Source organism: Dactylosporangium sp. NPDC006015 (genome assembly GCF_040614215.1).
Lineage (GTDB): Bacteria > Actinomycetota > Actinomycetes > Mycobacteriales > Micromonosporaceae > Dactylosporangium > Dactylosporangium maewongense.
This window is the reverse complement of record NZ_JBEXUD010000006.1, coordinates 1-57,671: the sequence shown is the minus strand read 5'-3', so window position 1 is coordinate 57,671 and position 57,671 is coordinate 1. Positions and strand designations below refer to the sequence as shown.

Here is a 57,671-nt window from a genome sequence, read left to right as displayed (position 1 = left end):
GATCGTCTTTGACTGGAGAGGTTCCGATGTCCGACCTTGCTCAAATCGGCGTGACCGGTCTCGCGGTGATGGGACGTAACCTGGCCCGCAACCTGGCCCGCAACGGTTACACCGTCGCCGTGCACAACCGCTCCTACGAGCGGACCCGCCGCCTCGTGGACGAGTTCGGGCACGAAGGCACGTTCGTGCCGAGCGAGTCGATGGCCGACTTCGTCGCGTCCCTCGCGCGCCCGCGGGCCGTCATCATCATGGTGAAGGCCGGCGGCCCCACCGACGCCGTCATCGACGAGCTGATCCCGCTCCTGGAGCCCGGCGACATGATCGTCGACGCGGGCAACGCCCACTTCGCCGACACCCGCCGCCGCGAGCAGGCGCTGCGCTCCGCCGGTCTGCATTTCGTCGGTACCGGCGTCTCCGGCGGCGAGGAGGGCGCGCTGCTCGGCCCCTCGATCATGCCCGGCGGCTCACCCGAGTCGTACCAGACCCTCGGCCCCATGTTCGAGAAGATCGCCGCGGTCGTCGACGGCACCCCGTGCTGCGTGCACGTCGGCCCCGACGGCGCCGGCCACTTCGTGAAGATGGTCCACAACGGCATCGAGTACGCCGACATGCAGCTCATCGCGGAGGCCTACGACCTGCTCCGCGCCGGCATCGGCGCCACCCCGGCCGAGATCGCCGACATCTTCCGCACCTGGAACACCGGCGACCTCGAGTCCTTCCTCATCGAGATCACCGCGGACGTCCTCGGCCACGTCGACGCCGAGACCGGCCAGGCCTTCGTGGACATCGTCCTGGACCAGGCCGAGCAGAAGGGCACCGGCCGCTGGACCGTGCAGAGCGCCCTCGACCTGGGCGTGCCGATCACCGGCATCGCCGAGGCCACCTTCGCCCGCTCCCTGTCCGGCCACGCCGACCAGCGCGCCGCGGCCCGTGCGGCCTTCCCCTCGACCTCGGGCGGGCTCCAGGTCGAGGACCGGGACCAGTTCATCGAGGACGTGCGCCTGGCCCTCTACGCCTCGAAGATCGTCGCGTACGCGCAGGGCTTCGACCACATCGAGGCCGGCTCCGCCGAGTTCGGCTGGGACATCGACCGCGGCGCCGTCTCCACCATCTGGCGCGGCGGCTGCATCATCCGCGCCCGCTTCCTCAACCGCATCCGCGAGGCCTACGACGAGAACCCGTCGCTGAAGAGCCTCATGGTCGCCCCGTACTTCGCCGACGCCGTGAACTCCGGCGTCCCCTCCTGGCGCCGCGTCGTGGTCGCCGCCGCCCAGGCCGGCATCCCCACCCCCGCGTTCTCATCCTCGCTGGCCTACTTCGACGGCCTGCGCGCCGAGCGCCTGCCCGCCGCCCTGATCCAGGGCCTCCGCGACAACTTCGGCGCCCACACCTACCGCCGCACCGACCGCGACGGCTCCTTCCACACCCAGTGGGCCGGCGACAAGAAGGAACACACCGCCTGACCCACCCTCGACCTGGCGGCCGCCACGCTGCGCCTCCGGCTCGGCGTGGCGGCCCTCGGCGGCAGCCCTACCGCTCGAAATGATCGAGGTAGCGCTGCCGCACGGTGTCGAGCCGCTCGCGGGTCCGCTCGACCTGCCAGAAGGCCCAGCCATTGCTGGCCACGCCGACCGCGTGCTCCATGGCCTTGGTGGGTGAGGTAGCCCTGGCCTCGGAGGCGGTCTCGATGGTGCCGTCCGGGTGGACGCGCGCATAGTGCAGCCGGTCACGCCGGCGCCCGATGAGCCGATCGTCGGTGACGATGAAGCCCGCCTGCACCAGATCCTTGAACCGGACCCCGTAGCGGGTGCGCGTCCCGGCTACCCCCGGTCCTGGCGTCACCGGCGACGCCAGTCCGACTGCGTCCAGGCTCCAGATCCGTTTTGCGATCTCGAGGTAGAAGCGGCCGCGCGCGTCGATGAACGGTTCCAGTTTGGTACTCGCGTCGTAGGTGGCGACCATCTGAAGCAGACCGTGACCACGTAGGAACTCCCGAAGCCGGACGTTGCTCCGCTCGAAGAAGTCCGGATTGAGCATCCCAGCCAGCAGGGTGTCTTTCCGATAGCGCACCAGCTTGTCTTCGAGGAGCATCCCCCCGTAGGTTCCGTTGTCCCGTCCGTCCAGGAGCAGCAGGGCCCCGATCCGGTTGCGCAGGTAGCCGTAGTAGCGCTCATCCGGCACCTTGTGCGCGTACCTCGACGCCGTGCTGGTGAAGAGATGTTCGATCTCGAAGTCGCGGTCATTGGATCGACGCTTGAGGAGCCGATCCGTGGGGTCTTCCTCGCCGTTGGTAGCGCCCATCTCCACCCACGCGGTGAGCCTTGTCAGCACATAGTGCACGAACCTTCGCTTGGCGTCATAGGTCAGATCCGGGATGCGCTCCAACCGGGTCGTCCAGTCGGCGGCGTGTTCCCCGAGCGCGCGGCTCAGTTCCTCGGCTGACTCGGTCAGCCGTACTGCCGGCAAGACCGTCGAGACCAGCCCATCGATGTGCTTCTGCTCCACTGGTTCGTCGTCCAGCGTCTGCGTCACGTAGAAGAGGTCGAGAAAGTTGGCCACCATCCGCGCCTTCTGCTCCCGGACCGCCTCCGAGTCACCTGGTCGCAGGGCCGCGATGGTCAGATCGAACTGCTCGGCCATGCCGTTGAAAGCGTTGTACCGCACAGCTTTGAGACCCGGTTTCAGCTCGGAACGCGCACACAGCAGCGCGACGTAGCTGCTATGAAGCGGATACAGCACCTCGGTGAGCAGGCGAGCCCGGTCGCCGTTCTTCTGGTTGGGCCAGATCTCCTCCTCGTGCGAACGCACCCACTCGTGGGTCGCATCGGCCAGACTCGGCCCGGGCTTTTGCGCCACGTCAGGAAACTTGGCCCGGAAGACCGTCCTCAGGTAGGCGAATGCGGCGCCCTGCTCCGTACTCTCCAGAGCCGACACCATCGTGGTCCACTTGCCTTCCAGCTCACGCGGATCGGATCCGGCGTCACTGAGCAGGAATCGCTTGAGGTGGTCCATAGGCGAGAGGCGCACACCACAGTCATTGATCGACTGGAACATCTCCTCGGCGCGATCGCGGTCCCCGGCGTCCATCACGACCAGGGACACCCGGAAGAGCAACCAGTCAATGAACATGACCAGGACGTCGCCGTGGAGTTCTGCCGGGTAGTGGATGTCGATGTACTGGTACGCCTGCCAGATGCGCCGGACGTTGAGCGGAGCGTCGGCCACGTTGAAGCCGCGCCCGTTCAGGAGAGCGTCGAAGCAGCTGCCGTACTCCTCGACGTCCACCCGAAACGTCCGCCGGACAAACCGTTCGGACATGATCAACGTGGAAAGCCTGCCGGCCCTGGTGCCCGCCTTTGGGATCGCCGCCGCTTGCCGCTGTAGGTAGATCAGCAGGAGCAGGAGCGTGATAATGCGCTGCTGACCATCAACCAGGGAGGTTTGTTCTTCCGCGGTGCAGATGATGTACGGTCCGAGGAAGTACGGGTCGTACGAACTCACGTCCTGCAGCGAGTGGTGTTCTTTGTACTGATCCAAGAACTTCCTGGAAAGGTCAGCCATCAGTCGCGCGACTTGGGGCTCCTCCCAGACATATGCACGCTGGTAGTAGTCGAGGGCGAAAGGCCCCGTGCTGAACAGCGCGTCGACGGACTGCTCGCGGGCGGTGACCAGCTTCTTGGTGTTGTTGCGACCCCTTGCCACGACAGCCCTCGCTAGACGGCCACGATCGCTTTGGCCGCCACGATCGGCTCACCGCCACCGCGCCAGACGTAGCCGGAGCGAGCGATCCGAACGGCAGTCCCGGGTTCGGGAGCCTGCGCCTCAGCATCGTGCGATCCCGGATCGAAGGGCACGGTCTCGCCCGGCTGGCCCAGCGGCCACAGTCGCTTGCGCCTCGCCTCCTCCGTGAAGAGCTTGACGACCCCGGTGATCGTGTCACCGCGAGCCTGGAGAACCTCGACGGCCACGGCGAGATCAGCGACCAGCCTGGCCTTCTCAAACTCCTGGTCGACCCACCCGGCGTCAGCGGTCCCGGCGCTGGCGAGCGCGTCGGTCACGTTCTGCACCAACGCCCGCGCCAGCCATGCCGGCAGCTTTGCAAGGAGGTTGCCGGCCAGCACGTCCAGTGAATTCCGGGCGGGCTGCCGTTCGGCCGACCACTCGTACCGGGTGCTCACCATGGTGATCTGCGGGTGGAGCTTGATCACACGCTGAACTCGCGTCCAGTGGCGGTCGACATCGGCCTTCTTCACACCGGCGTCGATCAACTGTTGCTTGATTTCCTGCGCACGGATCGGTTTCGGTGAAGCACGGATGATCTCAACAAAGACCAATCCTTGATCTTTTCCGAACTGCTTGACCAGGGAATTCATCTCCACAACCCACCGCCCGCGGCTCGATTCACGTATTCCCAGATGCTAATCACGCAAGATGGCGACAACACTGTCCGCTATGCGACAAGGTATTTCTATTCCGATCATTTTCATGCTTAGCGTATAGAGGTTGGACAATTCGATGCCGGGTTTGACAGGGCGGATGTTGACCGATCCGGCCAGAGCCATGGCCAGGGAAGCGATCGCGGCAGGCGCCGACGCCGGCAACAGGATCCCCCGCAGCGTCGGGGTGCCGGTGGTGGCCGGATGTAGAGGCGAACCCAGTCGGCGTTCTCCCCGACCGGCCCGGCGTGCAACGGGGAGAAAGTCCGGGCGGGTGGTCCGACGGGTCCACCATGCCACCGCTCATGCCCGCCGGGGAACCTCTGCGTGGGAGTGGATCACGCGACTCACGACACATGTGTTCTGCCACGTTCGACGTAGAAGTCGGGTGCGGAGCGGGCGGATGATGGCGGCTCCATCAATGTCGATGCGGCGGGACGGCCCCATCCTCCAAGACCGAACCGTCCCGCTGCTCCCCGTGAGGAGCCCCTCCATCATGTCCTATGAGACGCTGAGCCGGTCCGTCGTTTTCGTGGTGACGCTCGTGGTCCTGCTCGTCGGGCACTCGCTCGGTGATCACGTGGCGCAGACCGACCGGCAGGCGGCGCACAAGGCGACCCGCGGCGCCGCCGGCTGGCGGGCCCTCGCTGGGCATCTGCTGACGTACCACGTGACGATCACCGCGGCGCTGCTGCTGACCTGTGCGGCGCTGCGCCTGCCGCTGTCGCCGGCCGGGGTCGGCGCCGGGGTGGCGTTCTCCGCCCTGACCCACGGCCTGCTCGACCGGCGCTGGCCGGTGCGGGCGGTGCTGCGGGCGACAGGCTCGCCGCGGTTCGCCGACACGACCAGCCCGGTCTGCGGCATGTACGTCGCCGACCAGGCCCTGCACCAGGTCTCGCTGCTGATCTCGGCGCTGCTCGTGGCCGGCTTGTAAATCGGGGTGCAACACTTCGGCGGGTCCAGGCGTGATACCGGCATGCCACGCCCTCCGGAGGACTTCGCGGAGCTGTACGGGACCCGGTTCGCCGGGATCGCTGTGCAGCTCTACGCGTACCTGGGCGACCATGCCGAGGCGCAGGACCTGACCCAGGAGGCGTTCTGCCGTGCCCTGGAGCGCTGGCCGGCGGTGTCCGGTTACACCGACCCGGCCGCGTGGGTGCGGCACGTCGCGTGGAACCTGGCGACGAGCCGGCTCCGGAGGTTGCAGCACGCGGTGCGCTTCCTGCAACGCCAGCGCGTCCCCGACCCGGTGCCGGGCCCGTCGCCGGACCGGATCGTCCTGCTGGAGGCGTTGGCGACGTTGCCGCCGGTACAGCGGCGCGCCCTGGTCCTGCGGCATCTGGGCCAGCTGACCACGGCGGAGATCGCCGAGCAGGAGGGCGTCGCCGAAGGCACGGTGCGGTCCTGGCTGAGCCGCGGCCACGCGGTCCTCGCAGCACGACTGGACGACCGGGAGGCGTGGCATGCGTGACACGGTGCAGGACGAGTTCGCCCGGTTCGCGGAGGAGGCCGCCGGGACCTTCCGGCCGCTGCCGCTCGACGCCCTGCCGCGGCGGCACCGGCACCGCCGGCTGCGGGTGTGGCTGGCCGCGATCGTCGTGGGAGCGCTCACGACCGGCGGCGGGGTAGCGCTGCGCACCGCCTGGAGCGACCGGCCCCCGCCGCCGCCGACCGGGTTCCGCCTGGTCGAGCGGCCGGTGGTGCTGGCCGGCGGTACCGGCCCGCACCAGGTCGTCTTCCGGGACCGGCGGCACGGCTGGGTGCTCTTCCGCAACTGCGACAGTGCCGGGAAGTGTGCCCCGAGGCTGGGCAGCACCGACGACGGCGGCCTCACCTGGCGCCCCCGGACGCTGCCGGACCTCGGCAACGGAAGCAGCCAATGGCCGTTGGCGCGCCTGGCCTGGCCCGGCAAGCGGACCCTCCAGCTCGACGCCTACAAGCTCTCCTGGGTGTCCACCGACGGCGGCGACACCTGGGCCATGGAGCACCGGTTCGGGCGGCCGGGATGGGTGAATTCGCCGGACCCGATCAGGGTCTGCGACGACCCGAGGGGCGCCGACGCCACCTGTGTCCCCGGCCGGTTGCAGATGGAAGGTGTCGGGGACATCGGCGTCGCCCCCGTCCGAACCGGCTGGTCGCTGGACACGGTTGTGCGCACCGCCAGCGGCGCCCTCTGGGCCACGCTGAGACACAATGTGCAGTTCCCGAGCCCGACGCTGCTGCTCCACTCGGCCGACGGCACGACGTGGAAGGACGTGCGGGAGTCGGCGGAGGCGCGGCTGCTGTCCTCGCCGGACCGCACCGAGGTCTGGTTCGCGGTCATCCGGACCGGCGCCCTGGCACTGCTGGGGAACGGCGTGGCGGTCGAGCAGCCGTCCGTGCCGCCGCTGGACGACACCAGCGTGGTCGCGATCGGCGGGGGTCGTCTGCTGCTGCTGTCCGGCCGGGACGGTCTGCGGCTCTGGACCGCCGCGAACGCCCCCGAGGTGATCCCCGTGCCGGTGAGGTCGGTGGGCGACCCGCCGCTGCAGGTGCTCGACGACGGCGCGGTGGCCGTCGTGGATGGCGACGGCCGGACGACGGTGGGCACGATCGACGGCACCTGGATCCGCTACCCGTGACTGGCTGAGACCGGGCGCACAATTGAACGCGTTCAAGAACGGGTCTACCGTGAGTTGAACACGTTCAAGAAGGGGCCGGTCATGGATCTCAAGCTCGGCACGTACCTCATCTATCTGGCGGTGAGCATCGTCCTCACCGTCTGGGTGGCGCGGACGCTGCTCAAGAACGGCCAGGTGTTCCTCGACGACGCGCTCACGGACGAGCGGCTCGCCAAGTCGGTCAACCACCTGCTGGTGGTCGGCTTCTACCTGCTCAACCTCGGCTACGTGGCGGTGGCGCTGAAGATCGGGCAGCGGCTGCCGGACGGCAGCTCGGCGATGGAGGCCCTGGCGTGGAAGCTGGGCCTGGTGCTGCTCGTGCTCGGCGGGCTGCACTTCTTCAACCTGTTCGTGCTGAGCCGGTTCCGCCGGCGGCGGATGCTGGACCAGCTGCCGCCGCCCGTCCCGCCGACCAGGATGATGCCGGCTCCGTATCCGCCGCTGCCGCCGTACGGGATGTCGCCGCGCCCGGCCGCCCCGCACGGCTACCCGAAGCCCATCTCGCAACCGGTACCGCAGCAGATGCCGCGGCCGGAGACCCAGCCCGACGAGCCGCTGCCACCGCAATGATCACGAAGCTCACCGTGCTCTACGACGCGGGTTGCGGACTGTGCCGGACGGCACGGGCGTGGCTCGCGTCGCGGGCGCAACTGGTGCCGCTGGAGTTCGTTCCGGCGGGTTCGGATGAGGCGCGCCGCCGGTATCCGGCGCTCGATCCGGCAGAGACCCTGGCCGACATCACGGTGGTCGCCGACGACGGCGGCATCTACACCGGCGACGCGGCATGGATCATCTGCCTGTGGGCGCTGGAAGGTTACCGGGGGCTGGCGGCGCGCCTTGCCCGGCCAGACCTGCGCCCGACGGCGCGGCGGATGGTGGCCGCGGCGGCCGCCGTACGCCGGGGGACGACGCCACAAGGATATGGTGCGGACTGTGGTGGAACCTGCGACGTCTGACACCGAGCCGACCGCGAAAGGCGAACAGACCCGGCGGCTGATCGTGGACACCGCCGTCCGGCTCTTCGGCGAGCAGGGCTACGACAAGACCACGATGCGCGCGATCGCAACGGCCGCCGGCGTCTCGGTCGGCAACGCGTACTACTACTTCCCGTCCAAGGATCACCTGGTCCAGGCGTTCTACACCACGGTCCAGGACGCCCACGCCGAGGCGTGCGAGCAGCTCCTGGCCGCGCCGGGGACGTTCGTCGACCGGCTGCGCGCCGCGATGCTCGCCGGCGTGGAGACGATGGCGCCCTATCACGGCTTCGCCGGCACGTTCTTCAAGACGGCCGCCGAGCCCGGCTCGCCGCTGAGCCCGTTCAGCGCCGAATCCGCGCCGGCGCGGGAGCGGTCGGTGCGGATGTTCCGGTCCGTCGTGGACGGCGCCACCACGAAGATCGACCCCGAGCTGCGGGCCGAGCTGCCGGAGCTGCTGTGGCTCGCGCAGATGGGTGTCACGCTGTACTGGGTGCACGACACCTCCCCCGGGCAGGAGAAGACCCGGCTGCTGGTCGAGCGGTCCGCGCCGCTGATCGACCGGCTGGTCGCGATGTCCCGCTTCCGGATGTTCAAGCCCGTCACGCGGGAGATCCTCGGCCTGTACCGGTTGCTGCGCTGAGGTGTCGGCGTTCACTCGGGCGGGTACATCTACGGTTCACGACCAGCAGGTGTTCGCCCAGTTCGAACGCGTGTACGTAACGGATCGGTAACCACTTGTTCAACGTGAACGTTCGCCGACGGCCGGATCCTCGGGTAGCGTCGGCTCGCATGGCGACCTTGCGTATCGACCGCACGGCCGCCGACTCCGATGCGGTGATCTGCGCCATTGAGCAGGCCGAGGGCTACATTGCATCGATCTGCTTCAAGACGGGACCACCGGAGACGGTCGGCGTCGAGCTCGAGTACACCGTCCATGCCAGCGCTGACCCGACGACATATGTCGATCCCGATCGGATGTGTCAGGCGCTCGGCGACCACGCACCACCCGCCCTGCACGCCGGCACGGCACACCTGCCGTTGCGGCACGGGTCGGCCGTCACCCTCGAACCGGGTGGCCAGGTGGAGCTCTCCACCGTCCCGCAACGCTCCCTGACGGACCTCCACGAGGCCGTCAGCGCCGATCTCGCGGAGCTCACCGGGCGACTCGCCCGCGCCGGGCTGGAGCTCGGCGGCACCGGCATCGACCCGCACCGCCGGCCGCGGCGGATGCTCTCCACTCCCCGGTACGACGCGATGGCGTCGGCGTTCGCGCGCCGCAACGACGCCGGGCGCACCATGATGTGCAGCACTGCCGGCCTGCAGGTCTGCCTCGACGCGGGCCCGCCGTCACGCTGGGCCGCGGTGCACGACCTCGGGCCGCCGCTCATCGCCCTGTTCGCCAACTCGCGGCGCCACGCCGGGCACGACACCGGCTGGGCGTCGGCGCGGATGCGCACGTGGCTGGCGATCGACCCGTCCAGGACCCGTCCGGTCCCCTTTCTTGAGGATCCCGCCGGCGAGTGGGCCCGCTACGCCTTGGACGCGCAACTGCTCTGCGTCCGGCGCGCCGACGGGCCGTGGACCGCGCCGGCGGGGGTCACGTTCGCCGACTGGATCCGCGGCGCGCTGGGCGAGCCGCCGACCTGGGCGGACCTCGACTACCACCTGAGCACGCTGTTCCCGCCGGTACGCCCGCGCGGCTACCTCGAGGTGCGCTACCTCGACACGCTGCGGGGCCCCGACTGGTTCGCGCCGGCCGCGATCCTCACCGCGCTGCTCGCCGACGAGCCGACCGTCGACCGGGTGCGTGAGCTGTGCGCGCCCGTCGCCGGCGAGTGGGCCCTGGCCGCCCGCCTCGGCATGGCCGACCCGGCCCTGGCCCGGGCCGCGACCGCGGTCCGCGACCTGGCCCTGTCACGGCTCGACCTGCCCGACGACCTGCTGCTGGACGTCATCGAAGGGAGCACCCGCCATGAACGGTTCGAAGCGTAGCGTCTGGTCCGGCCGTCGCCGGAGCGCGGCTCGCTGCAGCGCGGCTCGCCGGAGCGCCGCGGAGGTGACGGCATGAGTCTGAGAGAGCGCGTGGCCGCCGAGCTGGAACGCACCCGCCGGCGGTCCGAGATCCTCACCGACGCCGTCGACGACGCCGACCTCGTCCGGCAGCACTCGCCGCTGATGTCTCCGTTGGTGTGGGACCTGGCGCACATCGGCAACCAGGAGGAGCTGTGGCTCGTCCGTGACGTCGGCGGCCGCGAACCCGTCCGGCAGGACATCGACCACCTCTACGACGCGTTCAAGCACGCCCGGCGGGACCGGCCGCAGCTGCCGCTGCTCGGCCCGGCGGAGGCCCGCGCGTACGTCTCGACCGTCCGCGACAAGGTGCTCGACGTCGTCGACCGCCTGCCCTCAGACCCGGCGCGGCAGCTGCTGCGGGACGGGTTCGCGTTCGGGATGATCGTGCAGCACGAGCAGCAGCACGACGAGACGATGCTCGCCACCCACCAGTTGCGGGCGGGTTCGCCGGTACTGGCGGCAGACCCGCCACCGTCCGCGGTCGTCGCCGTGGGCGGGGAGGTGCACGTGCCGGCCGGACCGTTCGACATGGGCACGTCGACCGAGCCGTGGGCCCTGGACAACGAACGCCCCGCGCACCGCGTCGACGTGCCCGCCTTCTGGATCGACGCCGCCCCCGTCACGAACGCGCAGTACGCGGCGTTCATCGACGCCGGCGGCTACGACCAGCCGCGCTTCTGGTCCGCCGCCGGCTGGGAACACCGTGTTGCGGCCGGGCTGGAAGCGCCGCTGCACTGGACGCGGGACGGCGGCGACTGGCACGCCACCACCTTCGGCCGCACGGCGCCGATCGTGCCGGACGCGCCGGTGGTGCACGTCTGCTTCCACGAGGCCGCGGCGTACGCCGCCTGGGCCGGCCGGCGGCTGCCGACCGAGGCCGAGTGGGAGAAGGCGGCCAGGTTCGACCCCGCGACGGGCCGATCCCGGCGGTACCCCTGGGGCGACGACGACCCGACGCCGCGCCACGCCAACCTGGGCCAGCGGCACCTGCGGCCGGCATCCGTCGGCGCCTACCCGGACGGTGCGTCGCCGCTCGGCGTCCACCAGCTCATCGGCGACGTGTGGGAGTGGGTCGACAGCGGCTTCCTGCCCTATCCGGGGTTCAGCGCCTTCCCGTACCGCGAGTACTCCGAGGTGTTCTTCGGCGGCGACTACAAGATGCTGCGCGGCGGGTCGTTCGGCACCGACCGGGCGGCGTGCCGGGGCACGTTCCGCAACTGGGACCACCCGATCCGCCGCCAGATCTTCAGCGGCTTCCGCACGGCCTCCTCCTCGGGGCCCGCCTAGTGTGCCGTCACCTGGCGTACCTCGGTCCGCCGATCCCGCTGTCGCGACTGCTCTTCGACGCGCCGCACGGCCTGTCACACCAGTCGTGGGCGCCGCGCGACATGCGGGGCGGCGGCACCATCAACGCCGACGGCTTCGGGCTGGGCTGGTTCCCCGGCCCCGTGGTGTACCGGTCGGCCCGTCCACTGTGGACCGACCCGTCACTGCCCGCGCTGGCCTCGGCGACCTCGTCGGGCGCGGTGCTGGCCGCGGTGCGCTCCGCCACGGTCGGCATGCCCGTCACCGAGTCCGCGGCCGCGCCGTTCACCTCCGGGTCCTGGCTGTTCAGCCACAACGGGCGCGTCACCGGGTGGCCCGACAGCGTCGCCGCGCTCGCGTCCGAGCTGCCGGTGCGCGACCTGATCACCCTGGACGCCCCCACCGACAGCGCGCTGCTGTGGGCCCTCGTCCGGGCGCGCCTGCGGGCCGGCTCGTCCCCCGGCGACGCGGTGTCCTCGGTCGTCACCTCGGTGGCGGCCGCGGCGCCCGGTTCGCGGCTCAACCTGCTGCTCACCGACGGCCGGTCCATCGCCGCTTCCGTGTACGGCCACGCGCTGTCCGTCCGCGCTGCCCCCGACGGCGGGGTGCTCGTCGCGTCCGAACCGCTGGACGACGACCCCGGCTGGCGCGCCGTCCCCGACTTCTCCCTGCTCGTCGCGGACCTGTCCGCGGTACACATAACGGAAGGTGCCTTCTCGTGACACTGCACGATCCCGACCTCGACGTGTACCTGCTCGACGCCGACCTCACCGCCGCCCTGCGCGCCGACGCCCGGGCGGGCCTCACCGCCACCCCGAAGACCCTCCCGCCGAAGTACTTCTACGACGCCCGCGGCAGCGAACTGTTCGAGGAGATCACCCGCCTGCCCGAGTACTACCCGACCCGCGCCGAACGCTCGATCCTCGCCGACCGGGCCTCGTCGATCGCCCGCATCACCGGCGCGAAGACCCTCGTCGAGCTGGGCTCCGGCTCCTCGGAGAAGACCCGTCTGCTGCTCGACGCGCTGCGCGACGCCGGGACGCTGGGCTCCTTCGCCCCACTGGACGTGTCGGCCTCCGCCCTCCGCGACGCCGTCAGGACCCTCCGGACCGCGTACCCTGACCTGCACATCCACGGCATCGTCGCCGACTTCGTCAACCACCTGGAAACCCTGCCCGACACCGGCGACCGTCTGGTCGCCTTCCTGGGCGGCACGATCGGCAACTTCACCCCCGCCGAACGCGCCCCCTTCCTCGCCGCGCTCCGCGCCCGCCTCAACCCCGGCGAGTGGTTCCTCCTCGGCGCCGACCTCGTCAAGTCCCCGTCGGTCCTCGTCCCCGCCTACGACGACGCGGCCGGCGTCACCGCCGAGTTCAACCGCAACGTCCTGCACGTCCTCAACCGCACCCTCGACGCCGACTTCGATGTCGCCGCCTTCGAGCACGTGGCCCTCTGGGACCCCACCAACGAATGGATCGAGATGCGCCTGCGCTCCACCACCGCGCAGCAGGTGCACGTCGCCGCCCTGGACCTGACGGTCACCTTCACCGCCGGCGAGGAGCTCCGCACCGAGGTCTCCGCCAAGTTCCACCAGTCCGGCCTGACCGCCGAACTCACCGCGGCCGGCTTCTCCGCCCGCCACTGGTGGACCGACCCCGCGCAACGGTTCGCCCTGACCCTGGCCACTGCGGCGTAACCACTCCCACCCCTCGGCGGCCGCGGAGACACACTCCTGTCCCGCGGCCGCGGGGGTAGCGCTCCCGTTCCGCGGCCGCCGCCGGGACGCCCCTGTCCCTGGAATGCTCTCCCACCCCGACCCGACCCGCCGCAGGTCCTGTTCTGCGGCCACCGCCGGAACGCTCCTGTCCCTGGGATGCTCTCCGGCCCCGCAGCGCAGCAAGTCCTGTTCTCTGGCCGCCGCCGGGACGCTCCTGTCCCTGGGATGCTCTCCGGCCCCGCAGCGCAGCAAGTCCTGTTCTCTGGCCGCCGCCGGGACGCTCCTCGCCACCGGCCACCGCTAGGACGCTCTTCTCCACGGCCGCACCTCGGATGCTCACCCCATCCCGCAGTCGCCGCGGCGCTGCACTCCTGTCCCGCGGTGGCCGCCGTGTCTCCCCCGTGTCCCTGCGGGCATCCCGCACCGCAGCCACGGCCCCGCTCGATCCACCCTCCTACCCGCTCCGGTCTTCTCGGTGGATTCCGCTCTCCGCGGCCCGCTGGCTCGCCGATCAGCTGAGGTCCGCCCGAGGCCATCACCCTGCGATCCCAACTCCATCGGTCATCCCGCCTGCGGCGCCTGCCCGTCCTCGGGCGCCGCTGCTCAGGTCCGGCTGCTCAGGTCCGGCTGCTCAGGTCCGGCTGCTCAGGTCCGGCTGCTCAGCGCCGCTTCAGCGCCGTTTCAGCGGACCGCCGCATGCTGCTGGCATGACCGCATCGCCCCCGGCACGGACCGTCTTCGTCGGCACGCCGGCGTTTCTCGGCCGGATCGACGGCGTGACCCGCTGCGCCTTCTGGACCACCGAACCCGTCGAGCACGACTTCGACCCCGCCCGTCTGATCAGCGTGGACCTGGCCCGTGCTCCATCCGCCGCCGTCGCCGAGGAGATCTCCTGGGCGGACGTCGACGTCGACGACTGTTTCAGCGCCCCGGACGGCGACACCGGCGGGTCCACCCTCGGCCCCGCGTGGCCCGAGCTCCGCCTCACCGGCGCCGTCTACCTGGCCACCGCCTTCATCGACCGCCTCCCTCCTTCACTGCGCCCCACCCCGGCCTCCACCGGCTTCACGGGCGCCGAATACGAGTGCCAATCCGTCGTGTACTGGCCCGGCACCCCCGACCCGCGGGCCGGAAACCGCTACGCCGGCCACTGCGCCGAGATCCTCGAGCAGCGAGGCACCCTCGCCCGCGTCGCCGTCTTCCCGCCGGGCCGCTCCACCGACCCGGCCACGTCCCCGGTCACGATGTGGCTCGACCTCGCTTCCCCGGAACACTGCGACGCCGGCCCAGCCAGCCTCACCACCATCGGCGGCCCGGTGACCCGAGGCCCCTTGTTCCTGATCGCCGGCCGTGTCCCTTCCCCTTCGACTACCAACGGGAGCACCGAATGACGAACCATCACCTGCTGCGCACCACCGTCCCCACGAGCGCGATCGCCCCGAAGCTCCCACCGTGGGCGGGCCCCAGCCGCCTCGCACCGTCGGCCTTGTCCGCCGGCCCGCGTCTGACCGCGACCGCCAGCCACTCGCCGGCCCTGACCTCCGGCGCCGCGCGCACGGCCTCACCTTCCGGCGCCGTGCGCACGGCCTCACCTTCCGGCGCCGCGCGCACGGCCTCACCCTCCGGCGGCACGGCGGCGGCAACACTCCGGCGCACGTCGGTGGCGATCTCGGCGCGGGCCGGATCGCTGCAGTCCATCAAGTGGCCGGATGCGCTCGGCGATTGACCGGCTGACCGGTGTCCCTCCCTTCGCTGAACGTCGCCTCGCCGGACTGCTCCGAGTCGTTCTTCGCCGGCCGCGTCGCCAGGTGCGTGCAGCTGCATCACGCCGCCTCCCTCACCGAGCTGCGTGACGTGCTGACGACGGCGGCGTGGCCGGCAGGACCGGTGCACCTGGACCTGATCGGCCACTCGACCCGTGGGCAGCACCTGCTGCGGCTCGGTCGCACCCCGATCGACATGCTCGAACGCGACGTGGCCCGGTTCTTCACCCACTTGGCCGCCGACCGGATCCTGGACCGCCACGACGTGGTGGCGGTCCGGCTCCTCGGCTGCCAGACCGCGGTGACCGACCCGGGCCGCCGCACGCTGCGGATGCTGTCACGGGTGCTGGGCCTTCCCACGTACGGCACGCTCGTCCCCCTCCTCAAGAGCCACTCCGACGCGTCAGGGCTGTCGCCCCGGTTCGCGCACGTGCTCGCCTCCGGCTGACCCTCCACCCACCGAAAGGACCACCACATGCACCGGCTTCCGACTGTTCCGCCGCCATGCCACCCACGACGGCCCGGCCCACACCGCAGGACCTGGTGCCGCCGCGAGCGCCTCCGCCGCACCTGGCACCCACGAACCTGGCACCGCAGGCAGTGACCCAGCAGCCGCCGCCCGCAAACGCCGAACACAGTGACCCAGCAGACACCACCGGCGCACCGCCCACAGACGGTCGGCAGGCACCACCGGACGGGTGTCTGCCGGCACCGGTCCGCGGACCGCGGTCGATGCGACTTCAGTCCGCGGGCGGCCTGCGATCAAGCAGCATCACCGCGTCAGCAGGTCACGGCCTCACGGGGTCGAGGGCTGTAAGCCGAGCGCCTCGCCCGCCACCGGCGCGGAATACACGATCCTGATCTCGGTGGTGCGATACCCGGCGCGGACGAAGGCGGCTGCCATCGGTGCGTTGGTCGCGTCGGTCGTCGCGGTGATGACCTGGGCGCCGTCGGCGGCATGGATGCGCGTGATCTCGCCGAGGATGTCGTCGACATACCCGTGGCCTCGCATCTCGGGCACGACGCCGAGATACCCGACATTGCGGTGGTACGGCGTCGCCGACGGCACCGCCAGCCCCACCAGCGCCCCGTCCCCCGTCGTGACGATCCGCCACCACGAACGGTCCCCCGGGCACCCGAGATAGAAGTCCATCTCGGCGCGTGCGGCGGCGTCGATGCCGTCCGCGGCGACGCTGCGTCGCGTCTGCACGTCGAGGCTGCCCGACGCGACCAGGCGGAACGCGTGCAGGAACTCCTCGTCGCTCGCCTCCTGGAACACCAGACGGTCACGCTCCCGGCCGGCCACTCCCGAGGCGACCGGCCCGGGCGTCCACTCGAAACGCAGCCGCTCCACCTCGTCGGTCAGTCCGGCGGCAATCGCCGCGTCCCGCCGCCAGCCGACGGCCGCCGCCGTCGCGGGGTCGTCCCGCCAGCCCGCTGCGACCGACACGGTGAACTGCGGCGCCACCGGCGCGCCCAGTGCCGACATCCCCGCGCGGAGCAGCGCCGCCGCAAGCGCCGCACGGTCTGGCACCGACGGGTCGACGCTGAGACAGTCGAGCGCGACCGGATGGGTGTCCCCGGCCCGTCCCCACCACAGTGCCCTGGCGATGATCTGGCCGTCGCGCTCGGCGATCCAGGTCCACTCCGGCCGGTACATCCGAGCGGCAAGGTCGGACCGGAAACGCTCGGCGCTGATCCAGCCGACCGGCTCGTCGACGACGACTGCGGCGACCCGGTCGATGTCGTCGGGCGTGGCGGCTCGGATCATGGCGTCACCCTCTCATAGGTCATGAACGCGACACCCGTGTCGAACGTGCGCGTGCCCGCCAGCCGGAACGGCATGGGCTTGAACGGCGCGGCGAACAGCGGTACACCGGAACCGATCGCGACCGGATTGACCTTGAGGATCAGCTCGTCGATCTCGCCGACCAGCTGCGATGCCAGCGCGCCGCCGCCGCACAGCCAGATGTCGAGCCCCTCGCGCCGCTTCAGGTCCCGGACGAGCTCGGCGGGATCGGTGTCTGCGCCCAGGAACGTGACCGTCGGGTCGACGTCGGTGAGCGTCCTGGAGAAGACGAACTGCTCCAGATGTCGATAGGGGCTGGTGATGCCGATCGCGAGGCCGGGCTCATAGGTGCCGCGGCCCATCACGACCGTGTCGAATCGCTTGTTGGGCACGCCTTCCAAGCCGAGCGGCACCCGGGCGTGCGTGGGCAGGGTCTCGGGCCAGGAGGCGATGATCGCCGCCGCCGAGTCGTCCTCGAACCCGAGGAAGTCGAACTGTCCGTCGGGGCCGGCGATGAAGCCGTCGAGCGTGGCGGCGACCAGGTAGGTCAGCTTTCGCATGTCACTCACTCACTTCGTTTGAATCACTGTGGATGAAGTGGTTTGAATGTAGTACTGTGCTTGCAGTGGTGTCAACCAGCCCCGCACGGAAGGACTCAGCGATGCGTCAGAACCCCGCCAGACGGACCGCCCTGCTCGACGCCGCGATCGAGGTCCTGGCCGACGAGGGATCGCGAGGGCTGACACTGCGCGCGGTGGACCAGCAGGCAGAGGTGCCGACCGGCACGACGTCCAACTACTTCAGTAACCGCGCCGACCTGCTGGAGCAGCTCATGGTCCGGGTGCGCGAGCGGCTCACGCCCGACCCGGCGGAGCTTGCCGAGACGATGCGCGCGACACCGTCCCGCGATCTCGTGAAGACCCTCATGCACCAGTTACTGGACAGGACCCGCCGGGAGCGCAGCAGCCACCTCGCCCTGCTGGAGTTACGACTGGAGGCGACCCGCCGGCCCGAGCTCGACACCATGCTGACCCGGTTCTTCACGGCGGACCTGGAGGCGAATGTCGCGTTCCACGTCGACGCGGGCCTGCCCGGCGACAGCGGCTCGGTGCTGCTGCTGTATCTGGGCATGCTCGGCCTGATCGTCGACGACCTCACCGTGCCCGAGGTGCTGCGGCCGCACGGGGTGGAGGCGCTCGTCGACAGCCTGGTCGACCGCGTGTTCCCGCCGCCCGCCGGGGCGGAGGTGGTCGGCCAGGGTTGAGGCGTCAGGAGGGTCGGCCAGGTCAGGCGGACGTCCCGCCCGCGCGGTGACGGGCACGGACCGAGGAGGGCTGCAACGGCGACGGATCGGTCACGGGGGCGAGCGCCATCCGCATCGAGGGCTCGACCGTCGGCGAGGACGTCATCGTGTCGAGATTCTGCGACGGTACGACACCCCGCAGCCGCCGGGACGGCTGCCGTGATGGCGACGAGTCGGTCCAGTCGTGCACAGCGGGCTGCTCGCCCGTCCAGGCATGCGCACGGGCCCACACCTGCGCGCTTGAGGGGTGCTGCGAAGCGAAGGGCTCCGGCGAGGGCGCAAGGCTCGAACGAGAGGAGTGCGATGGCGACGGCTGGAGGTGATTCGCGGAGGCCTGGAACCGGGCGGTGATGTGGTCGTCCAGGGCGGGGCGCGGTGCGGGAACGCTGTGCGGGCGCGGCGCGGGGACACTGTGCGGCTGCGGCGCGGGGACGTTGTGCGTGCGCGGCACGAGGACACTGTGCGGCTGCGGCGCGGGGACGTTGTGCAGTGGCTGCGGCGCGAACCGGGGCGGCGTCGGGAACGCGGGCGGCGGGGCGATCGCGTGCCCGTGGAACCGCGGCTGGGCGGCGGGCGTCGAGAGACGGCGTGGACCGCGGCGTTGACCAGCCGGCGCTGCTGGCGTGGCCGTGGACCCTGCGCCGGCCCGCACCGCAGCGTGCACGGACGGAGCGCCGTGCGCCGAACCGCGGCCGGCGGCGGGCGCGGGCGCGGGCGCGGGCATCGGCGTCTCAGGAGCCTCGGTGCCTGCGCGGTGGGCGACGGTCGAGGCCTGGTGGGCAGGGGCCGGGTCGTTCGGCGTCACGACAGCCGAGGACAGGTCCGAACCCGCGACCGGGGCCGAGTGAGCACCAACCGGGAACAGGTGGGCGCCGGGCGAGGAGGAACGGGCAGAGGAACGGGCAGCGGACGAGGGCAGGAACGGGTCGGCCGGGGCAAGGTGAGTGGAAGGCCAAGGTGCGTGAACGGGGACAGGAACCACGGGCGGGAACGGGGAGTTGGGCTCGGTGTACGTCCTGGCGGCTGCCGGGTGTGGCCGGGACAGGCGGGTCGGGGCGCGGCGGCGGCTGTACGCGCGGCACGTGCCGATGATCGCGGTCGCCGTCAGCGACAGCGGGGCGAGCAGGACGGCCAGGCCGATGAGCATCGGGCCGCCGGTGAAGAGGACCTTGGCCGACCAACCGGCGAGCGCGAGGCCGAAGGTGACGCACACGAGGCGGAGCCGGGAGGCGTTGCCGGGGAGGAAGCCGGCTGCGGCGGTGATGAGACCGGCGATCACGTAGCAGATGAGGAACAGGGTCCCCGCCGTGCTGCCGAGGTGCGAGACGTTCTGGTGCACAAATCCCTCCGAGCCGTACAAACCGTTCCGTCGACAACGGTAGGTGATCGGTTGCGGGCCGGTTGTCAGCAGTTCGGGCGGGTTTGGGGGCAGTGGGGGCGACGGGTTGCCGCGGCGGTGGCGGCAGGTTGCACGCGGGTGGCAGTCGTGATCCTCACGACGGTCCGGGGGCGGTCCGGTGTGCCGATTGCGTGCTTGGGTGAGCGATCGGGTACACCTTTGTGCATGACCGCCGCGCCCGCCTTCGTCGCCGACCGATATCGCCTTTTTGAACCACTTGGGGCGGGCGGGATGGGCAGGGTGTGGCGGGCCCGCGATGAGACGCTCGGGCGGGACGTCGCCGTGAAGCAGATCATCCTGCCGCCGGAGCTGCTCGACAACGCGCGGGACGTCGCGATGGAGCGGACGTTGCGGGAGGCGCGGGCGGCCGCCCGGCTCACCCATCCGAATGTCGTCCGCGTGTACGACGTGCTCGCGTTCGACGGGCAGCCGTGGCTCGTCATGGAGTACGTGCCGTCACGGTCGCTCGACCAGACGCTGCGTGCCGACGGGCCGCTCCCCCCGCGGCGGGTCGCCGAGATCGGCCTCGCCGTGCTCGCCGCGCTGCAGGCGGCGCACCGCGTCGGCGTCCACCACCGGGACATCAAGCCGGGCAACGTCCTGCTCGGCGACGACGGCCGGGTCGTGCTCACCGACTTCGGCATCGCACGGATCGAGGGCGACGGTCACGTCACGCGCACCGGGCTGGTGCTCGGTTCGCCCGAGTACATCGCCCCCGAGCGCGCCCGGGACGGCACAGCGGGCGCCGCGGGAGACCTGTGGTCGTTGGGCGCGACGCTGTACGCGGCGGTGGAGGGGCGTTCGCCGTACGGGCGCGGGTCCGCCATGGAGACGCTGATGGCGCTCGCGTCGGACGAGCTCGACCCGCCGCAGCGGGCCGGGGCACTCGCGCCGGCGCTGCGTGGGCTTCTGCGCAAGGACCCGCGGGCACGGGCCGGGTTCGCCGAGACCGAGGAGCGCCTCCAGGCCGTCCTCGCCGCGCCCACCGAACGCCGCCGCCGGTCCTGGCTTGGCGGCTGGGGGCGCTCGGCGCCCGCTCCAGCCGCGACACCCGCCGCGCCGGCGCGTCCGGCCCCTCCGGTCCCCGCACAACGCCCCGCGCCGGAGCCGCCGACGGTCGTGCAGCCCCGCACCCGGCTCGACCCGCCGACGGTGGTGCAGCCGCCGATCCCGGTGCCGGCACCCGCTCCAGCGGCGGAGTTCGCGTCGGTACCGCCAGCGCCCGCCGACCTCGACCCCCTGCCGAACGATCCGGCGACCTCCGAGCCCGCCCCGCGACAGGAAACCGCGGCGGACGGTTCCGGGGCGGCCGGAAGCGACCTCTGGACGGAGCCCGCCGACGAACCGGCGACGGACGCTGAGCCCGAGACCGCAGCGGACCCGGAACCCGAGCCCCAGGCGGTGCACGCCGAACAGGAAGCGATGGCGGACGGTTCGCGGGCGGTCGGGGGTGACCTCTGGACGGAGCCTGCCGACGAGCCGGCGACGGAGCCTGAGACCGCAGCGGACCTGGAACCCGAGCCGCACGCCGAGGCCGGGCCGGAGACTGAGCTCGCGCCTGCCGACGAGTCCGAGGTCGAGCCGGAGGCTGTGCTCGCTCCGGTGGGTGACTCTGGCGCCGAGCCTGAGGCCGACCACGCGACCGAGGCGGAGCCTGAGCCGGTGCGGGCGTCGGAGGCGACGCTCGAGTCCGCGACCGAGCCGGACAGTGAGCCGCTGCCGGAGCCGGTGAGCGCCGCCGGAATGGTCACCGGGGGTGAAGAAGAGACCGACCTTGAGCCCGCGCCGGAAGCTGAAGTCCAGCCGGAGCCTGCGATCGTGCCGGCGCTGGAGGCTGAGCAAGACCCCGCGACGGAGCAGCCGGAACCTGAGGACACTGCCGGACTGCGCGCCGGGTCGTCGTCGGAGTCCGGGAGTGCGGCTGCATTGCGCGCCGAGTCGGAGGCTGCGTTCGCGGCCGTGGCGGAGCCGGAGACCGAGCACGCCGACGAGGAGCCCGAGACCAAGCAGGCCGAAGCGGAACCCGAGACGAAGCGCGTCGAGGCGGAGCCCGAGACCGAGCACATCGAGGCGGAGTCTGAAGCGAGGCACGTCGAGGCGGAACCCGTAGAGGCGAAGTCCGAGGCGGAGCACGTCGTTGCGGAGCCCGAGGCGGCGCACGTCGAGACGAAGCCGGAGGTCGTTGCGGCACCGGCGGCCGAGCGGGTCCGCGCGGAGCAGGAGACCGCGCGGCTGCGTGCCGAGCCGGAGGTCCAGGGGCAGCCTGCCAAGGCGGACGGGCGCGGGGCCGGGTCGGCGGGTGGCGGGAAGAGCGCGCCGGGCGTCACGTACAAGGCCACACGTAAGCCCGAACCGGATGTGCCGTCAGTTGGGGGCGGTGCCGGTACCGACGCGAAACCGCGGGCCAAGGTCCTTGCGGCGGTCGCGGGGGCGCTCGTGATCGTCGTGCTGGCGGCGTGGCTGGTGCTGCGGTCGGGTGGGGATGACAGCAACCGGACCGCGGCGCCGGCGAGTTCGGAGGGTGCGGGGGCGACGGCGACGGGCGGGGGGACGAGCGCGCCGGCCGGGTCGCCGAGTGTGGCGCCGTCGAGTGAGGCCGCGGGGGGTACGCCGTCGGCGACCGCGCCCGCCTCGCCTCCCGGCGGCGGGAACGGGGCGGGGCAGTTGCCGCCGTTGCCCGCCGGGTGGATCGACTATCACGATCCGTCGGGGTTCTCGGTGTACGTGCCGGCCGGCTGGCGGCAGAGCAAGGACGGCTCGATCGTGTACTTCCGCGGGAACGGGCGGGTGCTTGGCATCGACCAGACCGACAAGCCGAAGTCGGACCCGGTGCGGGACTGGCAGGCGCAGCGGGACTCGCGGCGTGCGTCCGGCGACTTCCCCGGGTACGTTGAGATTCACATCCAGCCGGTGCCGTACTTCGTGACGGCGGCGGACTGGGAGTTCACGTTCACGCGGGGCGCGCGCCAGCATGTCAACAACCGTGGTGTGGTGACGTCGCCGACGCAGGCGTACGGGTTCTACTGGCAGACCACCGACGCCGACTGGGCCGCGGCCCGTCCGGATCTCGACCTGGTGTTCGCCAGCTTCCGCCCGCGCGTGTAGGGACCAGCACAGGTAGAGGGGGAACGTGGGCGAGTTGTGGCCGGCGGACACGCCGGGGTTGCTGCGGCTGCCGTCGGGGTTGACCGTTCGGGGGCGGCCGCTGTCCAAGCCGATCCCCGACGGGCCCGTGCCGACGCTCGGCGTGTACGCGCTCGGGCGCGAGCCGGCACCGACGAGCTGGCCGGCCCGCTGGGTGCGCTGGCCCGACTTCGGTCTGCCGAAGGACCGGGACGAGCTGCGAGCCGCCCTCGACGCGGCGCTGCTGGAGGCGCGAACGGGCCGGGTCGAGTTCGGCTGCGGGGGCGGTCGCGGCAGGACCGGGACCGCCCTCGCGTGCCTGGCGGTGCTGGACGGCGTGCCGGCGGGCGAGGCTGTCGCGTACGTCCGCCGGCACTACTCCCGCCACGCCGTCGAGACGCCGTGGCAGCGGGGGTTCGTCAAACGGTTCAGTTGACCGCCGCGGACAGCTTCTCGATGGCCGCGGGGCTGAACGCTTCGCCGGCGAACACGGACAGGCGCGCCAGCGGCAGGCTCCCCATCAGCGTCAGCATCTCCGGGTCGGCGGCGGTGTGCGCCATCACGCCCGCCTCGCCGCTGCCGGCCAGGGCCGCGAACACCTCGCCGAGCGCCTGGGCGCCACGCGGGTCGCTGAGCCACTCCGCGATCGTCGACTCGCCGGTCAGCGGCACCCGGGCGTCGTCGCCGGTGACGGTGGCCGTTGCGGAGACGCGCAGGTCGCGCGACGAGGCGCCGATCTCCACCTGGTACGTGCCGCCCTCGACCACCCAGCGGGACAGCCGGGTGTCCCAGTAGGCGAGGTCGTCGCGGGCGATCGGCAGCTCCACCTCGACGGTCTCGCCGGCGGCGATCGCCACGCTCGCGAAAGCCTTGAGCTCCCTCGGGGCGCGGCGGACCCGCGAGCCGGCGAGGGAGACGTACGCCTGCACGACCTCGCGGCCGTCGCGGGCGCCGGTGTTCGTGACGCTGAGCCGCACGCTCAGCCCGCCGTCGGTGGCGGTGAGGGTCGCCGGGCCGTACTCGAACGTGGTGTAGGACAGGCCGTGGCCGAACGGGTACGCGACCTGCTGGCCCCGGGCGTCGAAGCCGCGGTACCCGATGTGGACGCCCTCGCCGTAGCGGACGTGCCCGGCCTCACCGGGGAAGTCCAGGTAGGACGGGTGGTCGGCGAGGTGCAGCGGGATCGTCTCGGTGAGCCGGCCCGACGGGTTGACCCGGCCGAACAGCACGTCGGCGATCGCGCCGCCGCCGGCCTGGCCGAGCAGCCAGCCCTCGACGATCGCGGGCACCGCCGCGTCCCACGGGCCGGTGCGCAGGACGGCGCCGTTGGAGAGCACGACGACGGTGCGCGGGTTGGCGGCGGCGACCCGTTCGATGAGCTCGACGTGTGCGGCCGGCAGGTCGATCGACTCGCGGTCGGCGCCTTCGGTCTCGCGGTCGGTGCCGGCGAAGACGACCGCGACGGCCGCGTCCCGGGCCAGGGCGACCGCGGCGTCGACGTCGTCGTAGCCGGACGCGAACGTGACGGGGCCCTCGGCCAGGGCGGTGATCTCGTCGAGGGCGTTGTCGAGCCGGGTCGGGTTGATCTGCGAGCTGCCGCCGCCCTGGAAGCGGGGCGTCCGCGCGAACTCGCCCAGCACCGCGATCGTGCCGTCGTGCCGTCCGAGCGGCAGCACGGCACCGTCGTTCGTGAGGTCGTTCTTGAGCAGGACGATGCCCCGCCCGGCCACCTCACGGGCGAGCGCATGGTGCTCGTCCTTGTCGTAGGTCGCGTCGGTACGGGCGGCGAGCGCTGCCCGTACCAGCGAGGAAACCCGCGACACGGCGGTGTCCAGCGTCGACTCCGGCAGGTGTCCGCTGCGGACCGCCTCGACGAGTCGGCGGTCGCCGTCGGGGTCGGGGCCGGGCATGGTGAGGTCGAGCCCGGCGCGGACCGCCTCGACCCGGTCGGCGACGGCGCCCCAGTCGGACACGACGAGCCCTTCGTAGCCCCACTCGCCGCGCAGCACCTCGGTGAGCAGCCAGTGGTGCTGGGAGGCGAGGACACCGTTGATGCGGTTGTACGCGCACATGACGGTCCACGGCTTGGCCTGCGTGACGACGCGCTGGAACGCGCGCAGGTAGATCTCGCGCAGCGTGCGCTCGTCGACGTCGGCGGAGACCCGCATCCGGTCGGTCTCCTGGCTGTTGACCGCGAAGTGCTTCAGCGAGGCGCCGACGCCGCGGCTCTGCAGGCCCTTGACCCACTCGGTGGCGAGGACGCCGGTGAGCAGCGGGTCCTCGGCGAAGTACTCGAAGTTGCGGCCGCCGAGCGGGCTGCGCTTCAGGTTGATGCCCGGGCCGAGCAGGACCTGGACGTCCATCGCGCGCGCCTCGTCGCCGAGGGCCTCGCCGACCCTTCTGGCCAGCTGCGGGTCCCAGGTCGAGCCGAGCGCGACGGCGGGCGGGAAGCACGTGGCCGGCTCGCTGTCGAGGATGCCGCCTCCCGGCGCGGCCTTGCGGACCCCGTGCGGACCGTCGGTCAGCATGATGTCGGGCACGCCGGTGACGGCGGTGCTGCGCCAGAAGCTGCTGCCGCTGGTGACGGCGGCCTTCTCCTCGAGGTCCATGGCGTCTCGTCTCCCAGGTCTCGCGCTACTGAGTACTTGTAAAGTAATAGGTACCCGGTAAGGTAGCGCTACGGGCCTCGATGCGACAAGAGGGAACGACTGGGATGGCACGGCACGACAGGACCCGCCTGCCCGCGGCCGAACGACGCCGGCAGATCATCACCGCCGCCACGCGGCTCGTGGCGGAGCGCGGCTTCTGGGGTCTGTCGATGCAGGACGTCGCGACCGCCTGCGGCCTGACCGTGCCGGGCCTGCTGCACCACGTCGGCTCGAAGGACGGCCTGCTCATCGCGATCCTCGAACACCGCGACGCCGAGGACGCCCGGGCCCTGGACTCCCTGCTCGCCGGCCCTTCGGGTTCCGCCGGCGCTGCGGATCCCACCAGGGATTCGGGTTCCGCCGACACGGCGGATCTCGCCGGCGCCGCGGATTCCACGTGCGCTGCCGGTCTCATCGGTGCGCCGGGGGCGACGTTGCGGGAGGTGTGCGCGGCCGTGGTGCGGCGCAACGCTTCGCAGCCGGAGATCGTGCGGCTGTTCGCGGTGCTGCAGGCGGAGTCACTCACCCCCGATCACCCCGCGCACGACTACTTCGTCGCGCGGCAGCAGCGCATCCTGAACGAGATCACGGCCCTGGCGAAGACCGCCGGCACCACCGTCCCTCCGGAGACGACGGCGCGGCGGATCATCGCGCTCATGGACGGGGTGCAGCTGCAGTGGCTGCGCTCCCCCGGCTCCGACCTGGTCCAGCTCTGGGCCGCGACGGCCGACGGTCTACTGCCCGACTGACAGGTCCCGGGTCGTGCCGGTCAGGGCCGGCCGGGTCGCGCCGTAGGCTCGGGGTGGTCCGGCGATTCGGGGGTGAGGGCTTGGACGAGGGCCGCGATCGCGTAGCGGGGCAGGTCGAGCAGCCGGGCCTCGAGCCACGCCTGCGGGACGAGCTCGGCGACCTTCGCCCTGGCTTCGTTCTTCGTCAGGCCGTGCTCCCGGACGAGCCCTTCCCGAAGCACATTGCCCAGCTTTCCGTGCGCGTGCCCGAGCAACCATCCCACCGCCGTGCGCGACCCGTCACGCACCGCTGCCGCCTCGACGATCGCGAGCCGCGGAGACGGCGTGCTACGGCGGTATCGCAGCGTGTACTTGGCGGCGATGACTGCGCGTAGCGAGGCCTGACTCTTCGCATCGATGAGGTCGGGTGATTTGTTGGGGACCTGTAAGCTCAGGGAAGAAGCATTGAGCGCCAGCAGCACCCGCAGGAGCCATGGGCCTGGATCGCCTGTGAGGTCGACCTGGTCCGGCACCGAATGCACCGGCCCCGCCAGCAGCTCCGCAGGCCCGCGCCCGACCGCCTCGCCCTCCAGCGAGTGCTCACCGTGGGTGTACATGTTGACGGCCGCCCCGCTCAGCCGCTTCTCCAGCACCTGCCAGGTCCGCGCGGTCGGCCTGCACACGTAGAGGTCGCTCGCGGACCCGACGGCCTGCGCGCCGTGGTACCGGTTGAACGCCGGCAGGATCGCTTCGACGGCGAGGTCGAGGTCGAGCACCGCCCGCTGCACCTTCACCCCGAGCGCCGGCGTGAGCGGGCTGAAGCCGTAGGCCATGACCAGCCGCCCGTTGGCCCGGTCCCGCAGCGCCTGCGCGCCCCGCCCGAGGAACAGCTGCACACCCTCCGGCGTGTACGGCGGGTCGGTGAAGACGAGATCCGCGGACTCGGCGACGACCGGAGGCAGCCCGAACCGCAGGTCCGCGTGCCAGCACTCGACGGCGTGCCCCCGCTCGGCCGCCCGTCCCGCGATGAACTCCAGCAGCCGCTCGTCGACGTCGACCACCGTGACCCGCACGTCGGACCTGACCGCGAGGACCGCGAGCGAGGTCAGGTCATGATCGCCGATGCAGACGAGGTGGGCGCCGGCCAGGTCGTACGTCTCGTCCAGCCAGCGCGCCCGTTTTGCCGCGGTTTCGGCCGTTGCGGACACGTGGTCGAGGGCGCGGTCGGTGGGGACCTCGGCGATGAGGCGGGCCATGTCGGCGATCAGGTCTTCGTCCGAGATGCCCGACAGGCCGGACGAGATGACCGGTAGACCAGAATCGGCCGGTTTGAGTGATTCAGCCGGATCGACCGGCTTATCCGGAGATAGTGGTGAATATGGCTGCTTGGGGTGAGGCTGGGCGGTGAAGTGGGTGCGGTAGGTGGCGGGTAAGCGGAGGGCGCCGTTGCGGGAGGTGTGGAGGTCGGGGCCGGCGGCGCGGAGGAGTTGTTCGGCGGTGCGGCGGGGCAGGGCATGTTCGCGGATCAGGTCGTCGAGGGTGGCCGGGGTCGTCGCCAGGTGAACGAGGGCCTCGCGAAGGCGGCGGGCGGTGATGCCCGCGGACTTGACCAAGTCGGTCACCGCATCCAAGGGCGTCGGGCCCGCCGGGGCGTCGTCGGACTGAGCCACCCGCGCAGCGGCCGGGCCCGCCGGAGTGGCAGCCGAATCCGGCGCAGCAGCGCCCGGATCCAGTGAAGCCGCGGCCGCGGGGGACGGGAGTGCGCCGGGGGTGGGCCGCGGCGTCGGGGAGTCCGAAGAGGAGGGGGCGGCTGGCGGCGTCATCGTCGTTCACCTTACGGGGCGGGGCTCAGCGGGCAAGACCGGTAAAGGTCATCGATGAGTTAAAAGTTAATGACCTGCAGTTATTCAACGACGGAGGCGTGAATTCAGTTAAACCGTTTCGGTGGTGTTTCAGGGCGGCGGTGGGGTTGAAGTACAGGGTGGCGGCAAGGGTGGGCAGAGGGCATCAAGTCTTGTCCCGGCGATTCCGGCTGTGTGATCGTCCTGAAATCGCCAAGAGTCGATGAAGCTCGCGGTTGGCCGATCGGCGCGCGCACGCCGGCCGTTGCTCCTGTGATTCGACGCTTGCGTGTCTCGATTGGTTCCGGCGCACACCCGACGTTGCACCCCCGGCACAGTGCGCCGCCCCGGAAAGAAGGCACCCTTGAAGCTGTCCCCACGGTTCGCTACAGCGGCCGGAGTGCTCGCGGTCGGGCTGGTAACAGCCGGCACCGCCGCAGCCGTGCAAGCCTCGCCCGCGTTGCCGTCGGCGCCCACAGGCGTCGAGGCAGCCAACGCCGTCGCGGCCAAGTCGGCCGAGACGTTCGTGTCCAGCCGTCCGAGCGTGCTGCAGCCCAGCAGCGACGACGCTTACGTGCAGAAGTCGGTGACCGCGTCCGGCAGCGCGAAGTACATCGCGTACGAGCGGACGTACAAGGGTCTGCCGGTCGTCGGTGGTGACTTCGTGGTCGTCACGGACGCGGCGGGCGCGACCAGGTTCACGTCGGTCGCTCAGACGCAGTCGATCGGCACCCTGTCGACGACGGCGAAGATCAGCTCGGCGGACGCCGAGGCGGCCGCGCGCAAGCTGCTCACGTCGGTGAACGCCGTCGAGAGCACCAAGCTCGTCGTCTACACGCTGGACGGCGCGGCGAAGCTGGCGTACGAGACGACGCTCAACGGCACCGGTGCGGAGGGCGCGAGCCGTCTCACCGTGAACGTCGACGCCACCACGGGCGCCGTGCTCAGCAAGCGTGAGCGGGTCATGCACGGCACGGGCACGGGCTGGATCGTCGGCAACGTCACCATCAACACGTCGCTGTCCGGCAGCACGTACAGCATGAAGGACCCGAGCTACCCGACCATCGCCTGCCAGAACGCCACCGGCAACGCGACCTTCACGGGCACCGACGACGTCTGGGGCAACGGCGACGGCACCAACCGGGAGACCGGTTGCGTCGACGCCCTGTACGCGGCGCAGAAGGAACTCGGGATGTTGTCGTCGTGGCTGGGCCGCAACGGCTTCAACGGCAGCGGCGGCGGCTGGCCGATCCGCGTCGGCCTGAACGACCAGAACGCGTACTACGACGGCACGCAGATCCAGATCGGCAAGAACACCGCCGGCAAGTGGATCAGCTCGCTGGACGTCGTCGGCCACGAGGTCGGCCACGGCATCGACGACACGACCCCGGGCGGCATCTCGAGCAACGGCACCCAGGAGTTCGTCGGTGACGTGTTCGGCGCGGCCACCGAGGCGTTCGCCGCCAACCCGAACGACCCGGCCGACTACCAGGTCGGCGAGGAGGTCAACCTGGTCGGCAGCGGCCCGATCCGCTACATGTACAACCCGTCGCTCGCCGGTGACGACAACTGCTACTCCAGCAGCACGCCGTCGCAGGAGGTCCACGCGGCCGCCGGCCCCGGCAACCACTGGTTCTACCTGCTCGCCGAGGGCACCAACCCGACCAACGGGCAGCCGACCAGCACCACGTGCAACGGCTCGACCGGCCTCGTCGGCATCGGCATCCAGAAGGCCACGAAGATCTTCTACAACGCGATGCTGATGAAGACCTCGTCGTCGTCGTACCTGAAGTACCGCACCTGGACGCTGACCGCGGCCAAGAACCTGTACCCGGGCAGCTGCACCGAGTTCAACGCGGTCAAGAACGCGTGGACGGCCGTCAACGTCCCGGCGCAGTCCGGTGACCCGACCTGCACCGGCGGCACCACCCCGCCGCCCACCACGTCGAACCCGCCGACCTCCAACCCGCCGACCGGCAACTGCTCCGGCCAGAAGCTGCTCAACCCGGGCTTCGAGTCGGGCACCGCGTCGTGGAGCGGCACCACCGGCTCCATCGGCCAGTGGGCCAGCCAGGGCCAGGCCGCGCACGGCGGCACCTACAGCTCCTGGCTCGACGGGTACGGCTCGACCCACACCGAGGCGATCCAGCAGTCGGTGACCATCCCAGCCGGGTGCAAGGCCACGCTGACGGCCTACATCCACATCGACTCGGCTGAGACGACCACGACCGTCGCGTACGACAAGCTGACCATCACGGCCGGCTCGACCACCCTGGGCACCCTGTCGAACCTGAACAAGGCGTCCGGATACGTCCTGCGCACGTACAGCCTGAACGCGCTCGCCGGCCAGACCGTGGTGATCAAGTTCAGCGGTTCTGAGGACTCGTCCCTGCAGACGTCGTTCGTCCTCGACGACCTCGCGGTGACCCTCAGCAACTAAGTACCGCAGCACGACGCAAGCAGCAACATCCAGGGAGGAAGCCCGGGTCGCGCGCCGGCCCGGGCTTTTCCTGTGGGCGGATCTCCACCCGGGCTCCACCCGTGGATGGCGGCGCTCCACCCGGCCCGGAACCTAGCGTCATCGACATGAATCTCACCACGATCCTGCTGGTCGCCGCCGCCATCGTGTACGTCCTGATCCGCCGCTTCACGGGCGAACCCTTCGAAGTGCGCCACCTCGTGGTGCCGCCGGTGCTGCTGATCGCCGTGGGCGGCTACCAGGTCGCACACACGTCCGGACAGCACCCGGTCCTCGACGGCGCCGTCCTGGGGGCGGGCGCGCTGCTCGCCGTCGCGGGCGGGATCCTGCGGGGCCTGACGGTCAGGGTCTTCGTCAGGCAGGGGCGGCTCTGGTACCGCTACACGGCGTGGACGGTCGTCGTCTGGCTCGTGGTCGTCGGGGTCCGCTTCGCCGAGAGCGCGGCCGGGACGGCGCTCGGCGCGGACACGGCCGTCGTCGTCGCCGCGCTGCCGCTCATGTTCGGCCTGAGCCTCCTCGGTGAGGCGGCCGTCATCGGCCGCCGCGGCCTCGCCACCGGCGTCCCGTTCGGCGACTGGTACCGCAGCAGCCGCCGCGACCTGATCCACCGGTGAGCGCCACAGCGGTGGAGACTGGCACGGTGTTCACGGTCACCGACACCGCGGTCGCCCGCTGGCGTCAGGCGCGCAGCATGGCGTTCCTCGTCTTCATGAGCGCCGCCCTGGTGCACACCAACCCCCGGCCGGACCTCACCGGCCGGGGGATCGCCGTCCTCGGGTTCGGCGCGGTCGCCGCCGCCGGGTGGATCGCGATGACGTTCCTGACCGGCACCCGGCAGGCGGCTGGCGTCGGGGTGTGCGCGGCGGCCGGGCTGGCGGTGGCGGCGCTGGACACGCGGGGGTTCGCGCCGCTGTACCTCATCGCCGCCGGCACCGTCGCCGTGGCGGTGCTGCCGCTCAGGGAGGTGGCGGCGGGCACCGCCGTCGCGGCCGGCGCACTGACGCTCATCCTGTGGGCGCAGGGCGAGGGCTGGCGGGAGATGCTCGTCTGGGCCGGGTCGCTGCTGCTGGTGCTGCTGCTCGGCGTGGTCCGGCGGCAGCGGGAGGAGCAGGCCCGCCAGGCGGAGCGGGTCGCGGCCCTCGACGAGCGCGCCAGGGTGGCCCGGGAGATCCACGACGTGCTCGCGCACTCGCTGTCGGCGCTGTCGGTGCAGCTGGAGACGGCGGCGGCGCTGCTGGAGAAGGACCGGACGGCGGACGCGGCCGTGCTCGTCGAGCGGGCCGGCCGGCTCGCCCGCGACGGACTCACCGAGACGCGCCGGGCCGTCGGGGCGCTGCGCGGGGACCCGGTGCCGCTCGGCGAGCTCGTCGGTGCGCTCGCCGACGGGTACCGCGCCGACCTGAACGCACCCGCGGACGTGACCGTGACGGGCACCCCGCGGCCCCTCGCCGCCGAGCCGGGCCTGGCGCTGTTCCGCACCGCGCAGGAGGCCCTGACCAACGTGCGCAAGCACGCGCCGGGCAGCGCCGTCACCGTCCACGTCGACTACCAGCCGGACGGGGTGCGGCTCACGGTCCGCAACGACGGCGACGCGACCGCGGGACGGAAACCACCGGAGGGCGGGCACGGGCTCGCCGGGATTCGGGAGCGGATCGGGCTCGCCGGCGGCACCGTCACCGCCGCGCCGGACGGCGGCGGGTGGCTCGTCGATGCGAGGATCCCCGGATGATCAGGGTGGTGGTGGCCGACGACCAGACGGTGGTCCGGGAAGGCCTCGAGGTGCTCCTCGGCCTGCTCGATGACGTCGAGGTCGTCGGCACGAGCGGCGACGGCGACGGGGCCGTCGAGCTGGTCGCGGCGCACGATCCCGACGTGGTGCTGATGGACCTGCGGATGCCGGGCTGCGACGGGGTCACCGCGACCGCCAGGATCCGGGCCGCGCACCCGCGGACGCGGGTGGTGGTGCTGACGACGTACGCCGACGACGCCGACATCCTCGGCGCGATGCGGGCCGGCGCGCTGGGCTACCTGACCAAGGACGCCGGCCGGGCGCAGATCGCGCAGGCGGTGCGGGCCGCGGCGGCCGGGCAGTCGTTCCTGGACCCGGTCGTCCATGCGAAGCTCGTCGCCGCCGCGACAGGACCCGCGGCCGGACCCGCGGCGACGAGGGAGGCGCCGGCGCCGGTCGTACAGACGCCGCAACCGCTGCCGGACGGGCTGACGGCACGCGAGGCGGAGGTCCTCGGCCTGATCGCGGCCGGGTTGTCGAACCGGGAGATCGCGAAGCGGCTGTTCGTGACCGAGGTGACCGTCAAGTCGCACGTGAACCGGCTGTTCGCCAAGACCGGGGTGCGGGACCGGGCGCAGGCGGTGCGGTACGCGTTCCAACACGGTCTGACCGGCTGAAGTGGCGCTCAGGCGATAGACTGGCGTCGACCTCCGGGGAGGTGCGCCGCTCGCATGACCGACAACGGGGACGACGACCGTCGTGCGGCACGTCCGCTGGTGTCCGTGCTCGTGGTCATCTCCGGCGGGCTCGGGATATCGCTGCAGCAGCTGTCGACCGGCACGCCCGAGTCGACCGGGCGCTGGGTGATGCTGATCGCCGGGGCGTTCATCGGCGGCGCCGCGAGCATCCTCGCCACCGGGCTGTTCGAGCGGCTGCTGACGTGGTTCGGGTTCGGGTGGACGTTCCTGCGGACCCGCACCAGGCTGCGGACCGTGGTCGCCGGCGGCGTCGCCTGCGTGCTCGCGGTGGCCGCCGGGCTCGTCATCCCCGTCCTGTACGAGGCGCTGCACCGCCGCCTCTACGGGTGCCCGCAGCCCGCCGCGGTGCGGGTCATGACGTCCGTCGAGCAGCTGGGGGCGGCGCTGCGCCTCGCCGACGCCTACGAGACCGCCACCGCCGAGCACCACCACGGCTGCCCGACCGCGGACCTGTACGTCTACGGCGCGGGCCCCACCGAGGCGCGGGCGGCGGTCGCCAGCGGGTGGCTCAACGACGCCCTGCAGCGCATCGGGCCGCGCGCCGACGTGTGGCTGCCCGACTCGACCCTCGACGTGACCGCCGCCGTCGCCGCGTCGGCCCGCTTCGGGGTCACGGTGCCGGTCGCGGAGCAGCGCGGCATCGGCTCCTCCCCCGTCGTCCTCGCCACGCCGCCGGACCTGTCGCCGGCGCTCGAGGGCGACCTGAGCTGGCGGCAGCTGTGGACGGAGACGGGCCGGCTGGGCCTGGACGTCGCGCGGCCCGACCCCGCGGTCTCCACTGCCGGTGTGCTCGGCACCGCCGCGCTGTACACGAGCCTCGGCGCGACCCCGGCGACGGCCCGTGGCGTCGAACGGCGCCTCGAGGCGGCCCTCGACCGCGGCGGCTACCCGCTCGGCACCGGCGCCGACCTGCTGTGCCACGGTGGCACGGGCCGCGCTCCGGTGGCCGTCGTCGCCACCGAGCAGGCCGTGGTCCGCTACAACCAGGGCCTCGCGTGCCCCGCCGGCGGCCGGCCGGAGCGGCCGCTGGTCGTGCGGTACCCGAACGACACGATCAGCGAGGACCACCCGTTCGTCCGGCTCGCGTGGGACGGGGTCGCGGCGACGACCGCGGCCGCCGCGGCGGGGTTCGGCGCGTGGCTCGGCGGCGAGGAGGGGCACCGGGCGCTGATCCGGGCCGGGCTGCGGCCACCCGGCCTGTCCCCCGTCGGCGACCCGCTGACCGAGCAGTTCGGCGCGCACGCGGGGGCGGTCTTCGACCGGCGGCCACCGTCCGCCTCGACGATCGGCGATGTTCTGCGCCTGTACGACGCCGCGCACCGGCCCGGGCGGGTGCTGCTCGCCCTCGACGCGTCCGGGTCGATGCTGACCGCCGTCGACCGCGCCGGCACGACCCGCTTCCAGCTGGCGTCCCGCGGGGTGACGGGCGCGCTGGACCTGATGAGCGGCCGGGACGAGTTCGGGCTGCGGGTGTTCCCCGCCGACGCCCGCGGCGGCGGGTTCCGGGACCTCCTGCCGATCGGGCCCGCCGCGGGCCGGGCGCAGTCCGCCGCGGCCGCGATGGCGTCCGTACGACCGGCCGGCGGCACGCCGCTGCTGCGGACCGTCGCCGACGGGGTCCGCGACGTCGCCACCGACCCCGGTGAACGGATCGCCTCGCTCGTGGTGCTCACCGACGGCAACGACACCACCGCCCTCACACCGTCCGAAGTGGACACCCAGGTGCGGGGGAAGGGCGTGCGGGTGTTCGTGGTCGCGATCGGCGAGGCGAGCTGCGGCACCCTGGCCCTGCGCGACGTGATCGCCCACACGGGTGGTGGCTGCTACGACGCGCGTCCCGACACCCTCGACGACGTGCTCGTCGCGCTGTTCGGGCTGCTCTGGGGAGGCGACGGCGGCGCATGACGACCTTCAAGTGCGGGCCCGGAAATTGTCGTACCCCGCTGGCATGCTGTCCCCGTGAGCCGGACCACGGTCCGTCGGCCGGCATCAAACCACACCCCGAGCCCCCATCGACGGGCGATGACCTCTGGGAGGCGACACCCGACCATGACAACCCCGCCCAGCACCGACCCGCCGCCTCCGCCGCCGGGGGATGACCCACCATCTCCCCCGCCCGGGGACGACCCGCCACCCCCTCCGCCGCCGCCGGGGGACGATCCGCCGCCTCCGCCGCCGGGCGGTGGGCGGCGGAGGTTCCGGGACCTGTTCGGGTGGGTGGGGGTCCTCGCGGGGTTCGTGGCGGGGGTGGTCGTCACGGCGCTCGCCGGTGTGTACGTGGTGCCGAGGCTGGACCGGGACGGCGGCCTCGAACGCGGCGACCTCGTGATCCTCAGCGGGCGCGACGACGGTCAGGGCAACCAGCGGCAGGCGCTGGTCGACCAGTGGAACGCGCTGCACCCCGACAACCCGGCCAGGATCGAGGAGATCGCCGCCGACGCCGACGCGCAGCACAGCGAGATGGTCGCCCGCGCGCAGAGCGGCGGCGCCGGTCAGGGTGGCGGTGTCGACATCTTCAACCTCGACGTCACGTGGACCGCCGAGTTCGCGTCGAGCGGCTACATCCGGGCGCTGCCGGGCGACCAGGACGTCGCCGGGTTCCTGACCGCGCCGCTGGCCACCTGCCGGTACAAGGGGAAGCTCTGGGGGTTGCCCTTCAACACCGACGCCGGGCTGCTCTACTACCGGTCGGACCTCGTCACGACCGCCCCCGCGAACTGGTCGCAGCTGGTCAACACCGTCCAGGACGTCCTGGCGCGGCCCGCCACTGCGCCCACCACTGGGCCAGCCACCGTTCCAGCCGCCGGGTGGGCCGGGCAGCTGCGCGACTACGAGGGGCTCACCGTCAACGCGCTCGAGGCGATCTGGGCCGCCGGCGGCGAGGTCGTCGACGGCCACGGCGAGGTCGTCATCGACTCCCCCGAGGCGCAGACGGGCCTGACCCGGCTGGCGACGGGTCTGCGCCCCGGGGCGCCGCAGGTGGTCCTGCCGGACTCGGTGCGGTTCGACGAGTCGGCCACGACGCAGGCGTTCGCCGCGGGGCGGCTCGTCTTCATGCGCAACTGGCCCGTCGCGCACCGGGCGCTCGGTCCGGTGGACCCGGCCGGCGCCGACGCCGCGGACGCCGTCCGGTTCGGGGTGGCGAACCTGCCGGGCCCGAGCGCCCTCGGCGGGCAGAACCTCGCCGTGGCCGGCCAGAGCAAGCGGCCGGCGGCGGCGCGGGCGCTCATCGAGTTCCTCACCGGCGAGCGCAGCCAGCAGCTGCTGTTCGAGCGGGGCGGGTTCGCCGCGACCCGGGAGATCGTGTACCGGGACGCGGCGGTCGTGAAGCTGTACCGCTACGCGCCGACGCTGCTGGACGCGATCCGGTCCGCGCACAGCCGGCCGGTGACGGCGCACTACGCGCAGTTCTCCGAGACGTTCCGGCAGGTGGTGCGGGAAGCCCTCGCCGACGGCGGCCGGCTGCCCGCGGACGCGAAACCCCGCCTGCAACGGGCTTTACAGGGCTACAAGTAGGCGAAGAGCATCGGGTTCGCCGACGCCGCCGCGTGCACGGGGGCGGCCAGCCGCAGCTTGTGCTTGAGCCCGACGAGCCGGTCGTGGGTGTCCGGGTCGGCGGCCGGCGACGCCGTCAGGTGCCCGATGCCGTGCCGCCGCAGCCAACCGAGCACGACGGCGCCCTCGCTGACCGGCCACGGGCGCCGGCCGTGGAACACGTCGTGGACGGCCACGGCGGCACCCGGACGGAGCCGTTCGAAGAGCGTCGTGGTGTACCAGCGGGCGAACCGCGCCGTGTGGGCGGCGTCGACGAGGACGAAGCCCGGGTCGTCGGGCAGCGGCCCGTCGCGCACGTCGCCGCGGGTGAACCGCCACCGGTCCGCGGCCAGCTCCCGCGGCACCGCCGCCGCGGCGTCGCCGGTGAGGTCGAACGTGTGCAGCTCCCCCACGCCGTTGTCCCCCAGCGCGCGCAGCAGCCACGTCGTGGACCAGCCCCGGGCGGAGCCGATCTCCAGCACGGCCCGCGGGCGCAGCGCCCGGATCGTCAGGTAGCTGATCTCAGCCTCGAGGTCGTCCAGCCGCGGCCGCATCGGCCGCTGGGCGAGCAGCTCGCGCTGGGCGTCGCGGGCGGCGCGGAGGTCGTCGGCGTACGTCCGGTACCAGCTGACGAGCGTGTCGAGCGGCAGCATCCAGGTCTCCGCCCGCGATCGCTGTGATGGCCGGGCATCAGGCGAGCCGGGCGGCACCCAGGTCTCCATCCGCGATTGTGGTGAGAGCCGGGCGTCGTTGTTGCCGGGCGGCACCCGAGTCTCCGTCCGCGGTCGCTGTGAGGGCTGGGCATCAGACGAGCCGGGAGGCACCCAGGTCTCCGCCCGCGATCGCTGCGAGGGCCGGGCATCAGGCGAGCCGGGAGGCACCCAGGTCTCCGCCCGCGATCGCTGTGAGTGGCGGGCGTCAGGAGTGGCGGGCGGCGGCATCGAGGTCTCCGTTCGCGAGGGCGGCGAGGGCGTCCAGGGAGGCGGTGCCGGGGACGAAGTAGCCGTCATGACCGGTGACGCCTTCGACGGGCAGCGGGGTCGCCCCGAACGCGGGGTCCGTCGGGTGCGTGCCGTGCCCTGCGCCGAGGATGCGGAGCCCGGGCAGGCGGCGGGTCCAGTCGCCCGGCGCGGTCCCGGCCCAGACGCGGGCGGTGGTGCGCAGGTCGGCGGCCCGGTCGACGCCCATGCCGGGGCTGCCGAGCGCCACGATGTCGGTGACCCTGCCGCCGGTCCCCGCGTCGAGGCGCGCCGCCGCCAGGCCGATGACGGTGGAGCCGTAGCTGTGCCCGACGAGCACGATCCGCGGCGCGTCCACGTCCCGGAGGAACCGCAGCAGCGCGTCCGCCCCGCTCGCCGCGGCATCCTCCCGGACCGCGTCGAGCCGGATCCCGCCCGGCGGGTGGTACCCGAGCCAGGCGATCACCGCGACCCCGCCCCGCCGCCCCACGGACGCCGCCGCCCCGGAAGTGGCGGTCGAGCGCCCGGGCGACCCCGACCCGGCGGCGATCGAAGCAGCGGACGAGCCCACGGGCGAAGCGACGGACGAAGGCCCGGGCGACACCGACCCTGCGGCGGTCGAAGCGGCAGGCGAAGCAGCGGACGGAGGTTGGTGCAGGTCGGCGGCGCGGGTGGCGAGCTGCCTGGCCTGCCAGGCGGGGGCGCGGCGCTGGACGCCGCCGAGGCCGCGGTCGAAGTTGGCGGCGGTGGTGGCCACGCCCGGGAGCAGGACGACGACCGTCGCGGCGGTCGAGGGGTCGCCGACGACCTCGACGGCGAGGCCGTTCGCGAAGCGGGCGCTGTGGACGCCGACGGGCGGCAGGTCGGTGGCCTGCGTGGGGCCGAACACCGACCAGAGCACCGCGATCAGCGGCAGCGCGAACAACCTGCGAAGCATGCAGCCGAAGGTAGGTGCGGGGCTACGGGCGGATCGTCACTCTGCGGGACCATCTGCCGGGCGTCCGGGGGTAGTACCCCGGTACTACGGGGACGACCCTACGCCCCGGCGCTGACGAGGCCGGTCTCGTAGGCGAAGACGACGGCCTGGGCGCGGTCGCGGAGGTCGAGCTTCGTGAGGACGCGGCTGACGTGGGTCTTCACGGTCTGCTCGGCGACGACGAGGTCCTCGGCGATCTCCGCGTTGGAGCGGCCGCGGGCGACGAGTCGCAGCACCTCCGTCTCGCGGGGGGTGAGGGCGGCGAGCCGGCCGGGCTCCTGGCCGGTGCGCTTCGGGCGGGCCGCGAACTGCTCGATGAGCCGCCGGGTCACGGACGGGGCGAGCAGGCCGTCGCCGGCGGCGACGACCCGGACGGCGTTGACGAGCTCCGCCGCGGGAGCGTCCTTCAGCAGGAAGCCGGACGCGCCGGCGCGCAGCGCCTCGAAGACGTAGTCGTCGAGGTCGAACGTGGTGAGGATGACCACCTTCGGGCGGTGCGTGCCGGGGGCGGTGGCGAGGATGCGGCGGGTGGCCTCGATGCCGTCGAGGACGGGCATGCGGATGTCCATGAGGACGACGTCGGGCGCGTGCTCGCGGGCCATCGTGACGGCCTGGGCGCCGTCGGGGGCGTCGCCGACGACGACGAGGTCGGTCTGGGCTGCGAGCAGGGCGGCGAACCCCTGCCGGACCATCGCCTGGTCGTCGACGATCATGACCCGGATCACGGCGTGACCTCCAGGGGAAGGGTGGCGTGGACGGTGTAGCCGCCGGCGGCGTCGGGGCCGGCCTCGAAGGTGCCGCCGATCGCGGTGGCCCGCTCCCGCATGCCGAGCAGCCCGTGCCGCTCCCCGCCGGAGTCCCCCGCGTCACCAGCGTCACCGGAGCCCGCGCCGGAAGGCGCGCCGGAACGAGCGCCGGAGGACGGGTCGCCGGCGGTGTTCCGCACGGACAGGTCCAGTGCCGACGGGCCGAGGGTGAGGGCGATGTGGACGGGCGCGCCGGCGGCGTGGCGGCGGGCGTTGCTGAGGGCCTCCTGGGCGATGCGGAAGGCGGCCAGCCCGACCGCGGGCGGCACCGTCGCGCCCGGCAGCGGGTCGAACGTGACGTCGACGCCGGCCTCGCGGGCGTCGTGGACGAGGCGGGTGAGGTCGTCGAGGACGGGCTGCGGCTCCACGAGCGGCGTCTCGGTGCTGCGCAGCACGCCGAGCAGGCGGCGCATCTCGACCAGCGCCTCGCGGGACGTGCCGGCGATCGCGGCGAGCTCCTCGGCGACCGCCGGTGGGACGCCGTCGATGCGGTACACGGCGGTCTCGGCGCGCACGGCGATGAGCGACATGTGGTGGGCGACGACGTCGTGCATCTCGCGGGCGATCCGGTTGCGCTCCTCGGCGACGGCGCGGCGGGCCTGGGCGAGCTCGGTGCGCTCCTCCTCCTGGGCGAGCGCGGCCTGCACCTCCCGGCGGCGGCGGACCTGGTCGCCGATGACGAGGATCGCGGTGACGGCGAGCAGCAGCCCGGCGATGTTCTGGGACCTGACGGTCCCGACCACGAGCAGCGTCGCGGACAGCCCGACCCAGACCAGGACGCCGCGGCGGTGCCGGACCGCGACGACGGCGAGCAGCACCGGATACGACAACATCTGCACCGGCGACCACGGCCACGGGGTGCCCTGGTCGATGTCGACGGCCAGGTACGTGTACACGGCGACGAGCCACGCGACCCGCCACGCGAGCAGCGGCCGGGTCGCGACGAGCCCGATCGGGGCGACGATGAGGGCGGCGTCGAGGGCGAGGAACAGGGAGCCGACGTGCGGGCCGTTGCCGCGCAGGTACTCGTAGCTGGCGAGCCCGCACAGGATCGCGACGACGACCCCGATCGTCGGCAGGGACCTGCCGAGCCGGGTCCGGGGACGCACCGGCGGGTCGGAGCCGATCAGGAACGCGCGGAGGTCCCGCAGCACGACCTTCCACACGCTCCGCACCCCGAAACCGTAACAGCGCGGCGCGGCCTCACCGTGGCGGTGGGCTGACGGCGGCGCCGCCGAGGAGCTGGATCAGTTCGCGGCGGGAGCGGATGCCGAGTTTCCGGTACACGTTGCCGAGGTGGTAGTCGACGGTGCGGACCGACAGCACGATCCGGTCGGCGATCTCCCGGCTGGTCCGCCCTTCGGCCGCGGCGTACGCGATCCGCCACTCGTGCGGTGTGAGCTGCTCGGTCCCGGCGGCCGCGGCCGGCCCGGAAGCGGTGGCGCGGGTGCTGGAGGGGGCCAGCTCGGCGCGGGCCAGCTCGGCGAACGCGTCCGCGCCCGCCGCGGCGAACAGCTCCAGCGCCCGGGTCAGCTGCTCCCGGGCCGGCCCGCGGCGGCGCGCCCGGCGCAGCCACTGCCCGTAGGCGAGGTGCGTGCGCCCCAGCTCCACCGGCAACAGCCCGCCGACCGCGAACCCCGGCGAGGCGCCCGGCGCGGCATCCGGCGCGAACCCCGGCGCGGCGCCAGGTGGCGGGACGGTGGTGTCGAAGGCGGTCAGGGCGGACTCGTACGCGGCGCTGTCGTCGGCGAGGAGGGCCGAGACCCTGGCCGCGACCGCCGTCAGGCCCGGCAGGCGCCGCAGCCCGGCCGCGGCGGCGAGCCGGTCGGCGACGAGGTGCGCGGCGCGGGCCTGGCCGGTCTTCACCAGGGCCTCCGCGAGGTCCGCGGCGACCGGCAGGAACGCGGGCTCCACGACCCCACCGGCGCGCAGCAGGTCGTCGGCGCGGCCGAGCTCGGCGACCGCGGCGTCGTGGCGGCCGGCGGTGAGGGCGGCGACGCCGAGCGCCGCCCTGGCGTGGGCCTCCACGGCCAGGTGGCCGGGGGCGAGGGCGAGCGCGGCGGCCGCGTGCCCGGCGCAGTCGTCGTGCCGGCCGACGACGGCCTCGACCTGGGCGAGGGCGGTGAGCGCCTCGGCGGTGTTGACCGGCAGGCCCATCGTCTCGGCGAGCTCCACGCCTTCGAGCGCGTCGGCGTACGCGGCCGCGACCCGCCCGGCCCGGAGCCTGAGCCTGGCCCGCAACGGCAGCGTGTACGCGAGCAGCGACACGTCGTCGAGCCGCCGCGCCCCTTCCACGTCGTGGTCGAACAGCCGGGCCGCCGTGCCGTGGTCCTCCAGCCACCCGATCACCTCCCCCAGCTCCGCCGCCGAGCCGTCGGCGTGGCGGAGGCAGGCGGCGACGCAGCGGCGGGCGAGCAGCGCCTCCTCCGGCCGCGCGGCGAGGACCCCGGAGTGGGCCAGCCGGATCGAGATCTTCGGCAGGTCCGGGTGCGGCACCACGTCGCCGGCGATGGCGGCGGCCCGGGTGGAGACCCGCAGCATCCCGTCGACGTCGAGGCGGCGATTCGGCCCGTTCATGGCGAGGCTCAGCGTCCGCGCCGCCCGCAGCGCCAGGTCTGGAGGGAGGTCGGCGCCGAGGCGGTCGACCTCGGCGGCGATCGCGGCGAAGGCGTCCTCGGCGTCGCCGCGGAGCATGGCCAGGTAGGCGCGGGCGGACAGGACCTCCAGGCGGCCGTGGGCGCCGGTGGCGAGGGGCAGCGCGTCGTCGAGGAGGGCGACGGCGTGCTCGACGGCGCCGATGCTCACCCAGGCGCGGGCGGCGTTCGCGAGCCGCTCCCCGCGCGGCTCCGCGTCGACCGTGAAGGCGGCGGCCCGCTCCAGCGCGGTGGCCTCGGCGACCAGGCCGCCGCGGCGGCGGGCCCGGCCCGCGGTCTCGGCGAGGGCGTCGGCGACGGCGTCGTCGGGGCCGGCCAGGGACAGCGAGAGGTGCCAGGCGCGGCGGTCGGCGTCGTCGGCGGTGACGCACGCGCCGGCGAGCGCGGCGTGGACGTCGCGGCGCTGGCCGGGCAGCGCCCGGTGGTAGACGGCGGAGCGGACCAGCGGGTGGCGGAAGCGGACCGTGTCGCCGGTCTCGGCCAGCAGGCCGGCGCGGATCGCGGCGTCCAGGGCCGACGGCCGCAGGCCGAGCCCGGCGAGGGCCCGCGCGAGCAGCGCCGGGGTGCCGGTGCCGGCGGCCGCGCAGACGAGCAGCGCGACCTGCTCGCCGGCGGCGAGGGCGGCGACCCGGTCGGTGAACGCGCGCTCGATCCGGTCCGTCGTCGGCAGCGGCTCCGTCAGCGGGCTGCGGCCGGCCCGCTGGTCGTCGGACAGGGCGTCGGCGAGCTCGCGCAGCGCGAGGGGGTTGCCTTCGGTGGCGGTGAGGATCCGTTCGGCGACTGCGGCGGAGCCGATCCCGCAGCGGCGCAGCAACGCGGCACCGGCCTCGCCGTCCAGGCCGCCGAGCTCGACGGTGGCGGTGCCCGGGGCGGTGAACCCGGTGCCGGGCCGGGTCGCGTACACGATGAGGACCCGCTCGGCGAGGAGCCTGCGGGTCGCGAACAGCAGCGCCTGCGCCGACGAGTGGTCGAGCCAGTGGGCGTCGTCGACGAGGCACAGCAGGGGGCGTTCGTCGGCGGCGGCGGCCAGCAGCGACAGCGTCGCGGCACCGACCGCGAAGCGCTCGACCATCACGGTCGTGGGCCCGGCGTCGTCGGCGAGCCCGAACGCCGCTCGCAGCGCGGCGGCCTGCGGGGGTGGCAGCTGGTCCAGCAGCGCGAGCAGCGGGCGGGTGAGCGCCGCGAGCGCCGCGAACGGCAGGTCTGCCTCGAATTCGACGCCGGCCGCCCGTACGACATGGAAACCGTGCGCGGAGACGGCGAGATCGTCCAGGAGGGTGGTCTTGCCGATGCCGGGCGCGCCGCGCACGACGACGCCGCGGCTGTGCCCGTCGCGGGCCTCCGACGCGAGCTGCAGCAGCCGCGCGCGCTCGGCGTCACGGCCGAGGATCTCGTCGCCGGCGGGCGCGACGTCGAGGTCGGCGGCCTCCGCGGCGGCGGTGTCCAGCTGCTCGCGGGCGTCGTCGGCGTCGCCGGGCAGGTCGCGGCGCAGCAGCGCCTCCGCGAGCCGGCGGCGCGAGTGCAGCGCGGCGGGACGGTGCCCGAGCGCCTGGTTGTCGCGCAGCGCGACCCGGAGGTGCGCGACGGCGGCGTCCGCGTCGCCGGTGGTGAGCGCGGCGACGCCCAGGGCGTGCTCGGTGGCGCCGAAGCAGGCGATCGCGAGGCTCGCGGTCATCGGCAGCCGGGCGTGCGGGGCGAGCAGCACGGCCGCCTCGGCGGCGAGACCGGCGTCGCCGAGCAGGTTCGCGGCCTCGACGACGCCGTACAGGGTGACGAGCCAGCTGCTGCCGCGGGGCAGCGCCGCGAGCCCGTCGCCGCGGAGCCGGGCGAGGACGGCGGCGGCGCGGGCCCGGTCACCGGCGGCGGCCGCGGCGACGGCGAGCCCGGCCAGGGGCGACCGGTCGATGGCGCTGAGCGTCGCGGCGTGGGCGAGGTCGCCGAACATCGGCAGCAGCTCCGCGATCCTGCCCTGGAACCAGCGGATCGCCATGAGCTGCCCGCCGTGCCAGCCCTCGGTGTCCTCGTCGCCGGCCTCCCGCCCCCGGTCGGCGCAGGCCGCGGCGAGCCACTCGGCGTGGTCGAGCCGGCCGGCGCGGATGGTGAGCATGACCCGGACGGCGGCGGCGACGTACCCGACCGCGAGGTGGTCACGCTCGCCGAGCGCGTCGGTGAGCGCGGTCAGCCGCCGCTCGGCCAGCAGGTCACCGGCGAGGAACAGGTCGACCGTGTGCCACAGCATGCCCATGAGCAGGTCACCGCGGCGGCCCGTGCCGGCGGCGACGCCGAGCAGCTCCCGCGCGAGGCGCTGCCGGGTCGCGGCCTGCCCCGGGGCGAGCAGGCAGTGGTGGGCCAGGCTGAGCGCCTCGGCGAGCGCGACCGGGTCGCCGAGCGCCCGCGCCGCGTCCGCGACGGCGAGGACCGCGCCCGGGTCGCCGTCGCGGTAGCCGGCCTCCGCGGCGACCCGCGCCTCCAGCCGCAGCCGCAGCGGCTCCGGCGCACCGGCCCGGGCCAGCGCGAGGGCCTGGGTGAGACGATGGTCGAGGAGGGCGGCAGCGGCGGCGTCGCGGTGCTCGTGGACCCACAGGCCGGCGAGGCCGAGGGCGGCCTCCGGGTCGCCCGGGGACTCCTGCCATGCCTGCTCGAAGAGGGCCCGGGCGGTGCGCAGGTCACCGTCGACGTGCAGGGCCGCGACGGCCCGCGCCAGCACCGAGTCCACGGCGGATGCTATCGCGGCCGGGCGGCTTTCCGACACATGGTTACCGGCGGGTGCCGGTAGTTCTACGGATCCACCGGACCGGTCCGGGTCGCGATGCTGGGGGCATGCCCGACGTGACTCCGCTCCCCGATGCCAGACGCCTGCGGGTCAGGCCCCTCGCCCGCGGGGAGGTCGACGTGTTGCAGGACGTCTTCGACGGCCTGTCGGTGCGGTCCAGGTATCTGCGGTACCACACGGCGATGACCAGCCTGACCCCGGCGAACCGGGCCGCACTGTCCGCTGTGGACGGCCGGCGCAGGATCACGCTCGTCGCCGAGCGGATCGGGCCCGCCGGGTGGGTCGCCGAGGGGCTCGGTCATCTCGTCGCGACCGGGCCGGACCGGGCCGGGGTCGCCGTCGAGGTCGTCGACGCGGCGCAGGGCCGCGGCGTCGGCCGGACGCTGCTGCGGCACCTGGTGACCGTCGCGGAGGCCCTCGACTACCGCGTCGTCGAGGCGGACGTGCTCACGGCCAACACCCCGATGCTGCGGCTGCTGGGCCGCCTGTTCCCGGACGCCCGCACCACCCCGGCGACCCCGGCCGCCACAACGGTGGCGGTCGAGGTCCGGCTCGGCTGAGCGGCCTGGACGCACGCTTGAACGGGGGCCAGCCGGACGGGCTGCAGGCCGCGCTCGTCGCCGACGGGTCGGTTAACCGGTGGCCGGTGGTTGCCGGCGGCGCCTACGATCCGGGCATGGCGAAGGGGCGTGGCACCGCGGGCCTGCGCCCCGTCCAGGATGTCGTGTCCCGGATCCGGTTCGACGCGACCCTCGACGCGACACGGTTCGTGGTCGGCTACGAGGAGCGGGGCGCCGGGGTCAGGGAGACGCCGCTGTCCCTGTTCGTCGCCGGCGGGGACGTGCCGTGGCACCGGGTGCGGTACGTGAAAGCCGGCAACCGCGTCGTCTGGGACCGGCAGGCGCGGATCGACCTCGTCTTCGGCACCGGCGACACGCCCGCCGAGGACCTGTCCACCGTGCCCGCCGCTGCCGCTGGGCCCGCCGCTGGGCCCGCCGCTGGGCCGCGCCGGCAGGTGGCGTTCGACGCGTCCGCGTGCCTGCGGTTCGACCCGTCCACCGGCGCGTGGGTCCCCGCCGGGCCCGCCGGCGACGTGCGGGCCGACGCGCTGCAGGTGGCCACGTTCAACGTGCTCTCCGATGCGTACGACCGCGACCTTACCTACCCGGGGCTGCGCATCCCCGCGTGCGTCGAGCTCCTGGCCGGCCTCGACGCCGACGTCGTCGCGCTGCACGAGGTCACCGCGGCGCTGTGGGAGGCGCTGCTGGACGCCGCGTGGGTCCGCGCCGGCTACCACGTCTCCGCCGGCCCGGACCCGGAAGCCGGCTATGGCACGGTGCTGCTGTCGCGGTGGCCGATGACGATCGAGGTGCACCGGCTCAGCACGTACAAGCGGACCATCGTCGGCAAGGTCGGCCTCAACGGCCGTCAGGTCGGTTTCGTCGCCGCGCACCTGACCAGTGACCACACCGCCGGGGCGGAGCAGCGCCGGGAGCACCAGCTGCGCATCATCGACGAGCGGCTCTCCCGCGGCGACCTCGGCGGCGCCGTCGTCCTCGCCGACGTCAACTTCGGCGACGACACCCGCCCCGACGTCGCCGGCTACACCGACGCGTGGCGGGCGCTGCACCCGCACGACGCCGGCTTCACGTTCGACCCCGCCGTCAACCCCCTTGCCGCGGTCGCGTCCCGCACCGGGCGGTCGCTGCGCCTGGACCGGATCCTGATCCGCTCCGGCACCCCGGGCGGGCTCGTCCCCCTCGCCGTGGAGCGGTTCGGCGACCGGCCGTTCGACGGCGAACGGTTCGTCTCCGACCACTTCGGCGTCACCGCGCTGCTGCAGGACGCGGCACCGTCCACTGTGGTCACCGCCGCTTCCGTGCACACGTCGGCGCTGGTACTGCGCCCGCCGCCCGCCGTGTGGGCGCCGCTGCAGGCGATCCGTGCGGCGCACGACCCGTCGTTCCGGCGCTGGATGCCGCACATCAACCTGGTGTACGGCTTCGTCCCCGACGCCTCGTTCGCCGAGGCCGAGCGGGCGGTGCGCGAGGCGGTCGCCAGCCTCGGGCCGCTGCGGATCCGCCTGTCGCGGTTCCGCACGTTCGCGCACCACGGCAGCACCACGGTGTGGCTGGCGCCCGACCCGGCCGAGCCCCTGCTGGAGCTGCAGGCGGCGCTGGCGCGACGGTTCCCGGGCTGCGCCGAGCAGGACAGCCGTGGCGGGTTCACGCCGCACCTGACGGTCGCGAAGCTCACCGGGCCCGACGTGGCGTCCACTGTGGAGCGCTGGCAGGCGGCGTGGCACCCGGTCGAGTTCACGGTGTCGGCGGTCGACCTGATCAGCCGGCGCGGCGACGAACCCTTCGAGGTCCGGCGCAGCGTGCCCTTAGGACCTGCGCCAGCCCCCGCGCCCTCCTCCGCGGCGGCGCCCATGCCGGCGTGGAGCGCCCTGCCGTCGCCCTCGCACCAGGTCGCCCTCGACGCGGTCGCCGAGGCCTGCGCGGCCGTCGACCCGGGCGGGCGGCTGCACGTCGCCGGGTCGGTGCGGCTCGGCGTCGGCGGCCCGTCGACCGACCTGGACCTCGTCTGGCAGACCACCGGCGCCCTCGCCGACCTCGCCGATCTCCTGCCAGGCGCCAGGCTCGCCGGCACCGTCGTCCCCGTCGTCCGTGCGACGGTCGCCGACGTCGGCGTCGACGTGCAGCGGGTCACCGTCGACCCGCTGTCGGACCTCGACCTCGGGTCCCTCGACGACGCCGACCTGCGGGCGGTGCTCGCGATCCGCGACGCCGACGCGCTGCCCGCCGCGGACCCCGCGTTCCGGTCGCTGCTCACCGCGGTCCGCGCCTGGTCCCGCGCCCGCCAGCTCGACGGCGCCGCGTGGGGCCTCGTCGGCGGGTTCACCTGGGCGGTGCTGGTCGCGGAGGCCCGCGCCCACCACGTCACCGACCTCGCCGGCTTCCTGCGGCACTGCGCCCGCCACCCGCGCCGCCCCCGCCGCGGCGAGCGCCACGCCTACTGGCCTGTCTACTCCCCCGCCCCGCCGGGCGTGAACACCACCCGCACGATGACCCGCTCCACCGCCGCCGTGCTCCAGGACGCCTTCGAGGGCCGCGGCGGCTCCCAGTCCCACGAGCGCCGGGTCCTGCTCACCGGCGACGTCGAGGGCCGCGTTCTGGGCCTGGTCCTCGCCCTGGAGGACGCGGGCGCCAGGGTCCGTCCGTACCCCCGAGCCGCCGCCCTCGGCGTCGACGGCGGCGACCCCGACGCCCTGCGAGCGGCCGTCGCCGAGTCCGGCCTGCCCGCCCGCCTCGTCCAGCCCGCGTAGGGCCACGTCGCGGAGGCCGCCGGGCCGACGCACGACGAGCTGCGGCAGCTGCGCTCCTGGCCGACCGTCCGACGGGCGCCACCGGCGCGGCGGCGCCCGTCAAGGTCACCGCCGCGCGACGGCGCACGTCCAGGTCACACCCGCGCGACGGCGACGCCGGGAAGCGTCACAGCCGCGCGCCGGCGACGCCGGGAAGCGTCACAGCCGCGCGGCGGCGACATCGGGAAGCGTCACAGCCGCGCGGCGGCGGCTGTCAGGAAGGGTCACAGTCGCAGCCAGACCGACGTGTCCGGGGGCAGCAGGTCGCCGTCGAGGGGGCCGCTGGCGAGCAGGACCGTGCCGGGTGGCAGCGGCGCCGGGGTCTGGGAGAGGTTGACGACGCAGGCGAAGCCGCCCTCGCGGGTGAAGGCGAGCACGTCCGCCGGGGCGTCCAGCCACGCCATCGGGCCGTCGCCGAGGCCGGGCTCCGTGCGCCGGACGGCGAGGGCCCGCCGGTACAGGCTGAGCATCGACGACGGGTCGGACGACTGCCGCTCGACGGTGTACGCGGCCCAGCCGGCGGGCTGCGGGAGCCAGCCGGGCGCGGCCGGTGGGGACGACCACGGCAGCGGGACGCGGCAGCCGTCGCGGCCCGGGTCGGCGCCGCCGGTGCGGGCGAAGATCGGGTCCTGGCGGGCCGCGGCCGGCAGGTCCTCGACCTCGGGCAGGCCGAGCTCCTCGCCCTGGTAGACGTAGACGGAGCCGGGCAGCGCCAGGGTGAGCAGCGCGGCGGCGCGGGCGCGGCGGGTGCCGAGGGCCAGGTCGGTCGGGGCGAGGTGCCGGGTCTGCCGCAGGTGGTGCTCGAAGCCGGTCTCGGCCCGGCCGTAGCGGGTCACGTGGCGGGTCACGTCGTGGTTGGACAGCACCCAGGTGGCGGGCGCGCCGACGGCGGCGTGCGCGTCGAGGGTCTCGTCGACGCAGCGGCGCAGCGCCTTGCCGTCCCACGGGCAGCCGAGGAAGTCGAAGTTGAACGCGGCGTGCAGCTCGTCCGGGCGCAGGTACTGCGCGAAGCGGTGCGGGTCGGCGAGCCAGACTTCGCCGATGAGGGCGCGGCCGCCGGGGTAGCTGTCGGCGACGCGGCGCCAGGCGCGGTAGATGTCGTGGATCTCGTCGCGGTCGTTCCACGGGTGCGGGTCCGGCGGCGACGCGGGGTCGAAGTCGGGCAGCGCCGGGTCCTTGGCGACCATCGCGGCGGAGTCGATGCGGATGCCGTCGACGCCGCGGTCGAACCAGAACCGCAGGATGTCCTCGAACTCCTCGCGGACGATCGGGTTGTCCCAGTTGAAGTCGGGCTGGCCGGCGTCGAACATGTGCAGGTACCACTGCCCGTCGGCGACCTGCGTCCAGGCGGGCCCGCCGAAGATGGAGCCCCAGTCGTTCGGGGGCAGGTCACCCCGACCGTCGCGGAACCAGAAGCGGTCCCGGTAGGACGGGTCCACGAGGGCCCGCTGGAACCAGGCGTGCGCGACGGACGTGTGGTTGGGCACGACGTCGATGATGATCCGGATGCCGAGGGCGTGCGCCTCACCGATCAGCGCCGTGGCCTCGTCCAGGGTGCCGAACGCCGGGTCGATGTCACGGTAGTCCGCGACGTCGTAGCCGGCGTCCGCCATCGGGGACGGGAACCACGGGCTGAACCAGATCGCGTCGACCCCCAGGTCCCGCAGATACCCGAGGCGGGCCCGGACCCCGGCCAGGTCGCCCACGCCGTCGCCGTTGTGGTCGGCGAAGGACCGGGGGTAGATCTGGTAGATGGCCGCGTCGCGCCACCATCGGGTGTCTGCTGTGGACACTGGAGGTCCCCGCTTTCTGTTGGCAGTTGATCGGTTTGCTTGTAGTGCGGCGCGGCAGCGTCGCATGGGGGGCTCCGGGGTGGGAACCCCCCGGCCGGCCTACGGCGCTGCCGCACCGAAGCTGGTGACTGCGCTAGAAGCCGGAGTTGCCCGGGCCACGCACGAGCGTGTAGCCGGTGTTGTTCAGAAGGCCGCCCGAGGCGGCGCCGGAAACCGTGACGTAGTTGAAGGTCGCGCTACCCGCCGCCGAGATCTCGATGCCGTACGTGCCGGCGCCGGCGATCCTGACGTGGTCGAACGTGACGCCCGAGATGGTGCGCTGCCACGTCATGAGCAGGCCCTGGTAGGAGCTGTCGAGGATGTCGACGTCCTTGACGGTGAACGTTCCCGTGATGTCGCGGGCCTCGGCGTAGAACCACAGGGCGCCGATCGAGGAGCCCCAGTTGCGCTCGTACCCGCCGGTGCGCGTCAGCGTGTTGCGCTGCACGCTCGTGGTGCCGGCGAACGGCTGCGCGCCGTGCCACGTGCTGACCGCGATGCCGGAGGAGGCGTAGACCGTGTCGGAGAACAGGTTGTCCTCGATCCGGTTACCGTTGCCACCGTAGATGGCGGCGGTGTTGGCGAGCATCGGCAGCTGCGCGGTGTTGAACGTGAACGCGCTGTTGGTGACCGGGGCGCTGTTGGACCACATGGCGAGCGCGTCGTCGCCGGTGTTGCGCAGGACGCTCTGGTCGACGCGGGTGTTGCGCAGGTCCCCGTTGAGGTTGACGCCGTCGGCGAACGTGTCACGGATGCGCAGCCCGGCGACGTACAGGCCGTCGGTGCCGCTGGACGCCCACAGGCCGACCTTCGTGTGCTCGATCCACAGGTTGTGCAGCAGCGAGCCGGTGCCGAAGTTGCCTTCCAGGGCCGCGTCGAAGTTGGTGTCGTCGCGGTACCGGACGTCACCGGCGATCGTGAAGTCGGCGAGCTGGACACGCGGCCCGGTGGCGAAGAAGCCGCCCTTGCCGTTCGCGCCGCGGACCGTGGTGTGCCACATGCCGGCGCCGCGGACGGTGACGTTGTCGACGTTGATCCGGGACGTGATGTCCCAGGTGCCGGCCGGCAGCCACAGCGTCCTGCCCTGCGACCTGGCCGCGGCGACCGCCGAGTTGAACGCGCCGGTGTCGTCGCCGCCGCCGGAGACCGCGCCGTAGTCCACGATGGACAGCGAGTTCGACGGCGCGGCCAGCGCCGGCGCGACGACCTCGGTGTCGACGAGGTCGACCGTGATCGGGGTGGCGCCGTCGTTCTGCAGCTTCAGCACGGTGCCGGCCGGGTAGCTGGGCAGCGTGGTGCGGAACTCGTCGAAGAAGCGGTGCGCCTCCCCACCGGCGGGGTTGTTGTTGTACGGGTAGGCGCCGTACACCCAGCTGTAGGTGGAGCTGACCGGCAGGTCCTTGACCTTCGCGCCGCCGGCGTAGACGGCGAGGTTGGCGCTGGTGCCGGTCCCGGCCGCGTTGTCGGGCACCGACGCCCGCACGACCAGGGAGTTGGTCGGCTTCGTCAGCGTGAACTGCACGTACTTGCCGGCGTTGTCGAGGCGGACCGCCCGGCGGCCGGACGCCTCCGCGGCGACGGTCAGATAGGCACGGTCGGGGCCGAGCACAACCCCGTTGGTGCTGCCGTTCTCCGCCTCGTACTCGGTGTACGCGACGGTCGCGCCGCGCGCGGCGAGGGCGGTCGAGCCGGCGACGGCGACGTTGTCGAGGGCGACGTTGCCGGAGTCGCCGCTGTCGTACTGGTAGCCGATCAGGTTGAGCCCGGCCCGCAGCGGCAGGGTCTGCGCCGCGGTGAGCCAGCCGCTGCCTGCGGTCAGCGAGATCTGGCCGACCTTCACGCCGTTGGCGTAGGTGGACAGCGTCTTCGTGCCGCCGGTGCTGTTGGTGTACCGGAGGGTGGTGGCCGCGTTGCCGGCGTCGGTGACGTTGACGGTACGGATGACCCGGGCACCCACGGCGGTGAAGCCCGTCGCGTAGCCGGTGCCGGTGTACCCGCCGATCGAGGTCGCCGTGGTGGCGCCGCCGGACAGGAACGCGGTCTCCAGCTCGGCCCCGCCGGACGCCGGTGGGGTGGACGTCGACGGGGTCGGCGACGTGGCGACGCTCGCGACGACGAGGTTGTCGAGGTTGACGTTGCCGGAGTCGGTGCCGTCGAAGCGGTACGCGACGCTGTTGGTCCCGTTGTTCAGGGTCACCGTGTCGGCTCGGGTGCCCCAGGTGTCCCAGTTGGCGGTCGCGGGCAGCGAGACCTGGGTGAGACGGGAGCCGTTGACGTACAGGGAGAGCGTCATCGCCGACCCTGTGCCGTTGGCGTAGCGCAGGGTCAGCGACGACGAGCCCGCACCGGACCGGCTGACGCTGAAGGTGGTCGCGGCGCTGCCTTTGTTGCCGTCTGTGTAGCCGCCGACGAACCCGGTGCCGGAGTATCCACTGTGGTCGGTCGCGACGGTCGCGCCGCCGGACAGGGCCGCCGACTCGGCCTCGTAGGTGCCGGCGGGCGGCGCCGGGACGTCGGCGACGACGAGACTGTCGAGGTTGACGTTGCCGGAGTCGGTGCTGTCGAACCGGTACGCGACGGAGTTGGTGCCGTTGTTCAGCGACACCGTGTCGACGCGGGTGCCCCAGCTGTCCCAGTTGGCGGTCGCGTTGAGGCTCACCTGGGTGACGCGGGTGCCGTTGACGTACAGTGACAGGGTCTTGGCGGAGCCCGTGCCGTTGGCGTAGCGGAGGGTGAGCGTGCGCTGCGCCGTGCCGGAGACGCCGACGGTGAAGGTGGTGGCTGCCCGGCCCTGGTTGCCGTCGACGTAGCCGGCCACGAACCCGGAGCCGGTGTATCCGCTGTGGTCGGTCGCGACCGTGGCGCCACCGCTCAGCGCGGCGGACTCGGCCTGGTAGGTGGTGGTGGCGGCCTCGGCACGCATCGTGGCGGCGAGGGTGATGGAGGCCGCCGCGACCAGGGTGGCGGCCCCGATCGCGAGCAGGCGGGATCGTCGGAGCATCGTGAAGATCTCCTTGCGGTGGAAGGGGGGTGTATTCAGCCTTTGAGCGCGCCCGCGGACAGGCCGCTCAAGATGCTGCGTTGGAAGACGGCGAACACGACCACCATCGGGATGCTGGCGATGGCCAGGCCGGCGAACATCTCGTTGGGGGTCACGTAGCCGTTGAACGCCAGCCGGCTCAGCGCGACGCTGATCGTCTGGCTGCCGGGGTCCTGCAGCACCAGCAGCGGCCACAGGAAGTCCTTCCAGGCGCCGATGACCGCGAAGATCGAGACCACGGCGAGGACCGGGCGGGACAGTGGCAGCACCACGTGCCAGAGCATGCGCAGCCGCCCGGCGCCGTCGATGCCGGCGGAGTCGAGCAGCTCGTCGGGGATCTGGTCGAAGAAGCGCTTCAGGACGTAGATGTTGAACGCGTTGGCCGCGCCGGGCAGCCACAGCGCCCACGGGGTGTTGAGCAGGTTGACGTGCAGCAGCGGCACGTCGGCGACGGTCAGGTAGCTCGGCACGAGCAGCGCCGCCGCCGGCAGCATCAGGCTCGCCAGCATCCCGCCGAGGATCAGCTTGCCGAAGCGCGGGCGCAGCTTCGACAGCGCGTACGCGGCGGCGACGTCGACGATCAGCTGGAAGAGCCAGCCGCCGAGCGCGTAGAACGCCGTGTTGAGCAGGTAGCGGCCGATGTCGAGCTTCCGCCACGCGTCGAGGTACGTCTCCGGGTGCCAGCTGTGCGGGACGACCGTCGGCACCGGCTGGGCCAGCTCCACCGGCGTCTTCACGGCGCCGGTGACCATCCAGTACAGCGGGAACACGAACACCACGACGAACAGCACCGCGAGGGAGAGCAGCACGACCCGGTACAGCACCGGGTGGCGGCGCAGCTCGCTGTCGGAGACGAGAGAACGCATCAGGACTTCCGGGTGAGTCGCAGGTACACGGCGGAGAACGCGCCCAGCACGACGAACAGCAGCACGCTCATCGCGGCGGCCATGCCGAAGTCGTTGTTGACGGTGAACGCGTAGCGGTAGATGAGCACCATCACCGTGATGGAGTCGGGGTTGGTGGTGCCCGTCAGCTGGTAGGGCTCGATGAACACCTGCATCGTCGCGACGATCTGCAGCAGGAGCAGGACCAGCAGGAGGAAGCGCATCTGCGGCAGGGTCACGTGCCGGATCCGTTTCCAGACGCCGGCGCCGTCGAGCTCCGCGGCCTCGTAGAGATCGCCCGGGATGCTGGCGAGGCCGGCGAGGTACATGATGGTCGCGCCGCCCATGTTGGCCCAGGTGCTCACCAGTACCAGCGACACCATCACCATCCGGGGTGACTGCGTCCATCCGGAGGTGGGCAGGTGCAGCGCCGACAGGGCGGCGTTGAACAGCCCGTTGCCGGGGTCGTAGAAGTACTGCCACAGGATGACCGTGACGATCGGGGGCAGCATCACCGGCAGGTAGACGGCGAAGCGGAAGAACCCCTTCAGGTGGCGCAGCTCGTGGACGACGATCGCCACCGCGAACGGGACCAGGTAGCCGAACACCAGCGCCAGGGCGGTGAAGAACAGCGTGTTCTTCCACGCGGTCCAGAACAGCGGGTCGTCGAGCACGGCCTGGAAGTTGCTCAGGCCGACCCACTCCGGCTCGGTGACGAAGTTGTCCTGCTGAAAGGCGAGGATGATGCCCTTGATGAGCGGCCACCAGCTGAACAGGCCGAAGCAGAGCAGACCCGCCGCCAGGAACGTGTACGCGGTGGCGTTGTCGGCGATCCTGCGCTTGATCCGCCCGTCCCGCGCCTTGTTCACAGGCGGCGCGGGACGGACCGGGGTGATCGTCGCCATCGTTACTTGACTGTCGCCAGGATCTGGTTGGCCTGGGTCTCGGCGTCCTTGAGCAGCTGGTCGATGTTGGCGTTCGGGTCGGTGAGGACCTTCAGCATCGCGGTGTCGAGCACGGCGTAGAGCTGCTGCGCGTTCGGCGGCTCGACCTTCAGCGGGACGCCGGAGCTGGCCGCGTTGAACGGCTTGTAGTTCGCGGCCGGGACGTTGGCGTACTTGGTGTTGGCGGCGATGAGCTTCTGCTCCGACGCGCCGGTCCAGATGTTGGGCTCCGGGATGCCGACCGGCTGGTTCTTCTCCTTGTCGAGGGCCTTGTCGGCGTCGACGCGGTCGGGGTCGAGCTTGCGGAACGCGAGCCATTGCAGGCCGGCCTTGATCTTCGCGGGCGAGAGGCCGGCCTTGAACATGTAGCCGTCGCCGCCGCCGAGGGTGGCCTTGCCGTCGGGGATGACGCCGAGGCCGTAGTCCTCGTACTTGCCCTTGTACTGGTTGACGATGTTGGGCAGGTCGCCGGTGCCGCCGATCATCATGCCGAGCTTGCCGGAGGCCATGTGGGTCAGCAGGTCGGCGTACTCGAGGGCCTGCTTCTCGGCCATCGACTTGTCCGTGAACCGCATGTCCTTGAGCTGCTGCAGCACCTGCTTGCCCTGGGCGTTGTTGAAGCCGGCCTTCCAGGTCTCGCCGTCCTTGACCGCGACGTCGCCGCCGACGGAGTACAGCTCGGCGGTGAAGTGCCAGCCGCCGGTGTTGTTCTTGCTGAAGTCGCCGTAGCCGGTGATGCCGTTGCCGAGCGCGGTGATCTTCCTGGCGGCCTCGCGGACGTCGGCCCAGGTCGCCGGCGGCTTGTCGGGGTCGAGCCCGGCCTGCTGGAACAGGGTGCGGTTGTAGATCAGGCCGAGGGAGTAGTTGGCCGACGGGAGCCCGTACACCTTGCCCTTGGCGTCGCTGAAGACCTGCATCAGGACGGGGCGGACGTCCTTGATCGCCGGCACCTCGCCCAGGTACGGCGTGATGTCGGAGACCTGCTTCTTCGCGATGAGGTTCTGCGGGTCGGTGAAGTAGACGTAGAAGACGTCCTCGAGCTGGCCACCGGCGAGCTTGGCGCTGAACGTCTTCGGGTCCATCTGACCCTCTTTGGCGTCGATCTTGATGTTGGGGTGCTTCGCCTCGAAGTCCTTGACGTCCTTCTCGAAGTTGGCCCGGTTGTACTCGTCGGTGGCGGCGGGCATGCCGTTGACGGTGATCGTCACCGGCCCGCCGGCCGCCTCCGTCTCGTCCGACTTGTCACCGCATGCAGTCAAAAATAGTGATGCTGCCAGGGCGGCGGCTATGGCGACGCGCTTCATGGTGCCTCTCTCTCCACGAGCGGGCGGCGGGCCCGAGGGGGTGTGGCTGCTCGCTCACGACGCGCTGGCGGCGCACGTGCGACGCGACGCGCTGGCGGCGCGCTCGCTCGCGATGCGCTCACGACGTGTGAGGTCCGCGCCGTTGTCACCGGCGCGTGGAGACGAGAGTAGGGCCATGGACATCAGAAAGTCCATAGCTTCTTGCAATCCAATGCAAGAACTCGCTACTTCGCTTGCGTAGTCTTGCAAATGTAGCTGTTCCCGCAGGTCAGACCCGGTTTTTCACCGGCCCGGTGGAGTCGCGGACGATGAGCTCCGGGTCGTAGAGCTGCTCGTCGAGGGCGACCTTGCGCCCGTCGATCTGGGCCACCAGCGACGTGACCGCGGCCGCGCCGATCGTCTCGATCGGCTGGCGCAGGGTGGTCAGCGGCGGGTCGGTGTAGGCCATGTACGCCGAGTCGTCGAACCCGATCACCGACAGGTCGGCGGGCACGTCCAGGCCCTGCTTGCGGGCCGCGCGGATGGCGCCGAGCGCCAGGGCGTCGCTGGCGCACACGACCGCGGTCGCATCCTGCGCGAGCAGGCCGTTCGTGGCCGCCTGACCACCCTCCATCGAGAACATCGTGCGGGCGACCAGCTTGCGCGACGGGCCCTTCACCCGGGCCAGGAACTCGGCGACCTTCCGGTCCGACGGCACGTGCCCGCCGGGCCCGACGACCAGGCCGATCCGCTGGTGGCCGAGGCTCTGCAGGTGACTCAGGGCCAGGTCGACGGCCATCGCGTCGTCGACGCCGACCCGCGGCACGTCCCGGTTCTCGTCCGCGGGGTTGATCAGCACCAGCGGCAGCTTGCGCTTCCGCAGCGCCTCGGCCTGCTCGGGCCCGGCGTCGGCGTAGCTCGCGGCGACGAACACGATGCCCGCGACCTGCCTGGCCAGCAGCATCTCGATGTAGTGCGCCTCGGAGACGCCGTCGGAGGTCCGGGTGCACAGCACCGGCACCAGACCTTGCCGGAACAGCGCGCCGGCCATCGCCTCCGCGTAAGCGGGGAAGATCGGGTTGTGCAAGTCGGGCAGCACCATGCCGACCAGCCGGGCCATCTCGCTGCGGTGCCGGAACGGCCGCTGGTAGCCCATCACGTCCAGCGCGGTCAGCACGGAATCCCTGGTCGCGGCGGCGATCCCGGGCCTGTCGTGCAGCACCCGGCTGACCGTCGCCTCGCTCACGCCGGCGTACTTCGCGACCTTCGACAGTCTCGTGACCACGCCAGCAGTCTAACCAACGGTCATGCAAAAACGCCATCCGCTCTTGCAACGACTTGCACAACTGAGGGTAGTCACGAAAGTTGTTACATTGGCACGTGACCTCGATTCCCGGGCCGGTCCTCGCCGCGCCGATGGCCGGCGGCGCCGGCACCCCCGCACTGCTCGCCGCGTGCGGCGGCGGGTTCCTCGCCGCCGGCTACCTGACCCCCGCGGCCCTGGCGTCGCGGATCGCCGCCGTCCGGGCTGTCGTCCGGGCTGGCGGCGGCTGGTTCGGCGTCAACCTCTTCGCCCCGCCCGAGGGTCCCGTCGGGGACCTGGCGGCGTATGCGGACGAGCTGGCGCCGGAGTTCGCCGTGTACGACCTGGCGCCCGCGGTGCCGGCCGGCGCCGACGACGACCACTGGGCGGAGAAGCTCGACCTGCTGCTGACCGACCCGGTCCCGGCGGTCAGCTTCACGTTCGGCATCCCGTCGCCGTCCACGGTGGCCGCGCTGCGCCGCGCCGGCACGCTCGTCCTGCAGACCGTCACCACCCCGCCGGAGGCCGCCGCGGCCGCGGCGGCGGGCGTCGACGCGCTCGTCGTGCAGGCGCCCGCGGCGGGCGGCC

General features: G+C 72.7%; 45 protein-coding genes. 27 read left to right on the top strand and 18 right to left on the bottom strand.

Annotated elements, in window-relative coordinates:
* The first annotated feature begins 26 nt into the window (after positions 1 to 26).
* Entirely contained in the window at positions 27 to 1,463 is a 1,437-nt protein-coding gene (gndA, locus tag ABZ321_RS12640; protein ID WP_344504690.1) for an NADP-dependent phosphogluconate dehydrogenase, read from the top strand.
* 67 nt (positions 1,464 to 1,530) lie between these two features.
* Here the strand turns inward: gndA and ABZ321_RS12635 are convergent, their stop codons facing one another.
* Positions 1,531 to 3,702 carry a DUF262 domain-containing protein gene (locus ABZ321_RS12635; RefSeq protein WP_344504689.1) on the bottom strand — a complete coding sequence of 724 codons (2,172 nt, stop codon included), beginning with the start codon at positions 3,700 to 3,702 and terminating at the stop codon, positions 1,531 to 1,533.
* Positions 3,703 to 3,713: 11 nt separating this feature from the next.
* Positions 3,714 to 4,373, bottom strand: coding sequence for a hypothetical protein (locus ABZ321_RS12630; protein ID WP_354890976.1), 660 nt, complete (start codon positions 4,371 to 4,373; stop codon positions 3,714 to 3,716).
* 559 nt (positions 4,374 to 4,932) lie between these two features.
* Between ABZ321_RS12630 and ABZ321_RS12625 the strand changes: the two genes are divergently transcribed.
* The 13 genes from ABZ321_RS12625 (at position 4,933) to ABZ321_RS12565 (ending at position 15,379) form a co-directional block, all read left to right on the top strand.
* On the top strand, positions 4,933 to 5,370 hold the full coding sequence (locus ABZ321_RS12625; RefSeq protein WP_344504686.1) for a DUF3307 domain-containing protein: 438 nt from the start codon (positions 4,933 to 4,935) through the stop codon (positions 5,368 to 5,370).
* A gap of 42 nt (positions 5,371 to 5,412) precedes the next feature.
* A complete protein-coding gene (locus ABZ321_RS12620) occupies positions 5,413 to 5,907 on the top strand; it encodes a sigma-70 family RNA polymerase sigma factor (protein ID WP_354890975.1) in 495 nt (164 codons plus the stop codon).
* Positions 5,900 to 7,057 (top strand): hypothetical protein, encoded by a 1,158-nt coding sequence (locus ABZ321_RS12615; protein ID WP_354890974.1) that lies wholly within the window; start codon positions 5,900 to 5,902, stop codon positions 7,055 to 7,057. The genes ABZ321_RS12620 and ABZ321_RS12615 overlap by 8 nt, the downstream gene beginning before the upstream one ends.
* An 81-nt stretch (positions 7,058 to 7,138) precedes the next feature.
* Positions 7,139 to 7,666 (top strand): hypothetical protein, encoded by a 528-nt coding sequence (locus ABZ321_RS12610; RefSeq protein WP_354890973.1) that lies wholly within the window; start codon positions 7,139 to 7,141, stop codon positions 7,664 to 7,666.
* Positions 7,663 to 8,052 carry a DUF393 domain-containing protein gene (locus ABZ321_RS12605; protein WP_344504682.1) on the top strand — a complete coding sequence of 130 codons (390 nt, stop codon included), beginning with the start codon at positions 7,663 to 7,665 and terminating at the stop codon, positions 8,050 to 8,052. The genes ABZ321_RS12610 and ABZ321_RS12605 overlap by 4 nt, the downstream gene beginning before the upstream one ends.
* Entirely contained in the window at positions 8,030 to 8,713 is a 684-nt protein-coding gene (locus ABZ321_RS12600) for a TetR family transcriptional regulator (protein WP_354890972.1), read from the top strand. The genes ABZ321_RS12605 and ABZ321_RS12600 overlap by 23 nt, the downstream gene beginning before the upstream one ends.
* Positions 8,714 to 8,862: 149 nt before the next feature.
* Positions 8,863 to 10,065 (top strand): ergothioneine biosynthesis glutamate--cysteine ligase EgtA, encoded by a 1,203-nt coding sequence (gene egtA, locus ABZ321_RS12595; protein ID WP_354890971.1) that lies wholly within the window; start codon positions 8,863 to 8,865, stop codon positions 10,063 to 10,065.
* A 72-nt stretch (positions 10,066 to 10,137) separates the two neighbouring features.
* The gene (egtB, locus tag ABZ321_RS12590; RefSeq protein WP_354890970.1) at positions 10,138 to 11,433 is read left to right on the top strand and encodes an ergothioneine biosynthesis protein EgtB; all 1,296 of its coding nucleotides are present in this window, start codon (positions 10,138 to 10,140) and stop codon (positions 11,431 to 11,433) included.
* Positions 11,433 to 12,173 carry an ergothioneine biosynthesis protein EgtC gene (egtC, locus tag ABZ321_RS12585; RefSeq protein ID WP_354890969.1) on the top strand — a complete coding sequence of 247 codons (741 nt, stop codon included), beginning with the start codon at positions 11,433 to 11,435 and terminating at the stop codon, positions 12,171 to 12,173. The genes egtB and egtC overlap by 1 nt, the downstream gene beginning before the upstream one ends.
* A 2-nt stretch (positions 12,174 to 12,175) precedes the next feature.
* Positions 12,176 to 13,147, top strand: coding sequence for an L-histidine N(alpha)-methyltransferase (egtD, locus tag ABZ321_RS12580; protein ID WP_354891157.1), 972 nt, complete (start codon positions 12,176 to 12,178; stop codon positions 13,145 to 13,147).
* A 728-nt stretch (positions 13,148 to 13,875) separates the two neighbouring features.
* The gene (locus tag ABZ321_RS12575) at positions 13,876 to 14,559 is read left to right on the top strand and encodes a hypothetical protein (protein ID WP_344504675.1); all 684 of its coding nucleotides are present in this window, start codon (positions 13,876 to 13,878) and stop codon (positions 14,557 to 14,559) included.
* Positions 14,556 to 14,894, top strand: coding sequence for a hypothetical protein (locus ABZ321_RS12570; RefSeq protein WP_354890968.1), 339 nt, complete (start codon positions 14,556 to 14,558; stop codon positions 14,892 to 14,894). The genes ABZ321_RS12575 and ABZ321_RS12570 overlap by 4 nt, the downstream gene beginning before the upstream one ends.
* Before the next feature lie 11 nt (positions 14,895 to 14,905).
* Positions 14,906 to 15,379 (top strand): hypothetical protein, encoded by a 474-nt coding sequence (locus ABZ321_RS12565; protein ID WP_354890967.1) that lies wholly within the window; start codon positions 14,906 to 14,908, stop codon positions 15,377 to 15,379.
* A 348-nt stretch (positions 15,380 to 15,727) separates the two neighbouring features.
* Here ABZ321_RS12565 and ABZ321_RS12560 read toward each other — a convergent pair whose 3' ends face one another.
* Positions 15,728 to 16,702 carry a GNAT family protein gene (locus ABZ321_RS12560; protein WP_354890966.1) on the bottom strand — a complete coding sequence of 325 codons (975 nt, stop codon included), beginning with the start codon at positions 16,700 to 16,702 and terminating at the stop codon, positions 15,728 to 15,730.
* Positions 16,699 to 17,280, bottom strand: coding sequence for a dihydrofolate reductase family protein (locus tag ABZ321_RS12555; protein WP_344504671.1), 582 nt, complete (start codon positions 17,278 to 17,280; stop codon positions 16,699 to 16,701). The genes ABZ321_RS12560 and ABZ321_RS12555 overlap by 4 nt, the downstream gene beginning before the upstream one ends.
* Before the next feature lie 101 nt (positions 17,281 to 17,381).
* Here ABZ321_RS12555 and ABZ321_RS12550 point away from each other — a divergent pair, with 101 nt between their 5' ends.
* A complete protein-coding gene (locus ABZ321_RS12550) occupies positions 17,382 to 17,984 on the top strand; it encodes a TetR family transcriptional regulator (protein WP_354890965.1) in 603 nt (200 codons plus the stop codon).
* Positions 17,985 to 18,006: 22 nt separating this feature from the next.
* Here ABZ321_RS12550 and ABZ321_RS12545 read toward each other — a convergent pair whose 3' ends face one another.
* Complete coding sequence (locus tag ABZ321_RS12545; protein ID WP_354890964.1) at positions 18,007 to 19,362, bottom strand: hypothetical protein; 1,356 nt, start codon at positions 19,360 to 19,362, stop codon at positions 18,007 to 18,009.
* A 225-nt stretch (positions 19,363 to 19,587) separates the two neighbouring features.
* Between ABZ321_RS12545 and ABZ321_RS12540 the strand changes: the two genes are divergently transcribed.
* Complete coding sequence (locus tag ABZ321_RS12540) at positions 19,588 to 22,527, top strand: protein kinase (protein WP_354890963.1); 2,940 nt, start codon at positions 19,588 to 19,590, stop codon at positions 22,525 to 22,527.
* Positions 22,528 to 22,552: 25 nt separating this feature from the next.
* The gene (locus ABZ321_RS12535; RefSeq protein ID WP_354890962.1) at positions 22,553 to 22,981 is read left to right on the top strand and encodes a protein phosphatase; all 429 of its coding nucleotides are present in this window, start codon (positions 22,553 to 22,555) and stop codon (positions 22,979 to 22,981) included.
* Here ABZ321_RS12535 and ABZ321_RS12530 read toward each other — a convergent pair.
* A complete protein-coding gene (locus ABZ321_RS12530; protein WP_354890961.1) occupies positions 22,974 to 25,154 on the bottom strand; it encodes a glycoside hydrolase family 3 C-terminal domain-containing protein in 2,181 nt (726 codons plus the stop codon). The two genes, ABZ321_RS12535 and ABZ321_RS12530, sit on opposite strands and share 8 nt — an antisense overlap.
* Before the next feature lie 104 nt (positions 25,155 to 25,258).
* Here ABZ321_RS12530 and ABZ321_RS12525 point away from each other — a divergent pair, with 104 nt between their 5' ends.
* Positions 25,259 to 25,942, top strand: a complete 684-nt coding sequence (locus ABZ321_RS12525; protein ID WP_354890960.1) for a helix-turn-helix domain-containing protein — start codon at positions 25,259 to 25,261, stop codon at positions 25,940 to 25,942.
* A gap of 20 nt (positions 25,943 to 25,962) precedes the next feature.
* Here the strand turns inward: ABZ321_RS12525 and ABZ321_RS12520 are convergent, their stop codons facing one another.
* Positions 25,963 to 27,543 (bottom strand): bis-aminopropyl spermidine synthase family protein, encoded by a 1,581-nt coding sequence (locus ABZ321_RS12520; protein ID WP_354890959.1) that lies wholly within the window; start codon positions 27,541 to 27,543, stop codon positions 25,963 to 25,965.
* Positions 27,544 to 28,204: 661 nt separating this feature from the next.
* Here ABZ321_RS12520 and ABZ321_RS12515 point away from each other — a divergent pair.
* From ABZ321_RS12515 to ABZ321_RS12490, 6 genes are all read left to right on the top strand, one after another.
* On the top strand, positions 28,205 to 30,202 hold the full coding sequence (locus ABZ321_RS12515) for a M4 family metallopeptidase (RefSeq protein WP_354890958.1): 1,998 nt from the start codon (positions 28,205 to 28,207) through the stop codon (positions 30,200 to 30,202).
* Between the two features lie 146 nt (positions 30,203 to 30,348).
* On the top strand, positions 30,349 to 30,855 hold the full coding sequence (locus tag ABZ321_RS12510; protein ID WP_344504663.1) for a hypothetical protein: 507 nt from the start codon (positions 30,349 to 30,351) through the stop codon (positions 30,853 to 30,855).
* Positions 30,852 to 31,970 (top strand): sensor histidine kinase, encoded by a 1,119-nt coding sequence (locus tag ABZ321_RS12505; RefSeq protein ID WP_344504662.1) that lies wholly within the window; start codon positions 30,852 to 30,854, stop codon positions 31,968 to 31,970. Before ABZ321_RS12510 ends, ABZ321_RS12505 begins: the two co-directional genes overlap by 4 nt.
* Entirely contained in the window at positions 31,967 to 32,647 is a 681-nt protein-coding gene (locus ABZ321_RS12500; RefSeq protein WP_344504661.1) for a response regulator transcription factor, read from the top strand. The genes ABZ321_RS12505 and ABZ321_RS12500 overlap by 4 nt, the downstream gene beginning before the upstream one ends.
* Positions 32,648 to 32,701: 54 nt before the next feature.
* Positions 32,702 to 34,633: a substrate-binding domain-containing protein gene (locus tag ABZ321_RS12495; protein WP_354890957.1), complete on the top strand. Its 1,932-nt coding sequence runs from the start codon at positions 32,702 to 32,704 to the stop codon at positions 34,631 to 34,633.
* Positions 34,634 to 34,945: 312 nt separating this feature from the next.
* A complete protein-coding gene (locus tag ABZ321_RS12490) occupies positions 34,946 to 36,244 on the top strand; it encodes an extracellular solute-binding protein (RefSeq protein ID WP_354890956.1) in 1,299 nt (432 codons plus the stop codon).
* Here the strand turns inward: ABZ321_RS12490 and ABZ321_RS12485 are convergent.
* The 5 genes from ABZ321_RS12485 to ABZ321_RS12465 all read right to left on the bottom strand — a co-directional run bounded on the left by ABZ321_RS12485 (position 36,235) and on the right by ABZ321_RS12465 (position 44,373).
* Complete coding sequence (locus ABZ321_RS12485; RefSeq protein WP_354890955.1) at positions 36,235 to 36,915, bottom strand: class I SAM-dependent methyltransferase; 681 nt, start codon at positions 36,913 to 36,915, stop codon at positions 36,235 to 36,237. The two genes, ABZ321_RS12490 and ABZ321_RS12485, sit on opposite strands and share 10 nt — an antisense overlap.
* 265 nt (positions 36,916 to 37,180) lie before the next feature.
* Positions 37,181 to 38,158 carry an alpha/beta hydrolase gene (locus tag ABZ321_RS12480; RefSeq protein ID WP_354890954.1) on the bottom strand — a complete coding sequence of 326 codons (978 nt, stop codon included), beginning with the start codon at positions 38,156 to 38,158 and terminating at the stop codon, positions 37,181 to 37,183.
* A gap of 98 nt (positions 38,159 to 38,256) precedes the next feature.
* Positions 38,257 to 38,922 (bottom strand): response regulator transcription factor, encoded by a 666-nt coding sequence (locus tag ABZ321_RS12475; RefSeq protein WP_344504656.1) that lies wholly within the window; start codon positions 38,920 to 38,922, stop codon positions 38,257 to 38,259.
* The gene (locus tag ABZ321_RS12470) at positions 38,919 to 40,178 is read right to left on the bottom strand and encodes a sensor histidine kinase (protein WP_354890953.1); all 1,260 of its coding nucleotides are present in this window, start codon (positions 40,176 to 40,178) and stop codon (positions 38,919 to 38,921) included. Before ABZ321_RS12470 ends, ABZ321_RS12475 begins: the two co-directional genes overlap by 4 nt.
* Positions 40,179 to 40,206: 28 nt before the next feature.
* Positions 40,207 to 44,373 carry an AAA family ATPase gene (locus ABZ321_RS12465; protein ID WP_354890952.1) on the bottom strand — a complete coding sequence of 1,389 codons (4,167 nt, stop codon included), beginning with the start codon at positions 44,371 to 44,373 and terminating at the stop codon, positions 40,207 to 40,209.
* 104 nt (positions 44,374 to 44,477) lie between these two features.
* Between ABZ321_RS12465 and ABZ321_RS12460 the strand changes: the two genes are divergently transcribed.
* Both ABZ321_RS12460 and ABZ321_RS12455 read left to right on the top strand, forming a co-directional pair.
* On the top strand, positions 44,478 to 44,990 hold the full coding sequence (locus ABZ321_RS12460) for a GNAT family N-acetyltransferase (RefSeq protein WP_344504653.1): 513 nt from the start codon (positions 44,478 to 44,480) through the stop codon (positions 44,988 to 44,990).
* Positions 44,991 to 45,106: 116 nt separating this feature from the next.
* The gene (locus ABZ321_RS12455; protein WP_354890951.1) at positions 45,107 to 47,758 is read left to right on the top strand and encodes an RNA repair domain-containing protein; all 2,652 of its coding nucleotides are present in this window, start codon (positions 45,107 to 45,109) and stop codon (positions 47,756 to 47,758) included.
* A 263-nt stretch (positions 47,759 to 48,021) separates the two neighbouring features.
* Here the strand turns inward: ABZ321_RS12455 and ABZ321_RS12450 are convergent, their stop codons facing one another.
* The 6 genes from ABZ321_RS12450 to ABZ321_RS12425 all read right to left on the bottom strand — a co-directional run bounded on the left by ABZ321_RS12450 (position 48,022) and on the right by ABZ321_RS12425 (position 57,065).
* Positions 48,022 to 49,590: a glycoside hydrolase family 13 protein gene (locus tag ABZ321_RS12450; protein ID WP_354890950.1), complete on the bottom strand. Its 1,569-nt coding sequence runs from the start codon at positions 49,588 to 49,590 to the stop codon at positions 48,022 to 48,024.
* A gap of 133 nt (positions 49,591 to 49,723) precedes the next feature.
* Positions 49,724 to 52,630: a CBM35 domain-containing protein gene (locus ABZ321_RS12445; RefSeq protein ID WP_354890949.1), complete on the bottom strand. Its 2,907-nt coding sequence runs from the start codon at positions 52,628 to 52,630 to the stop codon at positions 49,724 to 49,726.
* Between the two features lie 35 nt (positions 52,631 to 52,665).
* Positions 52,666 to 53,535 carry a carbohydrate ABC transporter permease gene (locus ABZ321_RS12440; RefSeq protein ID WP_344504649.1) on the bottom strand — a complete coding sequence of 290 codons (870 nt, stop codon included), beginning with the start codon at positions 53,533 to 53,535 and terminating at the stop codon, positions 52,666 to 52,668.
* A complete protein-coding gene (locus ABZ321_RS12435; protein WP_344504648.1) occupies positions 53,535 to 54,458 on the bottom strand; it encodes a sugar ABC transporter permease in 924 nt (307 codons plus the stop codon). Before ABZ321_RS12435 ends, ABZ321_RS12440 begins: the two co-directional genes overlap by 1 nt.
* Positions 54,459 to 54,460: 2 nt before the next feature.
* Positions 54,461 to 55,801, bottom strand: coding sequence for an extracellular solute-binding protein (locus ABZ321_RS12430; protein WP_344504647.1), 1,341 nt, complete (start codon positions 55,799 to 55,801; stop codon positions 54,461 to 54,463).
* 268 nt (positions 55,802 to 56,069) lie between these two features.
* Entirely contained in the window at positions 56,070 to 57,065 is a 996-nt protein-coding gene (locus ABZ321_RS12425; protein WP_344504645.1) for a LacI family DNA-binding transcriptional regulator, read from the bottom strand.
* Between the two features lie 95 nt (positions 57,066 to 57,160).
* Here ABZ321_RS12425 and ABZ321_RS12420 point away from each other — a divergent pair.
* Positions 57,161 to 57,671: nitronate monooxygenase (locus ABZ321_RS12420; protein ID WP_354890948.1), on the top strand; the 511-nt coding region annotated here is incomplete at its 3' end.

What these genes read in the sequence shown, in the direction of transcription:
- egtB (WP_354890970.1), top strand. Translation starts at nt 10,138, where the DNA reads ATGAGTCTGAGAGAGCGCGTGGCCGCCGAGCTGGAACGCACCCGCCGG.
- ABZ321_RS12460 (WP_344504653.1), top strand. Translation starts at nt 44,478, where the DNA reads ATGCCCGACGTGACTCCGCTCCCCGATGCCAGACGCCTGCGGGTCAGG.
- ABZ321_RS12495 (WP_354890957.1), top strand. Translation starts at nt 32,702, where the DNA reads ATGACCGACAACGGGGACGACGACCGTCGTGCGGCACGTCCGCTGGTG.
- ABZ321_RS12550 (WP_354890965.1), top strand. Translation starts at nt 17,382, where the DNA reads ATGCGTCAGAACCCCGCCAGACGGACCGCCCTGCTCGACGCCGCGATC.
- ABZ321_RS12440 (WP_344504649.1), bottom strand. Translation starts at nt 53,535, where the DNA reads ATGCGTTCTCTCGTCTCCGACAGCGAGCTGCGCCGCCACCCGGTGCTG.
- ABZ321_RS12500 (WP_344504661.1), top strand. Translation starts at nt 31,967, where the DNA reads ATGATCAGGGTGGTGGTGGCCGACGACCAGACGGTGGTCCGGGAAGGC.
- ABZ321_RS12540 (WP_354890963.1), top strand. Translation starts at nt 19,588, where the DNA reads ATGACCGCCGCGCCCGCCTTCGTCGCCGACCGATATCGCCTTTTTGAA.
- ABZ321_RS12480 (WP_354890954.1), bottom strand. Translation starts at nt 38,158, where the DNA reads ATGCTTCGCAGGTTGTTCGCGCTGCCGCTGATCGCGGTGCTCTGGTCG.
- ABZ321_RS12455 (WP_354890951.1), top strand. Translation starts at nt 45,107, where the DNA reads ATGGCGAAGGGGCGTGGCACCGCGGGCCTGCGCCCCGTCCAGGATGTC.
- ABZ321_RS12560 (WP_354890966.1), bottom strand. Translation starts at nt 16,702, where the DNA reads ATGATCCGAGCCGCCACGCCCGACGACATCGACCGGGTCGCCGCAGTC.
- ABZ321_RS12625 (WP_344504686.1), top strand. Translation starts at nt 4,933, where the DNA reads ATGTCCTATGAGACGCTGAGCCGGTCCGTCGTTTTCGTGGTGACGCTC.
- egtA (WP_354890971.1), top strand. Translation starts at nt 8,863, where the DNA reads ATGGCGACCTTGCGTATCGACCGCACGGCCGCCGACTCCGATGCGGTG.
- gndA (WP_344504690.1), top strand. Translation starts at nt 27, where the DNA reads ATGTCCGACCTTGCTCAAATCGGCGTGACCGGTCTCGCGGTGATGGGA.
- ABZ321_RS12570 (WP_354890968.1), top strand. Translation starts at nt 14,556, where the DNA reads ATGACGAACCATCACCTGCTGCGCACCACCGTCCCCACGAGCGCGATC.
- ABZ321_RS12630 (WP_354890976.1), bottom strand. Translation starts at nt 4,373, where the DNA reads ATGAATTCCCTGGTCAAGCAGTTCGGAAAAGATCAAGGATTGGTCTTT.
- ABZ321_RS12485 (WP_354890955.1), bottom strand. Translation starts at nt 36,915, where the DNA reads ATGCTGCCGCTCGACACGCTCGTCAGCTGGTACCGGACGTACGCCGAC.
- ABZ321_RS12610 (WP_354890973.1), top strand. Translation starts at nt 7,139, where the DNA reads ATGGATCTCAAGCTCGGCACGTACCTCATCTATCTGGCGGTGAGCATC.
- ABZ321_RS12620 (WP_354890975.1), top strand. Translation starts at nt 5,413, where the DNA reads ATGCCACGCCCTCCGGAGGACTTCGCGGAGCTGTACGGGACCCGGTTC.
- ABZ321_RS12510 (WP_344504663.1), top strand. Translation starts at nt 30,349, where the DNA reads ATGAATCTCACCACGATCCTGCTGGTCGCCGCCGCCATCGTGTACGTC.
- ABZ321_RS12430 (WP_344504647.1), bottom strand. Translation starts at nt 55,801, where the DNA reads ATGAAGCGCGTCGCCATAGCCGCCGCCCTGGCAGCATCACTATTTTTG.
- ABZ321_RS12555 (WP_344504671.1), bottom strand. Translation starts at nt 17,280, where the DNA reads ATGCGAAAGCTGACCTACCTGGTCGCCGCCACGCTCGACGGCTTCATC.
- ABZ321_RS12525 (WP_354890960.1), top strand. Translation starts at nt 25,259, where the DNA reads ATGGCACGGCACGACAGGACCCGCCTGCCCGCGGCCGAACGACGCCGG.
- ABZ321_RS12435 (WP_344504648.1), bottom strand. Translation starts at nt 54,458, where the DNA reads ATGGCGACGATCACCCCGGTCCGTCCCGCGCCGCCTGTGAACAAGGCG.
- ABZ321_RS12575 (WP_344504675.1), top strand. Translation starts at nt 13,876, where the DNA reads ATGACCGCATCGCCCCCGGCACGGACCGTCTTCGTCGGCACGCCGGCG.
- ABZ321_RS12615 (WP_354890974.1), top strand. Translation starts at nt 5,900, where the DNA reads ATGCGTGACACGGTGCAGGACGAGTTCGCCCGGTTCGCGGAGGAGGCC.
- ABZ321_RS12445 (WP_354890949.1), bottom strand. Translation starts at nt 52,630, where the DNA reads ATGCTCCGACGATCCCGCCTGCTCGCGATCGGGGCCGCCACCCTGGTC.
- ABZ321_RS12530 (WP_354890961.1), bottom strand. Translation starts at nt 25,154, where the DNA reads ATGGACCTCGAGGAGAAGGCCGCCGTCACCAGCGGCAGCAGCTTCTGG.
- ABZ321_RS12605 (WP_344504682.1), top strand. Translation starts at nt 7,663, where the DNA reads ATGATCACGAAGCTCACCGTGCTCTACGACGCGGGTTGCGGACTGTGC.